This window comes from Shewanella waksmanii ATCC BAA-643 (assembly GCF_000518805.1).
Classification (GTDB): domain Bacteria; phylum Pseudomonadota; class Gammaproteobacteria; order Enterobacterales; family Shewanellaceae; genus Shewanella; species Shewanella waksmanii.
Map to the genome: position 1 here is coordinate 1 of NZ_JAEH01000048.1, position 41,917 is coordinate 41,917.

The following is a 41,917-nucleotide window of genomic DNA, read 5'->3' on the forward strand; positions in this document are numbered from 1 at the left end:
CGTTGAGCTAACATGTACTAATGACTCGTGAGGCTTAACCATACAACCCTAATGGGTTTTACTGGTGGTGAAACTTACAGAAGAATACAGACACTTGATTGAAGTGGACTTGGCCTGAATAGGGCATAAATAATTAGCTTTCTAAATTGTCCCCAATTTGTCTGGAAACCATAGCATTGTGGTCCCACCTGATCCCATCCCGAACTCAGAAGTGAAACGCAATTGCGCCGATGGTAGTGTGGGGTCTCCCCATGTGAGAGTAGGTCATTTCCAGACGCCAAATAAACGATAAATCCCCAGCACTTTGTGTTGGGGATTTTTTCGTTTAACGGGCTTTGAAATGACACTCGAACATGGGGAAGTAAAAAGTCCGAACGCAGTGAGGCTCAATACCCATGTGGAGTAGGGCGAAGTGAGTGTGTTTATGAAGCGCAGCTTCATGCACTTATGTAGCGCGGAGCTTTAGCGCAGCTGGCCATTTCCAGGCGCCACTTTTGTTTTCACTTTTTAAAAAGTGAAGACAAAACAGTAGGAAACCACATCCCCCCTACGTCGACACGTCGCTGAGCTTGGCCAGAAACTGCGTCCATGCGTTTCTGGCATTCGGCAAATCTGATGTTTAGGACTAACAAATGCCTTGATGGCATGGATGCCAAGGAAAGGCCGTGTGCCTTGCCTCCAGCTACGAAGGCAAGCTTCTCCGCGTTCACTCTTTACTAAAAGACTAGGGGCTGAATACTGCGTATTCAAAGCGCCCAACTTTCACCCCCATGTGTTCGCTGCGCGAACCGAGTAAGCCATTTCCAGACGCCACTTTGGTGTTCACTTTTTAGAAAAGTGAAGATAAAACAATAACGATAAATCTTCAGCACTTTGTATTGGGGCTTTTTTCGTATATATGCTGTGCGAAAAGAACGACTCTCTACGTCGACCCGCCGCTAAGCAGGCTCTCCACTTCGTAACAAACCACTAAGCTTCAAAGCCCCAATGTGTTCGCTGCGCGAACCGAGTCGGCCATTTCTTTTATTGCAAAAAACTTGGACATGCATAGTTTGATATTAGTCTGTACATGGCCGTGGTAGTCGTGTTAAAGCCTATTCAAGCGAACGATATTGCGCTGATTGTTCTTAATGCAAAAGGCTTAAATTTATTTGATAGTACTAATTGCTGCTTTGGCTAACCTAAAAATTGTGTGACAATGCTCACTTAAGTGTTCAAATTTGCGCCCTTTTTATTGGGTGTCGAGCACCTTGAGTAGTCAAAAATATAATAATAAACCTTAAAGGTAGATTGATTGTTAGCACGATTGGTTAAACGTATACCATTGGCGTATGCCATCCCCATTGTTGGATTGTGTCTTTTTTGTGTATTAGCCCTAAGTGCTTATATTGCAGAACGAGATTCACAAAGACAGCTGGTGCTTGAACGCCATCAAGACGACACAGTGCAACAGCTTATGCGCATGAAGCATATTGTTGAAGAAGCCATGGAACGTCGGGATTATGTGCGCATTGAAGATGAAATATCGATTGCTTCTACCGATCTCAATACCAATGTCTATACCCTTTTAAATCAGCAAGGTAGTATTCGATTTTCCAATTATGTGGTGTGGAAAAACAGTTTGGCGACCTTGGTGATCGACGGTTACGATGTCAACCGACACCGACTCAGTGTGACTCAAGGTGACATTGATATTTTCTTTAATCCACAACGGCAGTCAATACAGGCTTATTATCCGTTGGAGCTCAGCCCGTTAGCCCAAGATGTTGCTAGCCCTAATGTTATCTATTACGAATATGATTTAGCTCCAGCATTAACCTTGGTCGATGAGCGACTGCGGGAAAGTGCGCTGCGGGTGTTTCTATTAGCCTTGCTAGGTTTTTCGTTATTGATGATGACGGTTTACCTGTTGTTACTTAGGCCGTTAACTAAGATTGCCAATCACCCTTTCTTTCAAAGCCATAGTGCTCAATCGCTTAACCTGCGTTCTCCTTTTGCTGAAATTAGTTTGCTGCAGCAACAAATTAATCAAACGGCACAACGTTACGAAGCCAACCAGATTGAGTTAAAAGATAGCCAGCAACGGTGGTTGTTTGCCGTTGAGGTATCACAGTACGGCATTTGGGATTGGAATCTACAGCAAAATCAGGTGTATTTTTCCGATCGCTGGAAAGACATGATTGGCTATAGTCCTGACGAACTTGATGGCTGTTTTGCAACGTGGGAAACCAAGATCCACCCGGAAGATAAAGCGCAGGTGTTGCAGGCCTTAAATAGCTATCTGTCTGGTAAAGCTGAGAGTTTCGAGAACGTGCATCGTTTGAAGCATAAGCAAGGACATTATATCTGGGTCCTTGATCGCGGCATGATTGTTGATTGGGACAAAGAAGGTAATCCGCTAAGGATGATTGGCACCCATAGTGACGTGTCAGAAGATGTCCGGAATCAAAAAACGGTGTCGCACCAATCTAGCCATGACCAACTCACCGATTTAGCCAACAGGCGTTCCTTATTAGATGAATTGTACGCGATTAAGCAAAGTCAATGTATTGATAGTGCCGCATTATTTGTTATTGATTTAGATAACTTTAAAGCTATTAACGATACCTTAGGTCATCATGCAGGAGACCGGCTGCTGATTCAAATTGCCGCGCGACTATCGAGTTACTTCTCAACCAATGCCTTGATTGCGCGATTAGCGGCTGATGAGTTTGTCATCTTGGTGAAGCACTTACCGGCAGAGACTGCAGAGGCCAGCCGCAGAGCGACCGCGTTGGCAAGCCAAATTAGGCAGCTAGTTGCCCGTAGTTTTTACATCAATAACACTACCTTAAATGTCTCAGCGAGTGTGGGTATCGCCACGATAGGCCATCAAGATAATATCGAGCCAGAACAGGTGCTTAAGAGAGCTGATCTGGCGATGTCGCAAGCCAAAGAGAATGGTAAAGATGCGTGCGTACTCTATACGCCAGATATGGAAGCTAAAGCACAACAACACCAGCTTATTCGCAATGAGTTAGGTTACGCGATTGAACGTAATCAATTGAGTTTAGTGTTCCAACCCTTAGTTGATGCCCGAGGACGGTTGCGTTCTGTTGAGGCATTATTGCGTTGGTACCACCCAGAAAAAGGTCATATCTCACCAGGGATATTTATTCCTATTGTTGAAGGTAGCGAACTTATTATCGAGCTGGGGCGCTGGGTGACTGATGCGGTTTGTCAGTTTATCAATACTATTGAAGCTGCGGGGTTGTCGGCGCCCATGTTTGCTATCAATGTCAGTGCTAGGCAGTTCAACCAACCAGAGTTCGCTCAAAGCCTACTTGATATTTTGTACGAGCATAATGTTAAACCGAGCAAGATAGAATTGGAGTTGACGGAGTACGCGCTACTAAGCAATTTACAACAGGTAAAAGAAACTATGTCAACGCTTAGGTCTGCAGGTGTCAGTATTGCTGTTGATGATTTCGGAACAGGTTACAGCTCACTTAGCTATATACAGACTTTGCCATTGAACCGTTTAAAGTTGGATGCGAGTTTTATTAAACATATCACTGACACCGACCGCTCAGCTGCCATAGTGAAGTCGGTAATTGATATGGCCCATAGCCTCAAGTTGGAGTTTGTCGCTGAAGGGGTTGAGACAGAGCAGCAAGCGCAATGGCTTAAATCATTTGGCTGCGATACTTACCAAGGCTACTACTTCCATCGTCCGATGCCGAGTGCTGCTTTAATTGAACTGCTAGAGCTTAATCACTCTGCGGTGGCTAACTATACGCATTAGTCTTGTTAAGCGAAAAAAAAGAAATAACACATCAAAATAAACGCCAATAACGCACCTGCAACTACCGGGTATATTAGGTAGCTATCGCCACTACGCCTAGCACGTCGATAACACAGATTAACCAGAATCAGGTTAAATACCGCCAACATAATAGAGGCCATCAAGCCGTGGCGAAAGGTCATGTCTTGAATTGTCGTCGCGGTATAAATGAGGATTATCCAGTGCAGCAAAATCAAGTATAGAAACAGCTTTTGCAACCCGTCAGGCCCTTTACGTTTGTGTGCGTTAGCCATTATCACTCCCTAGAATATTACCAATGAGCTGCCGAGCGCTAGCGGTTATTGTGACTGAGCTGCTGATGCATGTTACTGATAAGTTTTACGACGATTGGATCATCAGGGTTGATCCACTTGGCACCATAGAACCACAGCTTGTTATTGACCATTAGGCAGCGCATGATCTCTATCGACATATCCTGTTTGGCGAGAACGAGTTTTAGTTGGCTATTTGGCTGCAGCGGTATTGCACTGATAAATCCTATGCCGCCTAAACTGATATCCTTGATATTAGCGATGCCTAAGCGGCGTTTTCCCCACCACTTTCGCTGAAAAAGCTCAGTAGTGACACCATCGCAAGCGAGAGTGATGTCGCTATTGGGACGGGTGCGCAAGCTATGGCGCTGATGATCACGGTTGTCTTCGTCGGGACTAACCGCATGGCTACGTGCCCCTAGCTTGACCTGTCTGTTACGGGGTCTCATTGACTTAGCCACTGATCTGGATAGCTGTTACGCGGCTGATTATCTTCAGCTATTCGCTTGGCCTGTTCCACTTGTGGATTGGTGTCATTATTGTCTGTGAGTCCAGCCATTTCTTGTAACTGTTTGGCGGCATCACTGGTGAGAACTAACATTTCAATCCGTCGGTTAGCCGCGGCGGCTGGATCATCTCGAATGTAAGGCACCTGATCTGCCATACCCGTCACTTGTATCACTTGTTTAGACTGAACTCCGCCATACTCAAGTACGTGTCTTGCCAGCAATGCACGCTTGCTTGATAGCTCCCAGTTGGTAAAACTCTTACCCGCATAGGGAGTTGAGTCAGTATGGCCAGAAATACTAATGCGGTTCTCTACTTGGCCCAATATCGGCCCGAGTGCCATCAATAGATCTTCGAAATAGGGCATCATTTCGGCGCTACCACGGGTGAACATAAATTGGTGCACGTTATCGTGGATAAGAATACGAATACCTTGAGGAACTACTCGAATGGACACGTTGGCAGTTAAGTTCACTTCCTCAATGACATTTTCGACCTCGCGCGCTAAAAACTCCAATTGTGCTTGGGTGGCAAACTGCCCCGGTACCAGAGAGTTAAGCTCAGGTCCGCGACCTGCTTTGGGGTTACTGTCACCTTCAGGTATATTATTGTGCATGGCAGGACCTGCTCGCTCTACGCCTGTGCCCGTAGCGGGCAAAATCGCTTGTTGCAGTGCGATGCTGCCATTAAGGTCGACCATAGAGGGTGATTGGCTTAAATCAAACGGGTTAATTGAACCCGATGCAAACATATCACCTCGCAGGTATTGGACTATCATGCTGCGCTCTTGCTGATCTGCAATTTGTAAAATCCACAACACCATAAACAGCGCCATCATTGCTAAAGTAAAATCAGCAAAGGCCACTTTCCAAGCGCCACCATGATTACCACGGTGACGACGTTTGGGTTTGCGCTTAATAATTACTGGTTGTGGTTTTAAGGCCATTAGCTTTGCTGCTCCACCATCCAACGTTCAAGCTCTACAAAGCTAGGTCGGTTTTCACTTTGGATCTGCTTGCGACCAGCATCAATGGCCAACATTGGGGGCTTACCTTTAGCAAAGGCGCTCAACATGGCAGCAACACAGCGTAGTTGCGCTGATTTTCTATCTACCAAGTGCTCTAACGCTTTCGAGAGTGGCTCGAATAAGCAGTAGCAGGCAAAAATGCCGATGAAAGTACCGACTAAAGCAGCAGCCACTTTGACGCCAATCATAGTGATGGGGCCATCAATATTAGACATAGTGATAATGATGCCCATGACGGCAGCAAGAATACCAAAGCCAGGCATGGCTTCTGCTACGCGGCCCAGTGCGAGGGAGGGGCGCAACCGATCTTCTTCTATACGGTGTATCTCCTCTTCGAGGATGTGTTCTAGATCGTGGGCTGAGATTTTACCAATCGATTGTAGGCGCAAATTATCAATCAAAAACTGCAGGACGTTGGGATGTTCAAGCACTGCTGGAAACATTAAGAATAGTGAACTTTCCTGCGGCTTTTCGATGTGGTCATCAAGTACTTTTAGGCCTTGTGATTGCACTTGGTTCATTAGCATGGCCATTAAGCCAAATAGTTGTGGATAGAGCTCAGGGTCTTCCTGTTCGCTATTGACCAGCTCTTTGAGCTGCAAACGCATCTCAACCAATACGGCTTTGGGGTTGGCAATGATCAAAGCACCAAAGCCGGCTCCGAAAATAATCACGATTTCCGCCGGCTGCCACAGTGAGTTGAGGCTACCTCCCGCCCAAACATAACCGCCGAATACGGATATTAGAATGATAAACAGCCCTACAAACTTGCTCATATGTCACTACCTTTAACGATCCCATTGCTGGTAGATTTGCTGAAGTTGTTTCACGGCTTGCTTATGAATTTGGCAAATCCGAGTTTCAGTTAATCCCAATGTACCGGCAATCTCTTTTAAATTGAGTTCATGTTGATAGTAAAGCGACAGGATCACCTGTTCTCTTTTGTTTAATTTTGCGATTGCAGAGAATAAAGTTTGTTTGGACGAAAATTGTTCAATAACGTTGTTTTGATCTTTAAAGCTGTCGCCGTTGCTGAGCAAAGCATCTAGGCTTTTCATTGACTCCGATTGCGATGCATACAGTCGCTCTCGATATTGGCTTTGAGACAGGCCCATCGCGTCTGCCACCTCCATATCACTGGGTTGGCGTCCTAGCTGCTTAGTGAGCGTGCGCACACGATCGTTAAGCTCATGGGCTTGTTGTCTCACTGGTCGCGGCCGCCAATCCTGACGGCGAAGCTCATCTAGGATAGCGCCGCGAATACGCTGGCCAGCATAGGAAATAAAGCCATTATCATATTCGCCAGGGTAGCGCCTTGAGGATTCAAGCAGCGCCATTAGGCCGATTTGTTCCATGTCTTCGCTGGTCATGACCGTGCCACAGTGGCTGCGTAGTTGCGAGACGGAGCGTTTCACCAGCGGCAAATATTGACGCATGACCTGCGTCTCAGATAGGCGTTTAGTCGTGGTTGGTTCAGAATCAGCTGGGTAGGCTAGTTGTGTCGCATTCATTATGACTCCCGATTATTGAATCACCATACGAGTGAACAACACTTCGTCAATTTCTAGTGGGAACTGGTTTTCCACCATTACTGCCGAAAGCAGCAATAGCGCCTCGTTTTGTAGGCTTTCCAGTTGATTAGCATCGTTGAGCTGGTTGAAATGCTTGTGTGAGAACATCTTCATGAGTGAATTTTTAACAACGGGATCTGCGGCTTGCAGGGTCGCGGCGACATTAGGCGAACGACTTTTAAGTGCTAACTCCAATAGCAAATAGTGCGGGTTTTTATCCCCAGGTACTGAGATCACAAAGCGGTCAAGTGGGTAGAATCGTGCCACATCAGGTTGTTCCTGTTGGCTGACAAATGGCCCACCTATCAATGTGGGTGATTGCCAGCCAGCCCAAAACAGCCCACCACTCCACAGTAAAATAAAGAGGGACCAAAGTATTTTCTTGCTAATGCTACTGTTTTGCAGTGCCATGGTTTTTTCCTTAAGTTAGGCGCGTAAATCGACTTGATTTGAGGTTGATTGCTCAGTGGTTTCTGTTGTGCTTGCTGTATCGATTAACGAGCTGCTAGCAATTGAATGTTGTTCTGTTTGTTGCTGCTCGGAGTGTGATTCACCATGACTAATATCGACATTGACTTGGCCACCATGATCATTGGCAAGCTCGCTTCTCAGTCGATCGAGCCCCATGAGTAACGAGTCGCGAACGGCGGCATTGGCAGCGTGCATCTGAATGTGTAGCCGATCGCCATCGAGGCGGATATTAAGCTCAACTTTTCCCAGCGATGGCGGATCTAGCCGCAACTCTGCGGTTTTTATTTGCTGATCAATTTGGAAGCGTAGTTGCTCGCGCAATGGCGTGAGCAATTGTTGTGCTTGTTGCAATTGTGGCGCGGCGGTGGCAATGGTTACCGGCCCCCATTGGCTTACAGGCGCTGCCTGTGTGGGTTTGCTGGCAACGTTATTCAACACTTCAGGGATGGTAGGGGAAACGGTGAGATCTTGACGTGCCATTGACCCCGTAGGATCTGAAAGCATCTGACCAAAGTTGTTGACGATAGGCCCTTGGCCGTTAACTGCTGCCGATTTGGGCGCTAGGTTTTGCGACGTGGCTAGATTACTTTGCTCGGTAGAGTTGAGACTTTGGTTGCTCAAGTGGCTCAAGTTGCTCAAGTTGCTTTGTTGAGCCTGATTCGACGGCGCTGGAGAGGTGGCGATAGTGGCAAGTGTAGGAGCGTTACCGGCTATCGATTGATGCGGGTTAGAGTGACGGCCATAAGCCTGAGTTAAAGGCTCAGGCATGTTGGTGAGTGATTGCCCCTTAAGGTGCAAATTCGTCTCAATATTAGTCCGTGCTACAGCCAAGTCAGAGTTTAAATACGTGTTTGTCGTGCTTGAACCAATGTTGGTGGGACTGACATCTTGGCGGTTGAATATGGTCTTGCCCGCATCGAGAATTTGGGTCTTGCTATTAACAAGTTGTTCGACTTGTGCCGATAGTTGCGGTTGTCGATCGGTAAAATGCAAAGAGGTTAGCTGTGATGCATTGGTGGTGACGTCCAAACGATCGATGGTTGATAAGTTTTGCTCAGTGTCTTCTGGGAGTTGACTCGGCAGCATTAATACCGGATCTGCAAACAGTTCAGTGAAGCTCTCAGCGCTTTGTTCACCCTGGCCATCGAGAATTGATTGATCACTTTCGAGTGACTTTTCAAGGTTTGAAGTCAGATTAATCATCATGTTGTTCACCACTCAAGCTGGTCAGCTGATAGGCGGCTAGTCCTTCTTGTTGCTGTTTAAACTGATCGATTTCACGGGCTAGCTGCATCTTAGCTTGCTGTAATTGCTGCAAGATGTTGGCATGGGTTTTTGCTAACGCCTGCCGTGCTATCAGTTGTGAACGGGTGGTGGGTTTGCCCGCTTGCTTCAGCGTTTGGATCATGCGGTCATTGACTAACACCACACGATCCCAATCTTTTTGCTGTGCGTATTTGTTAAGTGCTGTTTCAAATTGCTGCCATCGTTCAATTGAGATTGGCCCAGCCTGCTCTGACATCGCTTATTACCTTAATAATGGGAGTAAGTGCTTGAGGGTTGTTTTCTACACTTGCTGTGACTAGCTGCCGGCTGCAGTAGTCATAGAGCTTATTGAGGCTGGCGGCGACTTCACCGCCATTGTCTAGATCCAACATCGAATCTAGGCCATGAACTATGTTGAGACATTTGTTGATGCTGCCGCCTTTTTGTTCGAAGCTGCGGCGCTGCATAAAGCCGCTGGTTCTTTCCAGTTCGTCGAGCAAACCATCAAGCAGCATGCGCACCATCTCATGGGGATTGGCCGCAGCCGCACGAGCGTCGATGGTGGTATGCCGATAGGCGCTAAAGGGATCATTTTCGTTCAACATAGTGATCGGTATCCTTAGTAAAACAGCCCGCTAGCGGAGTTCATCTTCATGATGTTGGCCTCCATTGCGGTAAACTGGGTGAGATAAATTTGATAGCGTTGCTGCATGTGATAATCGTGACGATCCATATTGTCTTCGACACGTGAGACCTGAGAATCTAAGTTGTCTTGCTTAAGATCTAAGTAGCCATTGCTCTTGGTAAACGGGTCGATGACATCACCAATACGGTCTACATAACCGCCGTCGTCGACAAACATGGCTTTAACCGCATTAGGATCGCTTTTGAGGGCATCGGTGAGCTTATCTTCATCGACGGTAAGTTTGCCATCGCGGCTCATTTCGATACCGACGTCAGATAAACGCATGCCATTGGGTGATGGCTCAAATATCATTTGTCGCATGCTATTTTGCAGCATACGTATACTGGCATCGCCCTTTAGAACCCCAAGCTGGTCTTCACCAATACTGGTGTTACTGTCTTCATCATCATCATCTTCGTCGTCTTTGTCTTTATCAATGTCATCAGCCACTTCGCTACCCATAGAGCGGGTTAGCTTGTTGATTTGATCCATCAATTCATTAAAAGCATCAACAAAGTCTGTGACAGCGGTTTGACTGGCTTCAAAGTCAGTACCTATGGTGATAGTGGTGCTTTGGCCGCTTTCGTGTGTCTTGTTTAGGTCGATATTGACTCCATCAATCACGTTTTCTAGGTAGTTGCTGCTACTTTGAATATCAACGCCATTGAGATTGATGAGTGCGTCTTGGGCCGCTCGACGTTCGGTCATGCCGATATCATTGCCATCATGCTGAATCGTGATTTGACTATTTGCGCCACTCTCCTTAGAGGTCAGCATAAACTCAACGTTTCCGCCGGTGCGCATCAGCGAAGCTTGCACGCCTGGGTTGTCAGGATGGTCGTTAATATAGTCGCGTAGTTGAGTGATGGTCATTGAACCGTCAGCATTAATTGCCCCCATATCAAGGGTGAGCGTTTCGCCGCCGACTTCTAAACTAAGGTTGCCAGATGTAGGCAGGCCGGTTGCATCTTCACTGGCAAAAGATTTAGACAATTGGTGTGCTTGTGCCAGTTGCTGGATATAGAGGTCATACTGGCCTTCTGGCGCATCAGGGCTAACAGTTACCGATGCATTGTCATCACTTACTGAGACTGTCTTTTCATCAAATCCATCGCCATCAATGCGTTCAAGCTTGCTGGTCATGCTGTTGAGGCTTTTCTCTAAGATCTCATAAGCGCTGAGCTGGGCTTCGTAGCGATTCATCTGTGTTTTATATAGCTGATCTTTGCCCATACGCTCGGCCATGATGAGCTGTTCGGCAAACTGGGCGGCGCTAATACCTGAAATCATTTTATCTCCTCCATACTTGGGGCTATTGCAAACTCTGTGCCAATTGCTAAGTGTCTGTTTATTAATGACTAACGGTAAAACCCTGGCCGGATAATTTCCGCTATTTACTCGCAACGGGAATGTAATTTTCCGCTTTAACTCACTGAGCAGAATGCGTTTGTAGTTACTCTAGGTAAGGCGACTTGATTGGCTGACTGCTTAAGCGTGTGGGTGAGTAAATATTGAAAAAGCGACGATAGACATAAAAAAAGGGAGCATTAAATGCTCCCTCAAATTGGTTTGGGTAAACCACTCGCAATGGGGGCTTACAGTAGGCCCATAACCAAACCAGTATTTTGGTTGGCTGAAGAAAGAATGCTGGTACCGGCTTGAACTAGCAGCTGGTTCTTAGTCATGTTAGCCGTTTCAACAGCAAAATCAGCATCCATAATACGACCTTCAGCTGTTTTGGTGTTTTCAGTCACGTTGGCAAGGTTTGAAGCTGTGTGGCCTAAACGGTTGATGTTGGCACCAAGATCAGAACGTGCAGCACCGACGTTATCAATGAAAGTATCAATTGCAGTGATTGCCGCTGTTGCGCCGCCCGCTGCAGAAATATCGTCTGTCACACCCGCTAGACCTGCTGAGGCTACTTGAACATCAAGTGTTTCATTGATGCCTGCACCGATTTGGAAAGTTACGCCTGTATCCAGTGAAGCGAATAGGTTATTACCGGCATAAGTTGTTTCACCCACAATACGGTCAACTTCTGCAGTTAGCTGAGTGAATTCAGCTTGAAGTGCATCTAGATCTTGTTGTGAGTTCACGCCGTTAGCTGCTTGCGTAGCAAGTTCTTTTTGACGGTTAGCGATAGTGTTTAGCTCATCAAGTGCACCATCAGCTGTTTGCAGCATTGATGTTGCATCTGAAATGTTGCGGTTAGCGGTTTCCATGCCAACAACGTTTGCGCTAAGGCGTGAAGCAATTTGCAGGCCTGCCGCATCGTCAGCAGCACTATTGATACGAAGGCCAGTAGATAGACGCTCCATAGAGGTAGTAAGTAAGCTGTTGTTTTTGCCTACTGCGTTTTGAGCAACTAAAGAGGCGTAATTAGTATGAACTGATAACATGGCTGTTTCTCCAAGTGTGATTATGGCTATTTAACGTCAACTCATAGGAGAAACAGACTCTCGATAAGTCAACGTTAAATAATCTGTTGTCTCTCATAATTGATAAAACGACACTGGAAAACGAAACTGAATTGTAAAGATGAAAAATATTAAAATAATTATTAAATAACTGATTTTTAAGTTAATAGTTGTTCGTTTTATTCGGTGCTTAAGGCGTGGGAAGGCGGTTGTTAGCTTTTTAATAGTGCACTGACGTGAGAGCGAGACACATTGGCTTGGGCCATCATAGAGGTCACTTGCAGCGAAAACGGCGTTGATTGCATTAGACCATGGAGCTGTTCTAGGGTTTGTTCGACGTTGACATTATGGCTTTGGCTGCGGTTAATTTTATGCAATTGTTGCTGCATTTTCTGTTTGGCTTCGCGAATTTCGCCCAGTTGCTGATCGACTTTAAACAGCGATTTACTGATCTTGGCAATCGCTTGTTTTAGCTCTTCATTGCTGCCAAGTTGCCATTCGCGAGGATCTTGCCAGCTCAGCTGTTCCTGTAACTTTATGGTACGAGGTTCTCCGGCAGGCAAGCGTTGCCCTTGGCCGGTCATCAATAATCCCTGTTGCAGTTGCTGCCAGTGTTCGCTATCGCTAGCAAAGCGCGTACCTGCAGCGGTTGCCATCACCTCTATTCCCAATGGCGCTAACCCTTTGGCCAGTTGGTTTTGCAAGCTGCGACTGTCGCTATTACCCGGTAACAAAATAGTGGTTGATTCACCGTTGGCTTGTACTTGAATCTGCTCATCACGTGATTTGCTGCTGGTTAAATCAATCGAGCGCATGACAAACTGATGCTTAGCCGCAGGGCGTTGCGATGAAACCAAATTAAGCTGATGATCTAACAAAGGTTTGTCAAAATAGCTGATTTCAAGTTGAGTCAATTGCTGCTGAATATGTTGTGCTTGTTGATTGGCTTGGCTTGCGCGAGCTGGGTCATTGCTTAAACTGGCTTTGGCCTGTTTGTGTAGCTGCTTGAGCAAGGTTTCAACTTGTTTCAGCCCTTGCTCGGCGACCTGTGCGGCTGAGACTTTATGTTGTCCCTGAGTGACACTCGCCCAGCGCTGGTAACTTTCCAGCCGGTGCATAGGTATTGCGGTTTTTTCAGCGGTGGGGTGAGTGTCTGTGGCGGCGGTTCGCGCTGTCGACGACGCAGCCACTGTTTGGCTACGCTGAGCAATACTGTGAGTATCTACAACACTGTTTACCGTCGACATAAATTCGCTTCCAATTATAACTGATTAAATAACGTCAGCTGGCTGACTTGTACAAAGGTTTGTTGGGTCACTTTTAATGTGGTGAGCTTGAGATTAAATTCCGCCGTTGCTTGGGCATAATCTAATCCTTCTGTATCGCCAATGACCTCTTCATTGAACAGCACCATCTCTTCATGGGATTCTTGAATCAACTGCAGGCTATTTTGCTTACCACCTATGTCGGTGATAGCGCCACCCACACTGGCTAAGGTGTCATCCAATGTGGTTAGCATGCCATTAGCGACAGATTCAAATGCTGGGTCGCCCGGTGCGAGATTTGGATCGTTTAACGCATCAATAAATGCCTGTGTTTGGTTGAGTATGTCGGTACTGCCATTGCTAAAGATGAAGGCTTCGGCAGTGACGTTGGCTGTCATCCATGATGAACCCGAGGTTTGCACTTCACGATGGTTACTATCACCTTGGTAAACGTAGTTACCATTGGCATCTTGACCAATGGGCGCGGTTTTAGTTTCATTGCCGGAAAACAGGTAGTTACCCGCATCATCTTGGGCGTTGACGCTGCCGACAAATGTTTCAAGTAACTCTTCGAGCTCCATTGCATAAGCGGCCCGGTCTTCCGGAGACAGGGCGCCGTTATTGGCAGCAATAGTGATCTCTCGCATCCGTTGCTGCACTTCGACCAATGACGACAGGTGGGTTTCTGCGCGGCCAAAACTGACACTAAGAGAGTCAATATTTTTCAAGTACTGTTCGGTTTCAGCGACGTTGCGTTGGCTAGCAATCACTTTGACCGAGCCGATGGGGTCATCCGATGGTCTGAGGATAGATTTACCCGTCGCCATCATTTGATTTAGCCTAGCAATATCCGCCGTGGAATTTTGTAAACTGTTGAGGTTGCTCGCATACAGGTTTTGAGTACTTACGCGCATAAATTTACCTTCATTACTAACGAGTGGTATGCCCACGAGGGCACAAGGCTATATATTTAATATGGTTTGAAATAACTGATCCGCCGCGGCAATCACTTTGGCATTGGCCTGATACGAGTGCTGATAAACAATCAAGTTAACCGCTTCTTCATCCATGTTGACACCACTGGTACTGGCCCATTGTGATTGGGCCTCCATCTGTAAAGTCATCGCCGTTTCTTCGCTCATTTGTGCTTGACGTGACGCTGAGCCTAATTGACCGACCATGGCTGCGTAAGCCTCTCCCATTGACCCTTCAATACCCACAGAGTCAAAGCTAAAGCTCTTATTTGCCAGCTCGATAAGTGCTTTTAAGTTGGTGTTGTCACCGGGAGTACCATCTTGACCAAAAGCTAACATGTCGGCGCTAAACCCGTCAGTCACTCGCAGGCTACCAGCGGGATTATTAGGGTCAAAGGTGAACAGATCTTGGCTTGGCGTGTTGCCGTTTAAGTCGGTACCAGCCGCTAGAATGGCATTGAACTCTTCGGCAAAGGTGACCGCCATTTCATCGACAAAGGCTTGTGACTCCAGCAAGCTGTTATCGCGATAGTCAATCATCGCGCCTAAACTGCCCCCGGTGGTTTCATCGATGGGAAATTGCGCTTCACCAAATTGCAACGTGACTTGGCTAATGGCCGGGTTGTTGGGGTTTGGCGTGACGTTAAACTTGGCGCTGGTGGTGCCAGATAGCAGAGGCTGTCCTTGTGCCAATGAGATATTCACCATGCCAGTGCTATCGTGGGTCACATTGATGTCGACCAATTTAGATAAATCATCAATGGCGGCGTCACGGGCATCAAGCAAACCAGCAGGTATATTATCGCCCGAGCGTTGGATCTCTTGATTAAACTTGGCGATGGTCTCTAACTGGGTGTTGATCTCTTTAGCTGACGCACCAATTTGGCCTTCAATCTGACTTAGTTGTGAATCTAGGCCTTGGCTAATTGAATTAAACCGCTGTCCCATGGCTTTAAATTCGCTCAAAATTCCCTGACGGTAAGCGATATCACTGGGTTGCTCCATGGCGGAATTCAATGACGCAAATAGCTGGTCTAAACCAAATGAAATACTGTTACCTTTAGAGCCAAAAATCTGCTCGACCTGACCAAAATAACTGCTTTGCACTTGGGTAAAGCCCACTTTGCTGGTGGTGTTCCACAATTGCGCCACTTCATACTGATCGGATATGCGTCTGACGCCATCGACCTGTACCCCAGCACCGCTGCCATAAATGCCACCGCCCACTGAACTCATCATGACTTGTTGGCGTGAATAACCGGGTACCATTGCATTGGCAACGTTGTTCGACGTTGAGTTCAAAGCTGCCATACTGGCGTTCAAGCCAGACATGCCAATGTTAAGCATACTCATTGTTGGTCCTTTAAAGCCGCAAAGCGGCAGTTATTTGTTAGATACTTGATTGAACGTGGGTGCAATCAATGCCGGTTGCATCGCTTTGGTCGCAACGCTCTGTGAGGAGATGTCACCATTGGCAGCAGGCATTGTGGCCATTTGATTAGTAGAGGCGACCGGCTCGGGGCTGGACTTAAGCGCACCAGATAATTGTTTTGTCATCATGTGCGCTAACCCCGTCGATTGCAGTTGGCTAAGACGACCCGCAAGCTCTGCATCATGCCAGTCCCGATAGAGGCTATCCTTTTGCGGTGACAGCGGGTTATCACTATCCGCCAGTACATCTGAGGCACTGCGCATTTGCTTGAGTACCGTTTGTAAAAACTGCGCCTCAAATTGTTGGCTGACGACCTGCAATGCACCGTGCTCGCCATTGGCTTTAATTAGCTCATTGGCGTTGAGCTGGCCAATATAGCCGTGGCTATTGTCGAGTTTCATTAAATCACCACCAATTCTGCTTCAAGGGCACCGGCTTCATCAAGGGCTTGTAAGATGGCCATCAAATCCATGGGTGACGCGCCTAAGCTATTCACAGCGCGAACCACATCTTCGAGCATAATGCCTTCTGGCCAGACAAACATGCGTGCATCGCCGGTATCAATGTCAATTTGACTATCGGTAGTGACCACAGTTTCCCCTTGGGCTTGGCCCCAAAAAGCCCCGTTTGGCTGACTGACAAACTCTTGTTCTACAATCGATACGGTGAGGTTGCCATGACTGACGGCAGCTTTGCGTACCACCACTTCGCCGCCCATCACCACGGTGCCGGTGCGGCTGTTAAACACCACGCGAGGTGACTTACGGCCCTGCTCAATTTGTAATTCTTCGAGCATCGACATAAAGGTAACCCGCTCGCGATTGGTACTTGGGGCGCGAACCAGTACTTTAGCGTGGCTATCTGCACGGGCGACATCGGGTCCAAATAGCTGATTGACCTGGCGCTCGATATTGCGTGCCGTTTTAAAGCTCGGGGTACGCAGGTTTAACACAATATCTTCGGTTTCAGTAAAGTCGCTGTACATTGGCGCTTCTAGTAGCGCACCATTGGGGATGTTGCCTACGGTAGGCACATTAATGGTAACGGATGAGCCATTACGGCCCTGAGCTGACACCCCGCCAACGACTAAGTTGCCTTGAGCCACCGCATAAATTTCACCATCGACGGCGCGCAAAGGTGTCATCAATAGTGTGCCGCCACGTAAGCTTTTAGCATCACCGATAGAAGAGACGGTGATATCTAATGTTTGCCCCGGACTTGCCAAAGGTGGCACGGTGGCATGGACCGCAACGGCAGCGACGTTCTTTAATTTGGGATCTGTTTTATCATCTATTTGGACGCCAAATTGTTTGAGCATGTTGACGATAGACTGACTGGTAAAGCGCACCTGAGTACGATCACCGGTGCCATCTAAGCCAACGACTAAACCATAACCTACGAGTTGGTTGTCGCGGATACCTTGTACATCAACAATATCCATAAGGTAGCGTTGTTGACCTTGGGCGTGGCTAATGTTGGTGCTGCTGACGATCACCATACATGCGCTAGCAAGTCCAATTAATAATCGTCGCATCATTGTGCCTCTTGTGGGGGTGAGTTGCTGCATTACAGTGGGAACCAAGGACTATTAAAGTAGCGTGCCGCCCAGCCCATAGCATTGCTGTCGGCAATTGCGCCTTGGCCGCCATAGATGATACGAGCATCGGCAATTCGCTGTGATGAGATAGTGTTGTCATTACCGATGTCATCGGTGCGTATCAGCCCTAGTAAACGCAAGTATTCATCACCTTGGTTCAAGCGCAGCCACTTTTCACCGCGGATTAACAACGCGCCATTAGGTAATACTTTGGCGACGGTGACGGTGATAGAGCCAGATAGTTGGTTTTGCTGCGTGCTGGAGCCTGATCCCTTAAATCCGCGAGAGGCTGAACCGCTGCCGCTACCATTGAAACTGTCACTGCCGGTCGAAGCTTGGCCGCCAATCGCCATATCTTGCTCTTTGTTGGCTTTGGTATCGGCGCGTTTACTGGAATAGGTCTTTTCATCAAGCGCGACGGTGAGAATGTCACCTTCGCGAAACGCGCGTTTATCTTTGAATAGGGTCAACATATAGCCTTGACGGTACACACTGCCATTTTTAGCTTCTGGCAGGCTGTAATCAATCTCCGGCGGCGCCCATTCCGGTTGCCCAGGTTTTGTTTCGGGCTCCGGAAAATGGGCGGCACAGCCCGATAAACACAACATGAACCCTATCCATAAATAACGCATGATGACTCCTTACGCGTGGGCGTTGATTACACGGCTTGGTTGAGGAATTTCAGCATGTCATCGGACGCTGATACGACTTTGGCATTCATTTCATATGCGCGTTGGGTAGAGATCATCTCAACCATCTCTTCAACCACATTGACATTCGCCCCTTCCAACGCGCCCTGACGCAATTGACCTATAGCTTGGTCACCCGCAATGCCTTCCTGAGCGGCACCTGATGCGCCTGTTTCGCGGTACAAGTTGTCACCGCGCGCCTCTAAACCTGCAGGGTTGGTAAAATTAACTAAGGTGATTTGCCCAAGTTCCTGTGCTTCGGCTTCTCCGGCTATTTGCGCCGATACCACACCATCGGTTGCGATGGTGATGGTGAGTGCATCTTCCGGGATCTCGATATTGGGCACCATAGGTAAGCCTTGAGAGGTCACCATTAGGCCATCGTTGTTGCGAAAGAACTGACCATCACGGGTGTAGGCTAGCTCACCATTGGGTTCTTCAATTTGAAAGAAACCTTGGCCTTCAATGGCTAAATCAAGTTGTTGGTTGGTGGTTAACAGATCGCCAGTGGTAAACACTTTTTGGGTGCCTGCCACCCGCGTACCTGCACCAAGCTGTAAACCTGAAGGCAGTTCATTGAGTTCATCAACTTGACCGCCAGGTTGACGTTGCGTTTGATAAAACAGATCGTTAAATGCCACCCTATCACGCTTAAAGCCAGTGGTATTAACGTTGGCTAAATTGTTGGCAATGGTGGTGATTTTGACATCTTGAGCACTAAGCCCAGTTTTACTTACCCATAATGCTGATTGCACCTTAATGCTCCTTAATTACGCGTTTTTAAGCAGGCGGTTGCCCGCTTCGGCTAGCTTTTCTGCACTTTTCATCAACTTGACCTGTACTTCAAATTGACGACTTAAATCCATTGAGGCGATCATTTCGCTCACCGCTTGGACATTACTGGCTTCGAGGTAACCGCTATTGACTCTTACTTCATTGTTGGCGGCCAACATCTGGCCATCACGGCTATAAAGTAGACCGTCGGTGCCTTTTTCTATGGCTTGTAGGTCGGGGTTAACCAGTTTTAGTTGGCCAACCTCTTCAATGACTTCACCGGCCGCGGCTAGCACACTAATGCGGCCGTCATCGCCAATGAACAAGTCTCGGTATTCCGGCAGCACAATGGGACCATCGATACCGACCACAGGACGGCCATCGATGGTGAGTTGGCCATTGGCATCAGGGACAATGGCACCCGAGCGGGTATATCCTTCACCTGCTCCGGTCATGACACTGAATAAGCCTTGGTCGCGGATAGCTAAATCTAAAGTGCGGCCAGTGGGGTTAAGCTCACCGCTTTGGCGGTCAAAGCTGTTGCTATGTGTTTGCGCCATGACGCGGGTGGTTAGGCTATTGCCAACCCCTGGCACTACTTGAGCCTGTACTCGCTCTAAATCGGCTTTGAAGCCGTGAGTATCAGCGTTGGCCAAGTTATGTGCCCGTATCGCTTGCGCTTCCATTATTCGGTTAGCACCACTGGCAGCGGTATAGATCATCTTATCCATATGCGATCCTAAATAGCGTTAAGCAAAGACTGTTGCATGCTGGTATTGGCTTGAAGCACTTTGGCGTTAGATTGGTAGTTGCGCTGGGCATTCATCAATCCCACCATTTCCGCAGTGGTGTCGACATTTGAGCCTTCTAGGTAGCCTCCAGCCATGTTGCCGAAGGTCCCCGTATTAGGGGTGCCGACAGTGGCTTGTCCCGTTGAAGGGTTAGCGGTCCAGGCGTTGTTGCTCACCGGTGTAAGGCCATTGGGGTTGTTGAAGGCAGCGAGAACCACTTGTCCTTGCACTTGCTCTTGGCCATTGGTGTATACCCCGTATAGCATACCGTCGTTATCGAGACGAATACCGTTCAACTCGCCTGAGGTGTAGCCATTTTGAGTCAAGCTTGAGTTGTTATAATCGGCCGCATATTGGGTGCTGTTGGCATAGCTTAGCGTCAGGCTCATATCTGAAGCACCACCAACAATATTGGGATCGTTAATATCTAAAGTGATTGAGTCGCCGGCGATGAGGTTGCCATCTGAGTCGAAATCCAATGTATGACCGCCTGCAGGAGTGACATCTTCGCCATCCATGCGGTAATGAACCTGCCAAGTATTGTCGCCAGTTTTAACGTAATACTGGGTTAGCGCATGCTCTTTACCCAGTGAGTCGTAAGCCGTTACCGTTGTTGACGAATGGTAAGTTGAGGCATCATCAGGATCAAACGGGGTGGTAGCAGGGTCGATGGCATCAACACGCGCATCCAAATTTGATATTTGGCTGACATCGCTGGTGGCTTTTGCCGGCAGTGATGTTGAGTGGATTTGTAAGTCGTTCACATTACCGGTTTGCAATTGACCACCTGGGCCGACAGTGTAGCCCTGTAGACGGTTGCCCATAGGGTCAACCACGAAGCCGTTTGCATCTTGGTTAAACATGCCTGCACGTGAATAAAGCGTACTGCCATCAGTGCCTGACAGCATAAAGAAGCCTTCACCTTGGATGCCCATGTCCAATTCACGACCCGTGTAAGTTAGACCGCCACCCATGGAGAAGTTTTGGCTGGTGGACATGACGTTAACACCACCGGCTTGGCCGCCATTATAAATAGCGGCAAATTCGCTGCGGCCGCCACGAAAGCCCACTGTTGAGGCATTGGCAATGTTGTTACTGATGGTGTTGAGATCTTGGGTTGTTGCTTGTAAACCACTAAGGGCAATATTGAATGACATGCTTAGGATTCCTTAACTTAAATTGTTATGACACTTCAGAGATTTCAAGCACAGAAATCGTGCCTAAACCATTGCCCAACTCGGCCATCATCACGCCGGACGCGCTGACAAAGTGAACTTTTTCAATGGGAGCTTTTATAAATGTATCGGCGTTGCTGGTTTCTTCACCTGCAGTGACCTTGGCGGTAATTTCATAGTCGCCAGCGGGTAAGTCTAACTCTTCTGGATCGATGCTAAAGGCGATGTCGCCGCTATCTTGCGGGCCCAGCACGATAGTTTCGACCACTTCACCTTGATCATTTTTAATCTCGATTTCTAGCCCTTCTGCGCCTGACTCGAGATAAACCTTACCGTCGATAGTGTCATCGCCTAGCGTAAATTCGTTAGCTGGCACCATGGCGCTTTTGCCTATGAGTTGCGCCGATTGCACGATGCCGAGATTTTCCATCATGATCATGCTCATGGCTTGATTGGCTCGCATATGCTCTAAGCTTTCGACTTGAGATATTTGCGCCATCTGCGAGACAAATTCATTGCTATCAATAGGGCTGGTGGGGTCCTGGTTTTGGATTGAAGCCAGCATCAATGTCATGAAATCATTTTTGATGGTGCCAGCAGCGCTACCGGCGGAATTCATAATGTCAGCGCCTTGGGTGCCGGCGTCTTGTTGACTCGTTAGGGCTTGTACGCTCATGTTAGTTGGCTCCTAGTTGCAGCAGGCCTTGCTGCATAGAACGGGCGCGGTTCATCACTTCAACATTGGTTTCAAATGACCGGCTTGCAGCCATCATATCTGCCATTTCATCTACGGTATTGACGTTGGAGTACGCCACACACCCCTGTTCGTCGGCAAACGGGTGATTGGGTTCATAGCGCATATCAAGTGGTGCGTCGGTTTCAACAATACCGGCGACCTGTACATGTGCGCCACTGAGTTGCACCTGCTGGGTTTGGTTGTAAATAGTTGAAAATACCGGCTTTAGTGCTCTAAAGGCACTGTCGGGATTCTCTGCCGCTGCGCCAGCGTTGGCTAAGTTACTTGCCACCGTGTTTAGGCGGATGGTTTGGGCGTGCATGCCGGCACCGGCGATATCGTAGATCTCAGAAAATGACACTGGCTGTTCTCCTACTTGCCTTCAATGGCTGACTTCAAGCCAGCAATTTTCATGTTGAGGAAGGTCAGACTGGTTTGATAGTCCATGGCGTTTTGCGAATAACGAGCTTGCTCTCTACCGAGTTCAACGGTGTTGTTATCACTGGAAGATTGGTAAGGCACTCGGTAAGCGGCTTCGTAGTTGCGATCGGGAGTCATTCCGGCATTGATTTGCGTCATGACCGTCTTGAAGTCTAAGTCTCTGGCTTTGTAGCCTGGGGTCTCGGCATTGGCGAGGTTCCCGGCCAGCATCTTGCTGCGTTCGACACGAAAGTCGAGTGTTTGTGGGTGAATGCCCAGTGCGGCATCGAGCTTGATAGCCATGAAAACTCCTAGTAATGTATGGTCGATTTCCCAATTGCTGCATCTGAGCAATCAATTTACGTGCCAACAAACTTAGATGTTTTATATCAATGACTTAACTGAGGTGACTGTTGAAAAACGGAATAGGTCTTTCCTGCTTGTTGTGGACGGTTTTCCTGTTACTTCCGCATGGGGCGATGGCGCAGTCGCTGACTGTTGCTGATGAGATACGCCAGCAGTTCGTCACCCAGCTGGAAGCAGAGTTACAGCAGTGGCAACAGCTCAATGGGATTGAAATTGTCAGTCATCAAATTCAACCTCGGGTACCTTCTGGTGCCAGTTCACTGCCTCAGTGCCCTTCACAAATTACCATTGAATCCGCTGCCGGAGTGCCGTTTGGTAATTTGCAGCGGCGGGTACAGTGCTTTGACAAAGGCTGGAGCCTATTTGTACGTGCCAAGGTGACGGTGACGGCGCGACTGCCTGTGGCTGCACGTGCGTTAAAGCGCGGGGAGATTATTGGTGAGCAAGATATTGTTTTTCAGTCAGTCGTGCTATCAAGTAGTGATCGCCAGTTAGTGGGCCAGCTAGAGGATTTACTTGGTCGCCAAGTGAAGCGGCAACTTCGGCGTCATCGAGCGATACAAATCAATCAGCTTTCGGCACCTATGTGGGTAAATTTAGGTGATAAAGTGATTATTGAAGCTCGTAGTAACGGCTTTTACGCCAACATGCCAGGAGAGGCGCTAGAGTCGGGGGGAGAGGGCAAAGATATTAGGGTAAAAAACCTCAGTTCTGGCAAAGTGATTATTGCTTATCCAATAGCCAAAGGGCGAGTGGCAACCATTTTCTAATTTTCGGCTATCTGATTTTAGTTTTTACGCTCAAGTGTCGCTTGTTAATAGTGACTGCATTATCACTTGAGTATCTATGATGGAAATCACCAAAGTTAATAGCCCGTTAAGTGCGGAAGTTGGCGTTAATAAGCGCGCACAGACCCACTATCAGCGCGATGAACAGCAAGCCAAACCTAATCCGAGTGCGACTAAAAGTGCCAGTGATGATTGGCAATTACTCGACCAAGCCAAGCCGCAACTTGCGCAACTTGCAGAGGTAGATAGCGACAAAGTCAGTGGCTTACGTCAAGCGATAGCCAATGGCACTTTTCGTATTGATATTGGTGAAATAGCTGAGGCGATGTTACGTCAACATGGATAAACTTACCGTCAATAAACGCGAAGTGTTGCAGTCACTGGTTCGCGGTATTCGTCAGGATATCGATGGCTATAAACAACTCAAAAGTTTACTCAAGCAACAACGAGAGCTGATGCAGCGTCGAGATAACCAAGGGTTGTCACACCATAATGAGCACCAAACTGCGCTTTGTGATGAGTTGATGTTACGCGCCAAAGCCCGCTGTCAATTTCTCAATCAGCTTGGATTCAGTGGCGATGCACAAGGCATGGCGCTGTTGTTAGAGAAATTACCTGCCCAGCATAAAGAGCAATTGAGTTTATGGTGGCAGAACTTATTGGCTGCGGTGAAAGAGAGCCAAGCGATGAATGATGCTAATGGTAAACTGTTGGTGACTCAGCAAGCTGTGATTGCCAGTATCTTGCAGCAAGAAGATACCGGCGTGAACGATTATGGTGAAGGACTTCGCTAGTCGTTAATTCGCGCTCTTTGGGCGAGATCGTCTAGTTGTTGCTGCTCACGTCGTTCAGTGTCTCGTAGTCGCTGTTTTTGGCGTTGTTGTACTAACCAATTTAACCGCTGTCTATGTTGCAGTTGATGGCGCCACAAATCATCTATTCGTTGTTGTTCTTGGGCAAGCAAGCCATTTTTCCTGACCATTTGTTGCACCATCGGCCGCAAACTTTGTTGTAAGCTGGTGTTATTTTGCAATAGTAGTGGGTGCAAATTCTTATCGCTAGTTTGCTGATATTGCTGCAGCATTGCACTTAGTTGTGCCGTTTGTTGTTGGCTATGTTGCAGTCGATTCGCCGCTTCGTGACGCTGTTGTCCTAACTTGGTCAGTTTCTTTTCTTCTTGTTGCTTAAGCTTGATTAACTGCTGCATTTTGCTCTCCTATGCCAGTGACGAAGGTGGTTGCAATGGGCAAATTAAGTCTAATAATTGCTGCATACTTTGGGTGCGTTCAGCACGTTCATCTATCCCTTGTGTAAGAAATTCGACCAGCTGTGGGTAACTTTGTACCGCCAGATCCATATCCGCATCTTGGCCCGGTTGGTAGCCGCCAAGGGGTAATAGTTCACTGACTTCGTGATAGCGTCCGTTGAGATGGCGAAATCGTTGTATTGCTTGTTGCTGCGAGGTATCGCTCAATTGCGCCGCTAAACGGCTAATGGAGGCTGCGATGTCGATAGCGGGAAAGTGGCCTCGTTCGGCTAGCTTACGGCTGAGAACGATATGACCATCTAAAATTGCCCGAGCGGCATCAGCAATTGGGTCTTGCTGATCGTCACCTTCCGTCAGTACGGTATAAAATGCGGTTAAGGTGCCGTGGGGGTGCTGACCATTACCAGCCATTTCTACTAAGCTAGGCAATTGGGCAAAGGCTGAAGGCGGATAACCTTTGGTGGCGGGTGGCTCGCCTAAGCTCAAAGCAATTTCACGCTGAGCTTGGGCATAGCGGGTTAACGAATCAACCAGTAATAGTACCCGCTTACCTTGATCGCGAAAGCCACAGGCTAAGGTGTGGCATAGGCGCATAGCGCGTAGCCGCATTAACGGCGTGGTGTCGGCAGGGGCTGCAATGACGATTGCGCGAGCCATACCTTCTGGCCCTAAAGCTGACTCGATAAACTCACTGACCTCCCGGCCACGTTCGCCAATTAGGCCAACAATGACAATGTCAGCTTGGGTAAAGCGGGTCATCATACCGAGTAGCACACTTTTGCCGACTCCAGATCCTGCAAACAACCCAAGTCGTTGTCCTTGTCCTACAGGAAACAGGCCATTGATTGCTCGAATGCCCACATCTAAAGCGGTGTTGATTGGACGACGTAACAAGGGGTTGGTGACGGGCTTATGGCTGTCGGTGGCCGAGCACATGGCTGGGGCAGGGCCAGTATCAAGCGGTTGGCCGCGACCATCGAGCACCCGCCCTAGCAAGTTATCGTCGATGCACAGTTGGCCACTTTGGTGATAGGGCAATACCCTAGACCCTGGCATTAAGCCTGACGTGTGTTCAATGGGCATTAAGCAGAGGGTTTCTTTATGAAAACCGACCACTTCAGCTTCAATATAGCGGCCATCACGGCATTCGATTAAACAGCGATCTCCCATGCCCAACTCACAACCTACCGCTTCGAGAATGAGCCCTTTTACCCGGGTCAATCGACCATAGATCTGCGCAACTGGGATAGTTGGCCAGTCTAAAATATTATCGATTTCACCTGCTTCAGTCATGGGCTTGAGCGAGTTTGGCCTGCACTTGATCCATGCAAGCATTGAGACGAGTTTCAACCGATGCATCGGCATCTGTGTGTTCGGTAACGATTCGACAGCCACCTGCTGAAATGTCAGCGTCTGCCACTAAATGCCAGTCTGCCACTTTGTCTGCTGCAAGGTTTTGCAGTTGTTTTACGGCACTGGGCTCCAAATGAATGGCAATGTTGCCTTGGTTATCTGGCAGGGCGGCTAAGGTTTCTTCAATCAAAGCCAATATCTGTTGTGGTTGCAACGTTAACTCGCAGCGAATCACTTGTTGAGATACGCGGCGAACCAGATCAAGAATGAGTGATTGCTGCTCATTGATCTGTTGGTTGTAGCCTTCTTCGAGCAGAGATTTTAGCGCACTCAGCGGCGTCAGCACCTCATTGAGCTGCTGATCAATATCGGTTTTTCCTGCCAGTTCACCGGCGGCCTTTCCTTGGTTGAAGCCCGCAGCATGCCCCGCGCGGCGGCCTTCCTCTTTACCTGATTCTAGGCCTTCACGATGACCATTAGTAAGCCCCTCTTCATAGCCTTTATCATAAGCTTGTTGGTAGTCGTCCCACCCAGGCTCCTGTGTATCGCTGTGCTCTGGTGCCTGCAAAGGGGCAAAACGATGACGTCGTGCCAACTGGCTGTTTAATCGCCATTTATTGTTTGGGTTACGGGTCATGGTTACTCCACCACTTGCTCTTCAAAGAGCTGTAATTCAATTTCGCCTTCATCCATCAATTGCTTGGCGATCTCCATAATTTCGCGTCGAGCGGCAATGGCTTGGCTAACTGGTACAGCGCCAATAGCGTCGACTTGAGTCTCAATGGCCGATGACATACGTTTTGGTAGTGCATCCAACAGCGTCGATTTGAGTTCACTGTCGATGCCTTTAAGGGCGATGGCTAAGGTTTCTGCGGGAACATTGGCCATCACTTCTTGTAAGGTTTCCGCTTTTTGTCGTCCTAGTATGATGAAATCAAACATATTGTCAGCAACGTCACTGGCTAAGCCTTTGTCGTGTAGTTTGATCATCTCCATTAGCTGCTCACGGTCACCTTCAAAGCGATTGAGAATATCGGCGACTTGGCGAATACCTGCGACTTGGGTGTGGCTTTTTTCCATGGCAATTAGCATGCAGCGTTCGACTAGCTGCCTGAGTTCGTCGACGACATCGCGGTCGAGTTCACCCAATTGCGCGATCCGCACTAATACCTCGTCTTGGCCGGCAGCAGGTAGACTTTGTAGCACTTGCGCGGCGCTTTCTGCTGGCAGTAGTCCCAGTAATACAGCTTGTAATTGGCTATGCTCATTGGTGATTTCTCGCGCCAATAGCTGGGGTTCAACCCATTCAAGCCGTTTTACTAAGGTCTTGATCTCGTCACCGTAAATACTATCTATTAAACTTTTGGCGACCCGATCGCCTAATGCCATATCTAAGGTTTTTTGCAAATAACCTCTAGAGGCTCGTGCGATACCGGATTGCTCTTGATAGCGCATAAAAAATCGGCCGAGTACTGCTTCAGCTTCTTGTTGAGTGATACTCGAAAGTCGCGCCATTTTATGGCTAAGATGCTGTACATCGTTGCGATCAAGATGGGCCATTACTTGGGCCGCACCTTTCTCTCCCATGCTTAATAGCAACATCGCTGCCTGATCTAAGTTGTCCATTTTGATATTCGGTTCACTCATTTCGCTTTCACTTCTGTAATGATCAAGTTGGGCTGTTTTCGGTTCAGCACGATGGCGTTATTTACGGATTTTCTTTATCACTGATCCAATGGGATATCACCTCTGCCACCCTCGCTGGCTCTTGATTTGCCAACAGGCTCAAATGTTCCATTTTCACTGTCAGTGGCGAGCTAGGTTCGGGTAATCCTTGGGTTCCCATCCAAGTACTGGCGTTGTCGTTACCGCCAGCCATTAACTGATCGGCTAAAGCTTGGGCATCATCGGTGGCTGGCAATGCCGCGGTTTGATTGTCTTCTATGGCTGCCAATGGCTGCGCATCATTTTCGTTTTCGCTGTGGTGATCCACGGTACGGGTGAGGTGGCTCACAAGCGGACGCAGGACGAATAAGATCAACCCAAGGCCTAATATGCCGCCAATCAGATAGCGCAGATAAGCTTGGTAACCCTCAGCTTGCCACCAAGGCATTGGCTCAAATTGAGCGATTTGTACTGGCGCAAAATCGAAACTATTAATACTGAATTGGTCGCCTCGTGCGGCGGTATAGCCGATGGCATCTTGTACCATAGTGCCTAGCTGGTTAAGTTGCGCATCGCTCCAGCCACCTTCGCCTGCAGCTTGGTTGTTAAGCAGTACTGACACCGACAGAGTCTCCAGTTGCATCTGTTGAAAACGGGTATGACGTACCGAGCGTCCCACTTCAAATTGGCGACTTTGCTGCTGATTTAAATTGCGGCTAGCATTATTGTTTTCGTCTGCATCATTACCCGGTGGTTGGTTAGCCAGTGCCCCCGGAATGCCAAGTGCTAACTCACTGTTGGTTTCTGCCGTGCTAGAGTTCTCTTGGCGCACAACCGTATCAGGGTCGATCGCTTCACGGGTTTCTTCGACTTGGTTAAAGTTAACCTGAGCGGCAATTTGAACCTGAAAATTCTCTTGGCCCAATACCGGTGCTAACATGCTTGAAGCCCGATTGATTAAGCTTTGCTCTAGCTCTTGGGTGTATTTTAGTTGCCTATCTCGTGCTTGGGTGATGTCTTGGTTCATGGCCACCCCAGCACTTAAGTGATTGCCTTCTTGGTCGACAATTTGAACCCGTTCTGGGGTCATACCGGTAACGCTGCCGGAAACTAAATTTGCAATAGCTTCAATTTGATTGGCTTGTACTTTGGCGCCGGCGTATAAATCAAGCATCACTGATGCCGAAGGTAGTTCTGGCTGGGCTCGAATAAATAGTGTTCGCTTAGGGATGGCTAAGTGTACCCGCGCGGTGCGCACAGATTTGAGTGCCATGATGGTGCGTGAAAGCTCACCTTCGAGACTGTGGCGGTACTTGGCTTGCTCCATAAATTGGCTGGTGCCAATACCGGAGTTATCCAGTGACTCCATGCCACTAGGTAGTTGGGCTTTTACGCCTTTTGCTGCTAGTAACATCCGCGCTTTGCTGAGTTTGTCTTCCTGCACCAAGATGAGGCCACTATTGGTTTCAATCTGGTAATTGATCCCTTCTGCCTCAAGTACTTCAATCACCTGAGCAGTATCAACTTTATCTTGATGCCCATATAAAGGACGGTAGCCTTGAGAGGCGGTCCACAGCAGCAGTACAATTACGCATGCGACCACACAGGCCAGCACGGCGAGCACCAATACTTGTCGGTCTCCTCGATTGAATCGTTGCCATTTGGCTTTGGCTGATGAGAGCAGGTCTTGGTTGTCGTTAACGTCCGTGATTGCGTCAGCGCTTTGGGCCAGAGTGGTAGACATGTTCGATTAATCCTTGCTATGAAGTTTGGCGGTTACTGGAGGGGTCATTGTTACCGGCATAGTTACAGTGGCATTTTCATCACTTCGTCAAATGCTTGAACTAAGCGATTGCGGATCTGCATCATGGTTGAAAAAGACAAACTGGCTTTTTGTGAAGCAACCATGGCGCCAACTAAATCATCGCTTTCACCACTATCTACAGCTCGCATCAACGCGGAGGAGTAGTTTTGGTCGCTGTTGACCGCAGTGACTTTTTGCTGCATCAGCTCAGAAAAGCTAGGGGTAGCCACACCAAAATCTCTGGGGTTGCTGGCCACTTTGATTGCCCCTTTCGCGATTTCTGTGTGGATACTCATGGTATCCATCATCGACTGAGGGCTGATGAGTGTCGCGTTAGACATGATTAAATTCCTAAATCAGAGTGGCTGGATCAGGCTGCCTGGCCTTTATCAGCCAGTACTTTGTCAATATCTATGCCCTGCTCACGCATTTGTGCGAGCTTGTAGCGTAGAGCTCGAGTGGTCATTCCGAGGGAGTCGGCGCTGTGACTACGGTGACCATTAAATCGTTTTAGTGTGTCGATAATGTATTGAAACTCAGCTTGTTTCTTAGAAGCCTTCAAACCCGATTCGCTATTGCTTTGGGCAACGACACAGTGATGTGACTCGCTGGCGATACCGAGTTCGGCGGCCTGTAGGGCTAAGCCTCGTCGCATAATCAACGCACGTTGGATGGTGTTCTCTAGCTCACGTACATTACCCGGCCAATCGTGGGCCAGTAATAGTTGTTTTGCAGCTTCACTGAGAAAACAGTTGTCGGCTTGTATCGGTTGGTAGCGTTTTAGAAAGTGGGCCGCTAATGGCAAAATGTCTTCGCGCCTATCCCGTAACGGGGTAATTTTTAGTGGTAGCACATCAAGTCGGTAGAATAGGTCTTCACGAAAATCACCTTGCTTAACCGCTTGGCGTAAATCTCGGTTAGTTGCTGCGATAACACGAATATCCAGCGCGATTGATTGGTGACCGCCCACTCGTTCAACTTCTCTTTCCTGCAGTACTCGCAGTAGCTTGGCTTGCAGCAGTATCGGCATTTCACCAATTTCATCGAGTAAGATAGTGCCGCCATTGGCCATCTCAAATTTTCCAGCTTGATCACAGCTGGCGCCGGTAAAAGCACCTTTAACATGACCAAATAAGATCGACTCTAAAATACTCTCAGGGATTGCGGCGCAATTAACTGCAATAAAAGGTTTGTCAGCACGATTTGAGTGACGGTGGATATATCGAGCTACGGGCTCTTTGCCTGTACCGCTTTCGCCAGTGAGTAATACGCTGGCCTCCGTTGATGCCGCGCGATGGGCCAACATCAGTAATTGTCGGCTCGTTGCGCTAGCAACAACCAATTCATTATCAGGTTGCTCTAGGCGGCGAAGACGACGAAATAGCGATTGTACCTGAGCTTCATCAATCGGGTGTAAAAGGTAGTCTTGAACACCCTGCTGCATGGCGGTAGTGGCAATGTCAGTTTGTTCTGGTTTTAACACAGCAATTTGGTTTTTTGCCGGGTTGGCTTTCAATATGTCTGTGACGTCTTCGGCAACAGCTTGACTGAGATCGATCAGCGCGAGCCAAGGGTGTGTGGCTTGGCGATGGCAAGGCATAAACCCTAATAACGCCAACTCATTTTGACTGTGCGTAGACAGTGCAACATTAGACAATTGGTAGTCGTAAGTTGACATTATTGTGATACTCCAGCGGTGTCTTGGGCTAACTGTGGGTTGGGTGAGTCCTTAATAAGCCTCACGGATACACGACGGTTTTTAGCTTGCCCCGCTTGATGGTGGTTACTGGCTAGTGGTGCTCGGGTGCCATGGTGACGAACTTGAATCATGGCGCTATCAATGCCGACTTCAACTAAGCGTGCACTGACCTCGTCAGCACGCTGCTTACTGAGTACCAAGTTTGCTAGGCGATCACCCACTGCGTCAGCATGGCCATCAACTAAGACTTGTTTGATGCTCGAATCGACCTTGATATAAGCCGCGATCGCTTCGATATCGCTAAATTGAGTCGGGGTGAGCAGACTCTCAGCACTGGCAAAATTGAATGTCACATGGCGTACATACTCGAAAGGCTTTGGTAGCAACTGTTGTCGACATTGGCGAAAGGCGAGCGCGACAGAGCGAGTATTAACTGGGGCGCTTTTTACTAAATAGCCGATATCTGCACTTGGCTGAATATAAGTTTGCCAGGTTTTGCCCAGCTCTAATGCTTCAACAAATTGGGCGGTGTTGTGTTGGCTACTTGCTTGTCTGCCCAGCCATTGTAGCTGAGTACCGTGTTGACCGACTGGCTGGTTTGCCTGCCAACTGGCATTGACAATACTAATGTTGCTTGCGTGCTGCTGCAGTGCTAGCCAATCGGTTTGCAGTGCGATATCAATTTTCTCGCCCGGTTTTGCGCTAAGTACGTAGTCACCAAAGCCATCGACATAGTGGCGTATTTCGCAGCCATAAGGGCTGCCATTAAATTGCCATTGCGATAATTCCATAGGGGTTTGATAAGCGATGGTACTTGCTTGTACTTTGCCAGCAAAAAAGAATGTCGCTAACAAAATGCAGCATAAAATACTGTTTATTGATGCCAAACCAACTCATTCCTTTTTCTTGTTATTCTAATTTAGTGAATATTTTTAGTTTATAAAACACACTCAATAAATAACCCGCCTCATGATTTGAAGCTTTAGGTCGCTAATAAAACATTGTTTAGATTATAAGTAAATGCTTTTTTTGTGAATTATTGTATTTTTTGATCTGCTTGTAAATATTGGTTTTAAAATATTAAAAATATATTCCAATTTGATGGTTTAATATGTTTGAATGCTTTTTTGTGATTGCCGGTTGAGGTTTTTGCGGGACAAAAATCTCTGGTGAAACAAAATATTTCATTTTTAAGATGTTGTTTTTTAAGGGTTTAGAATTTTTATTCGAAAAAACTCAAAAAATAATTTAAGTTTTATGAAAAATTGTCGCTATATGGTTTATTTTGTTTTTTGATACTTAATTTATTTATTAGTTTTATGGTTTGATTTTGTGGTGGCGTCATATAAATGTCACCTGTCATTTTATTGGTGTTTATATTTTTTGTGTTGAGTTTTTGACGCTAATATATATTGGGGTGAGTTTTGAAAATAACATCTAAAGCTAGATTGATTAAAAATCCTGCAGTGGAGAATATTAGACCGGTTGTTTTAATCAAAGAAAAACTCGCTAGAAGTCGGTTAATCATACAGATTGAAAGCTGTCAAAAGCAGTTAATAGAAAACATTAACACCGTGCTTAATCCGATTATTCGCCAGGGGCATCATGGAGTCTATGAGGGTGTGTTGTCGACTCAAGATCAAACGGTGACACCGGATATCCATGGCGCGTGGTTTTTGCTGAGCTACCAAGGTTCGCCATTGGCGTGGTGGCGTATTGATCGTTGCACATTAGACCAACTAGCTAGTGGGTATTATGGCAGCGTTGATAGCCCCTTGTGTTCACCACTTCGAGAGCCTAGCCAATCTGAGTTTCGTCTTGCCAAAAAACTGATGTTAGCGGCGTTGTCGGCTTTGCCCGTTGTCACGTTAGATGAACACGCGTTGCAGCTTAGTTTAGTCACTAACCAAACTCCCTTAGATGCACCATTTAGCTGGCAACTGTCTTTTCCACAAGAGCAGTGTGGCGCCGACATGCGTTTTTGTATGACCGAAAAACTGTTGGGCTTAATGGCTGAGCAGCCAAGTCATTACATGGTGGCTGCGGATTTGCCTGAGCAACTGGCGCAAAGATTGAGTCAGATCCCTACCAAAATACTGTTAGAACTGGGGCGGCAAGTGACGCCGGTTACCTCGCTAAGCAACTTAAGTGTGGGTGACATTTTACCCATGAGTTTACATTCTCGCTGTCCGGTTACGGTCGGAAAGCGGCCCTTGTTTTACGCCACGGTCCATACCCACGATGGTCAGATGGTGGCCAAATTGACCCAAGATGCTTTTCCACAAGAGGAGATTCCCCATGACTGAACAAAGCTTAATTGATGATGACTTTTTACTCGATGATGATCTATTTGCGGCCGATGACACCCTAGCGGCACCGGTGGCAAAAAAACCAGTGAAAGACATGTCGTTTTTTCAGCAGCTACCCGTCCAAGTCACCCTTGAGTTAGCCAGTGCTGAAATCGCACTTGGTGAGCTGACTAAGATGGGGCAAGGCGATGTCATTGGCCTAGATCGTATGGTGGGCGAGCCGCTAGATATTCGTGTGAACGGTGCGTTATTAGGCCGCGGTGAAGTGGTGGAAGTGAATGGTCGCTATGGCGTGCGTTTATTGGAAGTTGAATCGATTAGCCTGACCGGAGCCAACGACTAGCATGCGCTTACTGCTGATCCTAGGTTTACTCTTGTTTGCACCGTTCGCTACCGCCAATGATGGCCTGACTTTATTTACCTATGGTCAAGGGGATCAAGCCCAAGCCGTCAATATCAAACTAGAGATCCTTGCTTTGATGACGGTGCTCAGTTTTTTACCTGCGCTACTGATGATGTTGACCAGCTTTACCCGGATCATTGTGGTACTGGCAATCTTGCGTCAGGCGATTGGCCTGCAGCAAAGTCCGCCGAATAAAGTGCTACTTGGGATCGCCTTGGTGATCACCATTTTTATTATGCGTCCGACTGGCAATGATATCTATCAGCAAGCCTACTTGCCTTATGACAATGGTGATATTGAGTTAACCGAAGCGGTCAAAATAGGTGAAGGGCCACTGAGGCAGTTCATGTTGGCACAGACCCGTGAAACCGATCTCGAGCAGATGCTTAAGATTGCCAATGAACCCACGACGTTAACCGCCGATCAAGTGCCGTTCTTTGTGTTAATGCCAGCTTTTGTGCTCAGTGAACTCAAAACGGCGTTTCAAATTGGCTTCTTGCTGTTTTTGCCTTTTCTAATCATCGATCTGGTTGTCGCGAGTGTGTTGATGTCGATGGGGATGATGATGTTATCACCTTTGATTATCTCTCTGCCTTTCAAGCTAATGGTGTTTGTACTGGTTGACGGCTGGACCATGACCGTCAGTACCTTGGTGGGTAGCTTTGGCTAGTGATGATAGAGATGATGGCATGCCAATAGGAACTGCTCATGGATGTGAATGAATTAACGGTGATGTTCTCCGATGCAATCTACCTGGTGGTGGCCATGGTGGCTGTATTGGTTGTGCCAGGGCTGCTGGTGGGTCTAATGATTGCGGTGTTTCAGGCGGCGACCCAGGTCAACGAGCAAACCTTGAGCTTCTTACCTAGGTTAGTGCTTACCCTGCTAATGGTGCTGTTTTCTGGGTCTTGGCTGCTACAGCAGATCAGTGACTTTTTCGCCGAGTTGTTTATGACAATTCCGCACATTATTGGTTAACTATGCTGTCTTTAACTGCGCCGCAAATAAGTGCTTTCATTGGAACCTTTTGGTGGCCATTTTGCCGGATTATGGGGGCATTTCTAGTCCTCCCCTTTTTTAGCAGCAGCTATATTCCTGCTCGGCTGCGGATTTTGTTAGCGGTGGTGATTGCGGCATTGCTAGCGCCGATGCTGCCTAACGTTCCCGAGGTCGACGCACTGTCGATTGCCGCAGTATTTATTGCAATCGAGCAGCTTCTGCTCGGCTTCATGTTGGCGCTATTTCTTTCAATACTCATCCATGTCATGACCCTATTAGGGGCGATGATGTCGATGCAGATGGGCTTGGCCATGGCAGTCATGAATGACCCGGCCAATGGCACATCGAACCCCATTCTGAGTCAGTGGTTTTTGCTCTATGGTACCTTGCTGTTTTTGGCCCTAGATGGCCATCTTGTTGCCATTGGCATCTTGGTTGATAGCTTTCTTCTGTGGCCGATTGGCAGTGGCATTTTCGATTTACCCTTGATGGGATTAGTGGGTCGCTTTGCTTGGTTATTTGCCTCGGCATTTATGCTGGCGATTCCTGTGATATTAGCCATGTTAATGGTCAACATTACCTTTGGTGTGTTGAGCCGGGCTGCACCATCTTTAAACGTATTTGCACTCGGCTTTCCAATGTCGATGTTGATGGGCTTAGTGTGTGTGATGTTCTCTTTTAGCGGCTTGCCCAGTCGTTACAGCGACCTGTGCCTTGATGCACTCGCCGCCATGTACCAATTCATTGGGGGCGCGGTATGAGTGATAAAAACTCTGGTCAAAGTAAAACGGAGAAGGCGACACCACAAAAACTGAAAAAAGCCCGCGAAAAAGGTCAGGTACCGCGCTCAAAAGATCTGGCTTCAACCGCCCTTATTATCGGTTGTGCGCTGATGTTGACTCTTAGTGCGGATTGGTTTGCTGGGAACATGGCGGCGTTGGCGCAATTTAACATGCAAGTTAGCCGTGAGCAGCTACTGAGCGACGATGTGCTGCAACAGCACATAGGTGGCTCCTTGGTGGCGATGCTGAACTTGTTGGGCCCGCTGTTCATTATGGTGGCGCTTATTGCGATGATCGCCGGTGCCATGCCCGGTGGACCAGTGTTTAGCTTTAAAAATGCTGCGTTTAAGTACAGTCGTATAGACCCGATTTCAGGTATTGGACGCATTTTTTCGGTGAAATCCTTGGTCGAGTTGGTGAAATCCATTCTTAAAGTCACCTTGCTGTTGAGCATTATGGTGTACTTCCTTGAAGCCAATCTACAAACCTTGTTGAGTTATAATCAGCTGCCTGTTGATGAAGCAGTGCGCCATGGCATCAATATGTTGTCTTTGGGGATGTTCTATTTAGGGCTGGGCCTACTGGTGATCACCTTCATCGATGTACCGTACCAGTATTGGCATCATCACAAAGAGCTCAGAATGTCGCGCCAAGATGTCAAAGATGAGCAGAAACAACAAGATGGTAAGCCGGAGGTCAAAGCAAAGATTCGTCAGTTACAGCAGCGAATTGGTCGCTCTCGGGCCGAAGTGGCGATTCCTCAAGCCGACGTATTATTGGTCAATCCCAGCCACTATGCGGTTGCGCTTAAATATGACCTTTCCCGAGCAGAAGCGCCCTATGTGGTGACAAAAGGAACCGATGAGTTAGCGCTGTATATGCGCCAAATCGCGCAGCGCCACGATGTTGAGGTGATTGAAGTGCCGCCACTAACCCGCGCAATTTATTACTCGACTCAGGTAGAGCAGCAGATCCCAGCAGCACTGTTTATTGCGATTGCTCATGTACTTAATTACGTATTGCAGATCAAGGCTGCAAGGGAAGGTAAACAAGCCAAACCTGAACCCTTGCCACAGTTTTTCATTCCGCCTCACTTACGCCATGACTAAAGGAAATATGATTCGATGAATTGGTTGTCTAACGCTTTTCAAGGTAACAAAGCTTATATCGGAATTCCGATCATGCTGTTAGCCATTCTGGCGATGGTGATACTGCCTTTGCCGCCTTGGTTACTCGATATCTTATTCACCTTTAATATTGTGCTCGCGGTGATGGTGTTGTTGGTGGGGGTGTCGATTCGCCGGCCATTAGAGTTTTCGGTGTTTCCGACGGTTTTACTACTGGCGACGCTAATGCGTTTAACCTTGAATGTTGCCTCGACACGTGTGGTATTGATTGAAGGCCATCAAGGTGGTGATGCTGCTGGTCGGGTTATTCAAGCATTCGGTGAGGTGGTGATTGACGGCAACTATGTTGTTGGTGGGGTGATCTTCTTAATCCTAATGATCATCAACTTTGTGGTGATCACTAAAGGTGGTGAGCGTATATCTGAAGTCTCAGCGCGCTTTACCTTGGATGCTTTGCCGGGTAAACAGATGGCGATTGATGCCGATCTTAATGCAGGCGTGCTCAGTCAGGAGCAAGCGCGCGAGCGCCGCCAAGAGGTGGCCCGTGAAGCTGATTTTTATGGCTCAATGGATGGTGCTTCTAAATTTGTGCGTGGTGATGCGATTGCCGGGATCTTGATTCTCGCTATCAATATTCTAGGGGGTATCGCCATCGGTGTGTTCATGCACGATTTAAGTGCCGCCGATGCATTTAAAACCTATGCGCTGCTGACCATAGGTGATGGTCTTGTGGCACAGATCCCATCGCTATTGCTGGCAACGGCGGCAGCGATTATCGTGACTCGGGTGTCCGATGCCGAAGAGATGCCCACCCAGCTAAGCCAACAACTGCTGGCCAACCCAAAAACACTGGCCACAGCAGCTGCGGTAATGTTGATACTGGGCATTGTTCCTGGCATGCCAGCGGCAGTGTTTCTATCTTTTGCAGCCTTGTTGGGTTTTGCTGCCTGGAAGCAAGGTCAGCGGCAGGCAAATCCGCCTGCGCAAGCGGTGGAGCAGCAGGTTGAAAAAAGTCTCGCAGAGCCTTCACTTCCCAGTTGGGATGCGTTGCCATTTACCGATCTGATTGAGGTGCGACTTGGCTATCGCTTAGTGCACTTGGTCGAGCGCAGTAAGGGAGCAGAACTGCAAAAGCGTTTAACCGGTATTCGTCGTACCCTGTCTGAGCAAGCGGGCTTTTTGTTAGCTGAAGTCAGGGTGCGGGATAATTTGGCGCTGGCGCCTAATGCCTATCAGATTAACTTGATGGGCAACCCTATTGTGACTGCTGAACTTGAACCCGATAAGCTTATGGCGATTAAGAGTGGTCCGGTTTATGGTGAAATTGATGGCATTTTGACTCAAGAGCCCGCTTATCAAATGGACGCAGTGTGGATTGATAATGAAGCTAAAGCCAAGGCGCTAAATTTAGGTTATTCGGTGGTGGACAACGCCACGGTTATTGCCACTCACGTCAGCAAATTGGTGCGCGAATCATTGGCCGATATGCTGCAGCATGACGATGTGGTCGCAATGACGGACCGGTTGGCTAAACAGTCCCCTAAACTTGCCGAGGCATTAAGTAATGCGTTAACGCCCATCCAGTTACTTAAGGTGTTTCGTCTATTGCTCAAAGAGCAAGTATCACTGAAAGATATTCGTACCATTGGCACCACGTTGTTGGAGTGCAGTGAAAACAGTAAAGATCCAATTTTGTTGGCGGCTGATGTCCGTTGCGCGCTCAAGCAATCAATATTGCATTCGATAGCGGGGAGCGACAACACATTGAATGTGATGACCTTAGCGCCAGAACTGGAGCAGACATTGACCAATGCGCTCACTCAAGCGCAGCAACAAGGTAAAGTGGCGATGGACAGCTTTCCGGTTGAGCCGCAATTACTGGCGCAACTGCAACAAAAAATGCCGCAATTACTGGCCGATGCCAAAGCACAGGGACACAGTCCGCTGTTGTTGGTATCTCCGCAACTGCGGCCTTTACTGGCGAGGTATGCGTTGGCGTTTGCCCGAGGGTTACATGTGCTGTCTTACAACGAAGTGCCTGAAAGTCGCGAGCTAATGGTTGCTGGCCAATTAGGCTAATGCTGACATGGATGCCTGTGCCGCCAGCATATTATGGCGGCACAGGCACTGAGACTAAGGGTGTTGCTCAATAAACTGCAATAACTGGGTTAACGCCGCATTGCGTGGGGTGTCTTTTTCCATAAAAATTTCATGGCGGGCATCGGCAATGGGGACCACCTGACAGTGTTGACTGCGGGCTCGGTTTTGGGCCTGGTTGTCAACAATGCTGTCTTCACTCGCCTGCAATATCAGTTTAGGCACCTGTGTGTCACGCGCTGCGAAGATGGCTTGTTCACTGGCATCAATGGCTTCAACTAACCAGCGGTTGGTTGGTGAGCCAAGCTGCAATTGCGGCTCGTCACGATAAATGTGTAAATAGTCCTCATAACGCGCTTGGCTATAAGTCAGGTCATTGCCTTTAAATGGGTGTGGTGAGTAATCTTTGCCACCCAATATGTAGTTGGGTGGCTGTTGTCGACGCTGGCTATCAAGCAGGTTAGCTAACCAACGAATAAAGCCTCGGTTAATCGGTAATCTAATACCCAACATTGGTGCAGAGAACACCGCGGCTTTAAAGGTGCTCGGCTTGGACTGCATGTACAAACTCCCAATACAGCCCCCCATTGAGTGACCGACCAAATAAAGTTGCCCTTGAGCATTAGGCAGGACAACCTCGTCGATAAAGTGACTAAAATCGTCGATATAGAGGTCAAAGTTATCGATATGACCCTGATGATGATTATGGGTGGTGCGACTGGATAGACCTTGACCACGATGATCTATTGCGAAAATCTGATAGCCGGCCTGATACAGATCGAAAATTAGCTCATGGTATTTAAGATAGGATTCCACTCGACCGTTGCTGATCACTATGGTGCCTTTAGGCGATGGGTGATCGATACGACCATAGGCCAAAGTTATCCCATCGGCAGTGGTTAAGCGCTGATGTCTCACCTGCTGCCAAAGGGTGCGTTGTGCCTCAGTATTAAGTTGGGATTCTTGGCTAAATATATGTGTCATGGCAATAGCTTGTTGGTGGCGAGTCAGTGTTGCTCGGTATCGATAAAACTGCAGCACCAGCAGCGCTGGTGCTTATGCAGTAATGGCTTAGTTAGCTTGGCTGGTGGCGATGAACTCATCAATCTGCTGTTCAAGAATTGGCATGGGTACCGAACCTTGGGCTAACACAGCATCATGGAAAGCTCGAATATCAAACTTTTCTCCCAAAGTTTGCTCCGCTTTGGCTCTGAGACGTTTGATGGTCAGCTCGCCCACTTTGTATGACACTGCCTGCCCAGGCCAGGAGATATAACGGTCAATCTCAGTGGTGACATTGTGCAGTGATAACGCGGTATTTTGAGCCATAAAGTCTAATGCTTGTTGACGACTCCAACCCTTAGCGTGCATACCGGTATCAACAACTAAGCGTGCCGCGCGCCACATCTCGTAAGTGAGGCGGCCAAAGTTGCTGTAAGGGTCTTGATAGAAGCCGGCTTCAAGGCCTAAGTATTCTGAATATAATCCCCAGCCTTCACCAAAGGCCGAAATATAACTGTAGCGCCTAAAGTTAGGTAGGCTGCTGAGCTCTTTATTGAGTGAGATCTGCAAATGATGCCCAGGTACAGCTTCGTGTAAAGTTAATGCTTCCATCTCGTACATCGGGCGTTTGTCTAAGGCGTAAGTGTTGACCCAGTAATAGCCCGGCTCATCGTCGCGGTTGCTACCAGAATAACGGCCCGTGGTGTATTTAGGTGCGATTTCATCTGGGACCTTTTGGATACCATAGGGCGTTCTTGGCAGTTTTCCAAAATACTTAGGTAACATCGCATCGGCTTTTTTGGCGATATACGCGGCTTCTTTAAGTAACTCTTCTTCGGTCTTGGGATAAAACTGTGGGTCGGTGCGTAAGAAGTGCAAGAAATCGGCAAAGCTACCGTCAAAGCCGACTTGCTCAATCACTTGCTGCATCTCGCCACGGATACGTTTGACTTCCTTTAACCCCAGCTGGTGCACTTCTTCGGCACTCATATCTAAGGTGGTGTAGTAGCGCACACGGTTTTCATAAAAGGCTAAGCCGTCGGGTAGACTCGCTGCTGCAATATTGCTGCGTGCACCAGGAATATACTCTTGGGTCATAAAATCATAGAAGTCTTGATACAGCGGCAAGACTTGCTGCTCTATCAGCTGGCGCCCTTTCGTGGTTAGGGTTTGCTTTTGTGCTTCGCTAAAATGTTTAGGAAATTGTTCAAATGGCTTGTAATAGCCGCTGTCTTCTACCGGCACAATAAATGCGCTAATACTGTCTTCAAAACCTTTTAGGGTGACTTTAGGCGGCGTATAACCTTCGGCTAACCCGAGTTTCATCCAATGCATTTGCTGTGAAAAATAGCGCGGTAAGGCCGCGAGTTTGCTGAGGTAGTTTTGATAGTCTTTTTCGGTTTTAAAACTGCCTTTAGCAATACTGGCTATGTAGGCATGGAAACCACTTTCGGCAGAAATGGGCGTGTAGTGGTCTTTGTACTGATATTGGTCAACCTGATTTTGCAGTTGGTACTGCAATATTTGTGCGTTAACGCTATCGGCTTTAGACAACTTGTTGAGGTCAAGTTTCTTTAGTGAAGCCAGTAATGACTGTGCTTGGCTATTGCGCTGTGCAAGGGCTTGTGCAGACAGGTCGGTTAATTTACCGGCTGCAGATTGCTCCCCTTTACTGTATGCCAGAGAAGGGTTGGCGCTAAGCGATAGTTGCCATGCGGCATCGATGATGGTTTTTAGATCACGATCGATGACCGCGACTTCTGGGGCTGTTGCTACCTGTTCAATGGCTTCAGGCTTGGCTTTTTGCGCATCATATGCGTACCGATTGTAATCGGTGGCCGTGGTGTTGAGTTGGCAGGCGCTGAGGCTCAATGCGAGTAAACTCGGCACAAGTAGCTTAGACATATCATTTTCCCTTTGCTTCGTTATTGTTTTGTATAGCCGTTTGATTATGCCTCAAAGCTACAGCAAAAGGGTATAAAAAAAGCCACCGTTTATGGGTGGCTTTTTGTATCAAGCTATTGTCCCGTCCTGAGATAAGTTGACACTTTGGAGACTTATCTATGAAACCTTCAAGCACAATCAGCATTAAACGTACACAACGTGATTACACATTAGGCTTTAAATTAGCCGTTGTCAGTCAAGTAGAAAAAGGCGAGCTAACCTATAAGCAAGCTCAACAGCACTACGGTATTCAAGGTCGAAGTACGGTCCTTACATGGTTAAGAAAGCATGGTAGATTAGACTGGACGCAACCCATGGAGCACTCTCCTATGTCTAAATCTAAAGAAACACCTGCCCAGAAAATCAAACGATTAGAGAAACAAGTTTCTAATTTAGAAATGAAAAACATGATTTATGGCG

Annotated in this window: 45 protein-coding genes and 1 rRNA gene; 13 read left to right on the forward strand and 33 right to left on the reverse strand. The window is 47.8% G+C overall.

The window, feature by feature from the left end; translation table 11 throughout:
* The first annotated feature begins 160 nt into the window (after positions 1-160).
* A 5S ribosomal RNA gene (gene rrf / locus L865_RS0116440) occupies positions 161-276 on the forward strand.
* 1,018 nt (positions 277-1,294) lie between these two features.
* Positions 1,295-3,784, forward strand: coding sequence for a putative bifunctional diguanylate cyclase/phosphodiesterase (locus L865_RS24045; protein WP_157577629.1), 2,490 nt, complete (start codon positions 1,295-1,297; stop codon positions 3,782-3,784).
* A 5-nt stretch (positions 3,785-3,789) separates the two neighbouring features.
* On the opposite strand, the gene L865_RS0116455 is transcribed toward L865_RS24045, so the two are convergent.
* From L865_RS0116455 to flgB, 23 genes are all read right to left on the reverse strand, one after another.
* Positions 3,790-4,077, reverse strand: coding sequence for a hypothetical protein (locus L865_RS0116455; RefSeq protein WP_028774244.1), 288 nt, complete (start codon positions 4,075-4,077; stop codon positions 3,790-3,792).
* Between the two features lie 38 nt (positions 4,078-4,115).
* Positions 4,116-4,544, reverse strand: coding sequence for a PilZ domain-containing protein (locus tag L865_RS0116460; RefSeq protein ID WP_028774245.1), 429 nt, complete (start codon positions 4,542-4,544; stop codon positions 4,116-4,118).
* Positions 4,541-5,548 carry a flagellar motor protein MotB gene (locus L865_RS0116465; RefSeq protein ID WP_028774246.1) on the reverse strand — a complete coding sequence of 336 codons (1,008 nt, stop codon included), beginning with the start codon at positions 5,546-5,548 and terminating at the stop codon, positions 4,541-4,543. The genes L865_RS0116460 and L865_RS0116465 overlap by 4 nt, the downstream gene beginning before the upstream one ends.
* Complete coding sequence (gene motA, locus L865_RS0116470) at positions 5,548-6,405, reverse strand: flagellar motor stator protein MotA (RefSeq protein WP_028774247.1); 858 nt, start codon at positions 6,403-6,405, stop codon at positions 5,548-5,550. The genes L865_RS0116465 and motA overlap by 1 nt, the downstream gene beginning before the upstream one ends.
* Positions 6,406-6,417: 12 nt before the next feature.
* The gene (locus tag L865_RS0116475) at positions 6,418-7,140 is read right to left on the reverse strand and encodes an RNA polymerase sigma factor FliA (RefSeq protein WP_028774248.1); all 723 of its coding nucleotides are present in this window, start codon (positions 7,138-7,140) and stop codon (positions 6,418-6,420) included.
* 12 nt (positions 7,141-7,152) lie between these two features.
* On the reverse strand, positions 7,153-7,611 hold the full coding sequence (locus L865_RS0116480) for a flagellar basal body-associated FliL family protein (protein ID WP_028774249.1): 459 nt from the start codon (positions 7,609-7,611) through the stop codon (positions 7,153-7,155).
* Positions 7,612-7,626: 15 nt separating this feature from the next.
* Complete coding sequence (locus tag L865_RS24625; RefSeq protein WP_028774250.1) at positions 7,627-8,877, reverse strand: flagellar hook-length control protein FliK; 1,251 nt, start codon at positions 8,875-8,877, stop codon at positions 7,627-7,629.
* Positions 8,867-9,193 carry a hypothetical protein gene (locus L865_RS0116490; RefSeq protein ID WP_028774251.1) on the reverse strand — a complete coding sequence of 109 codons (327 nt, stop codon included), beginning with the start codon at positions 9,191-9,193 and terminating at the stop codon, positions 8,867-8,869. The genes L865_RS24625 and L865_RS0116490 overlap by 11 nt, the downstream gene beginning before the upstream one ends.
* Entirely contained in the window at positions 9,162-9,542 is a 381-nt protein-coding gene (gene fliS / locus L865_RS0116495) for a flagellar export chaperone FliS (protein WP_028774252.1), read from the reverse strand. Before fliS ends, L865_RS0116490 begins: the two co-directional genes overlap by 32 nt.
* 14 nt (positions 9,543-9,556) lie before the next feature.
* The gene (gene fliD, locus L865_RS0116500; RefSeq protein WP_028774253.1) at positions 9,557-10,912 is read right to left on the reverse strand and encodes a flagellar filament capping protein FliD; all 1,356 of its coding nucleotides are present in this window, start codon (positions 10,910-10,912) and stop codon (positions 9,557-9,559) included.
* Between the two features lie 305 nt (positions 10,913-11,217).
* Complete coding sequence (locus L865_RS0116505; protein ID WP_028774254.1) at positions 11,218-12,021, reverse strand: flagellin N-terminal helical domain-containing protein; 804 nt, start codon at positions 12,019-12,021, stop codon at positions 11,218-11,220.
* Positions 12,022-12,251: 230 nt separating this feature from the next.
* Complete coding sequence (locus tag L865_RS0116510; protein ID WP_037471414.1) at positions 12,252-13,286, reverse strand: hypothetical protein; 1,035 nt, start codon at positions 13,284-13,286, stop codon at positions 12,252-12,254.
* A gap of 14 nt (positions 13,287-13,300) precedes the next feature.
* Complete coding sequence (gene flgL, locus L865_RS0116515; protein WP_028774256.1) at positions 13,301-14,218, reverse strand: flagellar hook-associated protein FlgL; 918 nt, start codon at positions 14,216-14,218, stop codon at positions 13,301-13,303.
* Between the two features lie 48 nt (positions 14,219-14,266).
* Positions 14,267-15,631 carry a flagellar hook-associated protein FlgK gene (gene flgK, locus L865_RS0116520; protein ID WP_028774257.1) on the reverse strand — a complete coding sequence of 455 codons (1,365 nt, stop codon included), beginning with the start codon at positions 15,629-15,631 and terminating at the stop codon, positions 14,267-14,269.
* Between the two features lie 30 nt (positions 15,632-15,661).
* The gene (locus L865_RS0116525) at positions 15,662-16,111 is read right to left on the reverse strand and encodes a rod-binding protein (RefSeq protein ID WP_028774258.1); all 450 of its coding nucleotides are present in this window, start codon (positions 16,109-16,111) and stop codon (positions 15,662-15,664) included.
* Positions 16,111-17,208 carry a flagellar basal body P-ring protein FlgI gene (locus L865_RS0116530; protein WP_245608455.1) on the reverse strand — a complete coding sequence of 366 codons (1,098 nt, stop codon included), beginning with the start codon at positions 17,206-17,208 and terminating at the stop codon, positions 16,111-16,113. Before L865_RS0116530 ends, L865_RS0116525 begins: the two co-directional genes overlap by 1 nt.
* A gap of 68 nt (positions 17,209-17,276) precedes the next feature.
* A complete protein-coding gene (gene flgH, locus L865_RS0116535) occupies positions 17,277-17,939 on the reverse strand; it encodes a flagellar basal body L-ring protein FlgH (RefSeq protein ID WP_028774260.1) in 663 nt (220 codons plus the stop codon).
* A gap of 26 nt (positions 17,940-17,965) precedes the next feature.
* A complete protein-coding gene (flgG, locus tag L865_RS0116540) occupies positions 17,966-18,751 on the reverse strand; it encodes a flagellar basal-body rod protein FlgG (protein WP_028774261.1) in 786 nt (261 codons plus the stop codon).
* A gap of 15 nt (positions 18,752-18,766) precedes the next feature.
* Complete coding sequence (locus L865_RS0116545) at positions 18,767-19,501, reverse strand: flagellar basal body rod protein FlgF (protein WP_028774262.1); 735 nt, start codon at positions 19,499-19,501, stop codon at positions 18,767-18,769.
* A gap of 8 nt (positions 19,502-19,509) precedes the next feature.
* Positions 19,510-20,718 carry a flagellar hook protein FlgE gene (gene flgE, locus L865_RS0116550; RefSeq protein WP_028774263.1) on the reverse strand — a complete coding sequence of 403 codons (1,209 nt, stop codon included), beginning with the start codon at positions 20,716-20,718 and terminating at the stop codon, positions 19,510-19,512.
* 25 nt (positions 20,719-20,743) lie between these two features.
* Complete coding sequence (locus tag L865_RS0116555; protein ID WP_028774264.1) at positions 20,744-21,412, reverse strand: flagellar hook assembly protein FlgD; 669 nt, start codon at positions 21,410-21,412, stop codon at positions 20,744-20,746.
* Position 21,413: 1 nt separating this feature from the next.
* Positions 21,414-21,833, reverse strand: a complete 420-nt coding sequence (flgC, locus tag L865_RS0116560; RefSeq protein ID WP_028774265.1) for a flagellar basal body rod protein FlgC — start codon at positions 21,831-21,833, stop codon at positions 21,414-21,416.
* Between the two features lie 11 nt (positions 21,834-21,844).
* Complete coding sequence (gene flgB, locus L865_RS0116565; protein WP_028774266.1) at positions 21,845-22,195, reverse strand: flagellar basal body rod protein FlgB; 351 nt, start codon at positions 22,193-22,195, stop codon at positions 21,845-21,847.
* 110 nt (positions 22,196-22,305) lie between these two features.
* Between flgB and flgA the strand changes: the two genes are divergently transcribed.
* The 3 genes from flgA to flgN all read left to right on the forward strand — a co-directional run bounded on the left by flgA (position 22,306) and on the right by flgN (position 23,840).
* Entirely contained in the window at positions 22,306-23,028 is a 723-nt protein-coding gene (gene flgA, locus L865_RS0116570; RefSeq protein ID WP_245608454.1) for a flagellar basal body P-ring formation chaperone FlgA, read from the forward strand.
* 76 nt (positions 23,029-23,104) lie between these two features.
* The gene (gene flgM / locus L865_RS0116575; RefSeq protein ID WP_084632565.1) at positions 23,105-23,392 is read left to right on the forward strand and encodes a flagellar biosynthesis anti-sigma factor FlgM; all 288 of its coding nucleotides are present in this window, start codon (positions 23,105-23,107) and stop codon (positions 23,390-23,392) included.
* The gene (gene flgN / locus L865_RS0116580) at positions 23,385-23,840 is read left to right on the forward strand and encodes a flagellar protein FlgN (RefSeq protein WP_028774269.1); all 456 of its coding nucleotides are present in this window, start codon (positions 23,385-23,387) and stop codon (positions 23,838-23,840) included. The genes flgM and flgN overlap by 8 nt, the downstream gene beginning before the upstream one ends.
* Here flgN and L865_RS0116585 read toward each other — a convergent pair.
* The 8 genes from L865_RS0116585 to L865_RS24055 all read right to left on the reverse strand — a co-directional run bounded on the left by L865_RS0116585 (position 23,837) and on the right by L865_RS24055 (position 31,721).
* Positions 23,837-24,253 (reverse strand): hypothetical protein, encoded by a 417-nt coding sequence (locus tag L865_RS0116585; RefSeq protein WP_028774270.1) that lies wholly within the window; start codon positions 24,251-24,253, stop codon positions 23,837-23,839. The two genes, flgN and L865_RS0116585, sit on opposite strands and share 4 nt — an antisense overlap.
* 9 nt (positions 24,254-24,262) lie before the next feature.
* Positions 24,263-25,606 (reverse strand): FliI/YscN family ATPase, encoded by a 1,344-nt coding sequence (locus tag L865_RS0116590; RefSeq protein ID WP_028774271.1) that lies wholly within the window; start codon positions 25,604-25,606, stop codon positions 24,263-24,265.
* Complete coding sequence (gene fliH, locus L865_RS0116595; RefSeq protein WP_028774272.1) at positions 25,599-26,303, reverse strand: flagellar assembly protein FliH; 705 nt, start codon at positions 26,301-26,303, stop codon at positions 25,599-25,601. Before fliH ends, L865_RS0116590 begins: the two co-directional genes overlap by 8 nt.
* A 2-nt stretch (positions 26,304-26,305) precedes the next feature.
* The gene (locus tag L865_RS0116600) at positions 26,306-27,292 is read right to left on the reverse strand and encodes a flagellar motor switch protein FliG (protein ID WP_028774273.1); all 987 of its coding nucleotides are present in this window, start codon (positions 27,290-27,292) and stop codon (positions 26,306-26,308) included.
* Between the two features lie 82 nt (positions 27,293-27,374).
* Positions 27,375-29,075, reverse strand: coding sequence for a flagellar basal-body MS-ring/collar protein FliF (gene fliF, locus L865_RS0116605; protein WP_028774274.1), 1,701 nt, complete (start codon positions 29,073-29,075; stop codon positions 27,375-27,377).
* Between the two features lie 62 nt (positions 29,076-29,137).
* The gene (gene fliE, locus L865_RS0116610; protein ID WP_028774275.1) at positions 29,138-29,476 is read right to left on the reverse strand and encodes a flagellar hook-basal body complex protein FliE; all 339 of its coding nucleotides are present in this window, start codon (positions 29,474-29,476) and stop codon (positions 29,138-29,140) included.
* A gap of 29 nt (positions 29,477-29,505) precedes the next feature.
* The gene (locus tag L865_RS0116615; RefSeq protein WP_028774276.1) at positions 29,506-30,813 is read right to left on the reverse strand and encodes a sigma-54 interaction domain-containing protein; all 1,308 of its coding nucleotides are present in this window, start codon (positions 30,811-30,813) and stop codon (positions 29,506-29,508) included.
* Positions 30,813-31,721: an OmpA family protein gene (locus L865_RS24055; protein ID WP_051484663.1), complete on the reverse strand. Its 909-nt coding sequence runs from the start codon at positions 31,719-31,721 to the stop codon at positions 30,813-30,815. Before L865_RS24055 ends, L865_RS0116615 begins: the two co-directional genes overlap by 1 nt.
* Positions 31,722-32,258: 537 nt before the next feature.
* Here L865_RS24055 and L865_RS0116625 point away from each other — a divergent pair.
* From L865_RS0116625 to flhA, 7 genes are read left to right on the forward strand one after another with little or no spacing between them, the layout of a single operon-like run.
* Entirely contained in the window at positions 32,259-33,140 is an 882-nt protein-coding gene (locus tag L865_RS0116625) for a FliM/FliN family flagellar motor switch protein (RefSeq protein WP_028774277.1), read from the forward strand.
* On the forward strand, positions 33,133-33,486 hold the full coding sequence (fliN, locus tag L865_RS0116630; protein ID WP_028774278.1) for a flagellar motor switch protein FliN: 354 nt from the start codon (positions 33,133-33,135) through the stop codon (positions 33,484-33,486). Before L865_RS0116625 ends, fliN begins: the two co-directional genes overlap by 8 nt.
* A 1-nt stretch (position 33,487) precedes the next feature.
* On the forward strand, positions 33,488-34,216 hold the full coding sequence (gene fliP / locus L865_RS0116635; RefSeq protein ID WP_028774279.1) for a flagellar type III secretion system pore protein FliP: 729 nt from the start codon (positions 33,488-33,490) through the stop codon (positions 34,214-34,216).
* A 38-nt stretch (positions 34,217-34,254) separates the two neighbouring features.
* Entirely contained in the window at positions 34,255-34,524 is a 270-nt protein-coding gene (fliQ, locus tag L865_RS0116640; RefSeq protein WP_028774280.1) for a flagellar biosynthesis protein FliQ, read from the forward strand.
* A gap of 2 nt (positions 34,525-34,526) precedes the next feature.
* Positions 34,527-35,306: a flagellar biosynthetic protein FliR gene (fliR, locus tag L865_RS0116645; RefSeq protein WP_037471417.1), complete on the forward strand. Its 780-nt coding sequence runs from the start codon at positions 34,527-34,529 to the stop codon at positions 35,304-35,306.
* Positions 35,303-36,436, forward strand: coding sequence for a flagellar biosynthesis protein FlhB (gene flhB / locus L865_RS0116650; protein WP_028774282.1), 1,134 nt, complete (start codon positions 35,303-35,305; stop codon positions 36,434-36,436). Before fliR ends, flhB begins: the two co-directional genes overlap by 4 nt.
* A gap of 15 nt (positions 36,437-36,451) precedes the next feature.
* Positions 36,452-38,533 (forward strand): flagellar biosynthesis protein FlhA, encoded by a 2,082-nt coding sequence (gene flhA / locus L865_RS0116655; RefSeq protein ID WP_028774283.1) that lies wholly within the window; start codon positions 36,452-36,454, stop codon positions 38,531-38,533.
* Between the two features lie 54 nt (positions 38,534-38,587).
* Here the strand turns inward: flhA and L865_RS0116660 are convergent, their stop codons facing one another.
* Together L865_RS0116660 and L865_RS0116665 are read right to left on the reverse strand one after the other, a co-directional pair.
* On the reverse strand, positions 38,588-39,535 hold the full coding sequence (locus L865_RS0116660) for an alpha/beta fold hydrolase (RefSeq protein ID WP_037471429.1): 948 nt from the start codon (positions 39,533-39,535) through the stop codon (positions 38,588-38,590).
* A gap of 87 nt (positions 39,536-39,622) precedes the next feature.
* On the reverse strand, positions 39,623-41,458 hold the full coding sequence (locus L865_RS0116665; RefSeq protein ID WP_028774285.1) for a DUF885 domain-containing protein: 1,836 nt from the start codon (positions 41,456-41,458) through the stop codon (positions 39,623-39,625).
* A gap of 158 nt (positions 41,459-41,616) precedes the next feature.
* Between L865_RS0116665 and L865_RS0116670 the strand changes: the two genes are divergently transcribed.
* Positions 41,617-41,917: IS3 family transposase (locus tag L865_RS0116670; RefSeq protein WP_037471418.1), on the forward strand; the 301-nt coding region annotated here is incomplete at its 3' end.

What these genes read in the sequence shown, in the direction of transcription:
- flhA (WP_028774283.1), top strand. Translation starts at nt 36,452, where the DNA reads ATGAATTGGTTGTCTAACGCTTTTCAAGGTAACAAAGCTTATATCGGA.
- fliF (WP_028774274.1), bottom strand. Translation starts at nt 29,075, where the DNA reads ATGTCTACCACTCTGGCCCAAAGCGCTGACGCAATCACGGACGTTAAC.
- L865_RS0116660 (WP_037471429.1), bottom strand. Translation starts at nt 39,535, where the DNA reads ATGACACATATATTTAGCCAAGAATCCCAACTTAATACTGAGGCACAA.
- L865_RS0116480 (WP_028774249.1), bottom strand. Translation starts at nt 7,611, where the DNA reads ATGGCACTGCAAAACAGTAGCATTAGCAAGAAAATACTTTGGTCCCTC.
- L865_RS0116665 (WP_028774285.1), bottom strand. Translation starts at nt 41,458, where the DNA reads ATGTCTAAGCTACTTGTGCCGAGTTTACTCGCATTGAGCCTCAGCGCC.
- L865_RS0116510 (WP_037471414.1), bottom strand. Translation starts at nt 13,286, where the DNA reads ATGTCGACGGTAAACAGTGTTGTAGATACTCACAGTATTGCTCAGCGT.
- motA (WP_028774247.1), bottom strand. Translation starts at nt 6,405, where the DNA reads ATGAGCAAGTTTGTAGGGCTGTTTATCATTCTAATATCCGTATTCGGC.
- fliQ (WP_028774280.1), top strand. Translation starts at nt 34,255, where the DNA reads ATGGATGTGAATGAATTAACGGTGATGTTCTCCGATGCAATCTACCTG.
- L865_RS0116545 (WP_028774262.1), bottom strand. Translation starts at nt 19,501, where the DNA reads ATGGATAAGATGATCTATACCGCTGCCAGTGGTGCTAACCGAATAATG.
- L865_RS0116465 (WP_028774246.1), bottom strand. Translation starts at nt 5,548, where the DNA reads ATGGCCTTAAAACCACAACCAGTAATTATTAAGCGCAAACCCAAACGT.
- flhB (WP_028774282.1), top strand. Translation starts at nt 35,303, where the DNA reads ATGAGTGATAAAAACTCTGGTCAAAGTAAAACGGAGAAGGCGACACCA.
- L865_RS0116460 (WP_028774245.1), bottom strand. Translation starts at nt 4,544, where the DNA reads ATGAGACCCCGTAACAGACAGGTCAAGCTAGGGGCACGTAGCCATGCG.
- fliR (WP_037471417.1), top strand. Translation starts at nt 34,527, where the DNA reads ATGCTGTCTTTAACTGCGCCGCAAATAAGTGCTTTCATTGGAACCTTT.
- flgE (WP_028774263.1), bottom strand. Translation starts at nt 20,718, where the DNA reads ATGTCATTCAATATTGCCCTTAGTGGTTTACAAGCAACAACCCAAGAT.
- flgL (WP_028774256.1), bottom strand. Translation starts at nt 14,218, where the DNA reads ATGCGCGTAAGTACTCAAAACCTGTATGCGAGCAACCTCAACAGTTTA.
- L865_RS0116585 (WP_028774270.1), bottom strand. Translation starts at nt 24,253, where the DNA reads ATGCAGCAGTTAATCAAGCTTAAGCAACAAGAAGAAAAGAAACTGACC.
- L865_RS0116530 (WP_245608455.1), bottom strand. Translation starts at nt 17,208, where the DNA reads ATGGTGATCGTCAGCAGCACCAACATTAGCCACGCCCAAGGTCAACAA.
- L865_RS24625 (WP_028774250.1), bottom strand. Translation starts at nt 8,877, where the DNA reads ATGATGATTAATCTGACTTCAAACCTTGAAAAGTCACTCGAAAGTGAT.
- fliP (WP_028774279.1), top strand. Translation starts at nt 33,488, where the DNA reads ATGCGCTTACTGCTGATCCTAGGTTTACTCTTGTTTGCACCGTTCGCT.
- flgN (WP_028774269.1), top strand. Translation starts at nt 23,385, where the DNA reads ATGGATAAACTTACCGTCAATAAACGCGAAGTGTTGCAGTCACTGGTT.
- L865_RS0116590 (WP_028774271.1), bottom strand. Translation starts at nt 25,606, where the DNA reads ATGACTGAAGCAGGTGAAATCGATAATATTTTAGACTGGCCAACTATC.
- L865_RS0116615 (WP_028774276.1), bottom strand. Translation starts at nt 30,813, where the DNA reads ATGTCAACTTACGACTACCAATTGTCTAATGTTGCACTGTCTACGCAC.
- fliE (WP_028774275.1), bottom strand. Translation starts at nt 29,476, where the DNA reads ATGTCTAACGCGACACTCATCAGCCCTCAGTCGATGATGGATACCATG.
- flgB (WP_028774266.1), bottom strand. Translation starts at nt 22,195, where the DNA reads ATGGCTATCAAGCTCGATGCCGCACTGGGCATTCACCCACAAACACTC.
- L865_RS0116455 (WP_028774244.1), bottom strand. Translation starts at nt 4,077, where the DNA reads ATGGCTAACGCACACAAACGTAAAGGGCCTGACGGGTTGCAAAAGCTG.
- fliN (WP_028774278.1), top strand. Translation starts at nt 33,133, where the DNA reads ATGACTGAACAAAGCTTAATTGATGATGACTTTTTACTCGATGATGAT.
- L865_RS0116555 (WP_028774264.1), bottom strand. Translation starts at nt 21,412, where the DNA reads ATGAGCGTACAAGCCCTAACGAGTCAACAAGACGCCGGCACCCAAGGC.
- L865_RS0116600 (WP_028774273.1), bottom strand. Translation starts at nt 27,292, where the DNA reads ATGGACAACTTAGATCAGGCAGCGATGTTGCTATTAAGCATGGGAGAG.
- flgH (WP_028774260.1), bottom strand. Translation starts at nt 17,939, where the DNA reads ATGCGTTATTTATGGATAGGGTTCATGTTGTGTTTATCGGGCTGTGCC.
- L865_RS0116475 (WP_028774248.1), bottom strand. Translation starts at nt 7,140, where the DNA reads ATGAATGCGACACAACTAGCCTACCCAGCTGATTCTGAACCAACCACG.
- L865_RS0116525 (WP_028774258.1), bottom strand. Translation starts at nt 16,111, where the DNA reads ATGAAACTCGACAATAGCCACGGCTATATTGGCCAGCTCAACGCCAAT.
- flgM (WP_084632565.1), top strand. Translation starts at nt 23,105, where the DNA reads ATGATGGAAATCACCAAAGTTAATAGCCCGTTAAGTGCGGAAGTTGGC.
- fliD (WP_028774253.1), bottom strand. Translation starts at nt 10,912, where the DNA reads ATGATTTCAGGTATTAGCGCCGCCCAGTTTGCCGAACAGCTCATCATG.
- flgK (WP_028774257.1), bottom strand. Translation starts at nt 15,631, where the DNA reads ATGAGTATGCTTAACATTGGCATGTCTGGCTTGAACGCCAGTATGGCA.
- L865_RS0116490 (WP_028774251.1), bottom strand. Translation starts at nt 9,193, where the DNA reads ATGTCAGAGCAGGCTGGGCCAATCTCAATTGAACGATGGCAGCAATTT.
- L865_RS0116505 (WP_028774254.1), bottom strand. Translation starts at nt 12,021, where the DNA reads ATGTTATCAGTTCATACTAATTACGCCTCTTTAGTTGCTCAAAACGCA.
- fliS (WP_028774252.1), bottom strand. Translation starts at nt 9,542, where the DNA reads ATGTTGAACGAAAATGATCCCTTTAGCGCCTATCGGCATACCACCATC.
- fliH (WP_028774272.1), bottom strand. Translation starts at nt 26,303, where the DNA reads ATGACCCGTAACCCAAACAATAAATGGCGATTAAACAGCCAGTTGGCA.